Consider the following 54,349-nt stretch of genomic DNA (forward strand, 5'->3'; position numbering starts at 1 on the left):
GCGCATCGCCGTCTTCGGCGGCGAGGTGGGCGACACGCTTGATGCGCTTCCGCGGGACCGCACGGATGTCATCCAGACCGATTTCCCGCGCCATCAGGCCCTGCTCAGGGCGGGTTGGCATGCCTTGACCGCACCGGCCCCCTCTGCCAGCGGCCCCCATGCCGCAGCCCTCGTCATCGTGCCGCGATCGAAGGACGCCGCCCACGCGCGGATCGCCGCCGCCCGTGCGTTGACCGACGGCCCCATCATCGTCGACGGACAGAAGACCGACGGGGTCGAGCCGTTGTTGCGCGCGCTGCGCGGCCGTGCCCGCGTGTCTGACGCGCTGTCGAAAGCGCATGGCAAGCTTTTCGTGGTCGAGGGCGGGGAATTCGCCGACTGGGCGTCCCGCCCGCTGGAAGTTGACGGCATGGTCACCCGGCCGGGCGTCTTTTCCGCCGATCACGTCGACCCGGGATCGGCGTTGCTTGCCGCGGCCCTTCCGGGCGCGCTTTCGGGCCGCGTGGCCGATCTTGGCGCGGGCTGGGGATGGCTTGCGCGCGCCATCCTCGCCGTACCGAAGGTGACCGAGGTTCACCTGGTCGAGGCCGACGCCGTGGCGCTGGACTGTGCGCGGGAAAGCCTTGCGGACCCGCGGGCACGGTTTCACTGGGACGATGTCACCACCTTCCGTCCCCACACCCCTTTCGACGCCGTGGTGACGAACCCGCCGTTCCACGACGGCCGCAAGGGCGCGCCCGACATCGGCCGCGCCTTCATCCGCGCGGCGGCCGGGATGCTCCAACGTCATGGGACACTCTGGCTTGTCGCGAACCGCCATCTGCCCTACGAGGCCACCCTCGCCGAGGCTTTCGCCGAGGTGCAGGACGTCGGCGGCGATGCGCGCTACAAACTCTTCCGGGCCGCGCGACCGCGCACAGCAAGACGAGGCTGAAGCATGACCTTTTCGATCGAAGGCAAGACCGCGGTCGTGACCGGCGCGGGCAGCGGCGTGGGCCTTGCCATCGCCCGGCATTTTCTTGACCGCGGTGCGAACGTGATGTTCGTCGATCCCGATGAAGACGCCCTCGAGCGCGAGATCTCGGCCATTGGCAGCGATGTCGAGCGCGCCCGGTCGTTCGCCGGCGACTTGCGCGAGAAGCTTGCGGTGGCGAACCTCCTGTCCGCGACGCTGGACAGCTTCGACCGGGTCGACATCCTTGTGAACGGCTATCGCCGCATGGAACCGTCCGACCCGATGAACGCCGACGACGACGGCGTTCTCGACCTTCTCACACAGAATCTCGTGACGGCGCTGAGGATCACCCAGGTCTTCGGCCGCCGCATGATCCGGCAGGCGGAAGAGGCGAGTGACCCCGAAGCCCCCGCCGGGTCGATCATCAACCTGTCATCGATCGCCGCGCGCCGCACCCAACCCGAGCTTCTGGCCTATTCGGTGTCCTCGGCCGCGCTTGACCAGATGACCCGGTCGATGGCGGTGGCGCTTGCACCGCACCGGATCCGCGTCAACGCCATCGCGCTGGGTTCCGTCATGAGCGCCTCGCTTCAGGGCGTGCTGCGCGACCATGACGAGTTTCGCGACGAGATCATCGAATCGACCCCCCTCGGCCGGATCGCGGGCGCCGACGAACTGGCCGAGGTGGCGCAGTTCCTCGCCTCGGAAGGCGCGGCCTTCATGACGGGACAGATCCTGACGGTGGATGGCGGGCGCACCCTTGTCGATGCCGTGCACGTGCCGGCGCACTGACGCTTGCAGGGTCGCGCCTGGTCGTCAGGCCCCGAACTGCGCCTCGCAGGCGGCAAGGGCGCGCTGTGTCCGTTCGACCGCCTCGCTGCGGGAACGTTCAAGCCCGGCAAGCTTGCGACGCTCGGCCTCGAGGTCGATGGCCACGGCCTGTTCGCGGGTGCGCACCGTGTTGTTCGAACAGAAGCTGACCCCGGTGTTGGTGCCCCAGTTGCCGAAACAGTAGGAAAAGCCCACGTTCGGCACGATCACCTCTTCGACGGCATAGCCGCGCGAGATGTTCTGCCGCGACTCGAGGATCAGCGTGTCGAGCACGCGCAAATCCTGCGTGGCCGCCGCGACACATTGCTCTTTCGGCGTCGCGCAGGCCGCAAGCGGCAGCAGGAGAAGGGCCAGATACTTGCGTCTCATGTCAGGCACGATAAACCCGCATGTATAAGGCGCAAGTGCCAGATGCGCGCGGGTCAGGGCGAAGGGGCAGATCACAGATGACCGAGAATTTCGACGACCGGAAGGCCCGTGCCGCGACCTGGTTCCGCAGCCTGCGCGACGACATCGTCGCCGCCTTCGAGGCGCTCGAGGACACCCAGGTCAGCGGACCCTTCGCGGACAACCCGCCGGGCCGCTTCGACGTCACCCAGACCACGCGCGCCAGCGACGATGGTTCGGACGCCGGCGGCGGCCTGATGAGCGTTCTGCGCGGCGGGCGCGTGTTCGAAAAGGTCGGCGTGAACGTCTCGACCGTCTTTGGCAGCCTCGGCGAGCGCGCGCAGAAGGCGATGGCCGCGCGCGGCGTTCCGGGCATGGCCGACGATCCGCGTTTCTGGGCCAGCGGCATCAGCCTTGTGGCGCACATGCAGAACCCCCATACGCCGGCCGTCCACATGAACACGCGCATGTTCTGGACACCGCACGCCTGGTGGTTCGGCGGAGGCTCGGACCTGAACCCCTGCATCGAATATGCCGAGGACACCGCCCATTTCCATGGCGTGCAGAAGGCGCACTGCGACCTGCACGACCCGGCGTACTACCCCCGCTACAAGGCCTGGGCGGACGAGTACTTCTTCGTTCCCCACCGCGGGCGGGCCCGCGGCGTCGGAGGGATCTTCTACGACGACCACAACACCGGTGACTGGGAGGCGGATTTCGCCTTCACCCAGGACGTGGGGCGCGCCTTTCTCAAGGCCTTCGTGCCGGTCACCGAACGCCGCCGCGACATGGCGTGGACCGAGGCCGACAAGGACACCCAGCTTGTGCACCGCGGGCTCTATGCGGAATACAACCTCGTCTACGATCGCGGCACGAAGTTTGGGCTTGAAACCGGCCACGACGCGAACGCCGTTCTGATGAGCCTGCCTCCGCTGGCCAAGTGGGTCTGAGCGGGCGGCGGGCAGGGGATCACGCCGGCCTGAGCTTCGCGCAGAGCGCGTGCGCCCTGATCGGGACGGGTCCTGCCGGGACCCGCGCCTAGTCCATTCCCAGCATGGGCGGCAAGTCGCGCCGGACCTTCGCGCGCGCCTCGTCCGCGGTCTGAAGGATCTCTTCCCAGCGCTGGAATTCAAGCGCGCGGAACCCGCGGGTGTCGGGTTCGACCAGCAGCACGCCGTCACGGCCGTTCAGCGACTCGCTCAGAAGCGCGCGCATCATGATCCGCAGGGATCCGGCCAGAAGCTCGGCCGGTCCCGGCACGCCGCCATTGTGCGACGGCGGTTCGGTCGCCACGTCGACCGCCAGGCACACGTCCGACGGCGGCAGCGCCCGCACCGGCAGGTTTTCCGTCACCCCGCCGTCGATCAGGACGCGCCCGTCGATCTGCACGGGTCGGAAGATCGCAGGCAGCGCGATCGACGCCGCCAGCACCTTGCGCAGGGGCCCTTCGGTGAACCGCACCGATCGGCGCGCGTGATAGTCGGTGGCCGTCACGGTCATCGGGATGTCCAGATCCTCGATCCGCTCGGGCAGGGCCTCGGGCAGGACGGCAAGGATGGTCGCCTCGGGGTCGATCGACAGCGCCGGGGCGCCGTGCCGGAAGCTTGCATTGCGCCAGAACCGCCGCGCCGTGGCCAGCGGATCCTCCATCAGCGTCGCGACATGGGCGCGGATCGCCTCGCCGGTCATGCCGCCCGCATAGCAGGCGCCGACCACGGCCCCGATCGACGTGCCCGCGATCGCCGTCGGCCGGACGCCGATTTCGTCAAGCGCCTGAAGCACCGGCACATGGCCGATGCCGGCCGCGCCGCCGCCGCTCAGGGCCAGGGTCAATGTGCCCATCGCCGCCTCCTGTCGGTCAATCGGATACGCCCGCCGCGGGCAAAAGACAAACCCGGCGTCGGTGCCGCTTTACGCCCGCCGGACCCCGGCCTATAAGCCGCCCCATGTTTCGCCCCGCCGCGATCATCATTCGAATTACCGGCCCGGCCCTGTAGATCGCAGGCGCCGGGACCAAGGCGCTTGAGCCATCGCGCCGCCCCCTCAGACCATCGCCGGAACGAAAACACCAAGGACCGCCGTCCATGTGCGCCGACACGCCCGACTACAAAGACACCCTGAACCTTCCCGAAACCGACTTCCCGATGCGCGCGGGCCTGCCGCAGCGTGAGCCCGCCTGGCTCGACCGCTGGCAAAGGATCGGCGTCTACGACCGCCTGCGCGCCAAGACCGGGCGTGCCCCCTTCACGCTGCACGACGGCCCGCCCTATGCCAACGGCAACCTGCATATCGGGCACGCGCTGAACAAGGTCCTGAAGGACATGGTGGTGCGCAGCCAGCAGATGATGGGCAAGGACGCCCGCTATGTCCCCGGCTGGGACTGCCATGGCCTGCCCATCGAATGGAAGATCGAGGAACAGTACCGCGCCAAGGGCCTCGACAAGGACGACGTCGACGTCGCGGCCTTCCGCCAGGAATGCCGCAAGTTCGCCGAGGGCTGGATCGACATCCAGCGCGAGGAGTTCAAGCGCCTTGGCGTGACCGGCAACTGGGCCGATCCCTACCTGACGATGGATTTCCACGCCGAACGCGTCATCGCCGAGGAATTCCAGAAGTTCCTGATGAACGGCACGCTCTACCAGGGCTCGAAGCCGGTGATGTGGAGCCCGGTGGAAAAGACCGCGCTGGCCGAAGCCGAGGTCGAGTACCACGACCGGCAGACGGATGCGGTCTGGGTGAAATTCCCCGTTGTCGCCTCCGGCGTCTATCCGTCGAGCGAGGTCTGCATGGACACCGGTGCGCTTGACGCTTCGGTCGTGATCTGGACGACAACGCCCTGGACCCTGCCGCAGAACCGCGCGATCTGCTTCGGCCCCGGGATCTCGTATGGTCTTTACGAGATCACCGGCCGGCCCGACGAATGCTGGGCGCGCGTCGGCGACCGCTACATCCTGGCCGACAAGCTTGCCGCCGAAGCGCTGTCGGCCATGCGGCTCGACGCCTCGATGTATCGCCGTCTGCGGGCCGTGACGGCCGACGAACTGGCGGCGCTGACCTGCGCCCACCCCCTGCGCGGTGCCGAGGGCGCGGCGGGCGAGTGGGACTTCGACGTGCCGCTTCTTCCGGGCGAGCATGTCACGGACGACGCCGGCACCGGCTTTGTCCACACAGCCCCCAGCCATGGCGACGACGACTTCCAGATCGGGCTGAAGCACGGGCTGGGCATGACCTTCAACATCCTCGACGATTCGTCCTTCCGCGCCGACCTGCCGTTCTTCGCGGGGCTTCGCGTGATCGAGGAAAACGGCAAGCCCGGCGGCGCCAACAGGGCGGTGATCGACAAGCTGGTCGAGGTGGGCGGCCTTCTGGCGCGCCGCCGGATCGCCATCTCGGACGCGCATTCCTGGCGCTCGAAGGCGCCGGTGATCCGGCTCAACCGGCCGCAGTGGTTCGCCGCCATCGACAGGCCGGTGGGCGACGGCCAGGACACCTACGGCACGACGATCCGCGAACGCGCGCTGACCTCGATCGACAGCCTGGTCACCTGGACGCCGAAGACCGGGCGCAACCGTCTGCATTCGATGATCGAGGCGCGGCCCGACTGGGTGCTGTCGCGCCAGCGTGCCTGGGGCGTGCCGCTGACCTGCTTCGTCAGGAAGGGCGCGAAACCCGACGATGCCGACTTCCTGCTGCGCGATCCCAAGGTCAACGCCCGCATCCTTGACGCCTTCGAAGCCGAAGGTGCCGATGCCTGGTACAAGCCCGGCGCGAAGGAACGCTTCCTTGGCAACGACCACGACCCCAGTGCCTACGATCAGGTCTTCGACATCCTCGACGTCTGGTTCGACAGCGGCTCGACCCACGCCTTCGTCCTGCGCGACCGCGACGACGGCACCACCGACGGGATCGCCGACCTTTACCTTGAAGGCACCGACCAGCACCGGGGATGGTTCCATTCCTCGATGCTGCAGGCCTGCGGCACCATCGGCCGCGCGCCCTATCGGGGCGTGCTGACCCACGGCTTCACGCTCGACGAGAAGGGCATGAAGATGTCGAAGTCGCTGGGCAATACCGTGGCCCCGCAGGCGGTGATCGACCAGTACGGCGCCGACATCCTGCGGCTTTGGGTGGCGCAGTCGGACTATACCGCCGACCTGCGCATCGGCCCCGAGATCCTGAAGGGCACCGCCGACAGCTATCGCCGCCTGCGCAACACGCTGCGCTTCATGCTGGGCAACCTCGCGGGCTTCTCCGAGGACGAGCGCGTGGCGCCTGCCGACATGCCCGAGCTCGAACGCTGGGTCCTGCACCGTCTGGCCGAACTCGACCAGAAGGTTCGTGCGGGCTATGCCGCCTATGACTTTCCCAGCGTCTTCCGCGCGCTTTTCGACTTCTGCACGGTCGATCTGTCGGCGGTCTATTTCGACATCCGCAAGGACGCGCTCTATTGCGACGGTCCGACCCCGCGCCGCAACGCCGCGCGCACGGTGCTTGACCTGCTCTTCCACCGGCTGACGACGTGGCTTGCGCCGATCCTCGTCTTCACCATGGAAGAGGTCTGGCTCGAGCGGTTCCCCGGCGACGACAGCTCGGTCCACCTCGTCGACATGCCGGCGACGCCGACCGACTGGCTGGACGCGCCGCTGGCCGCCAAGTGGACCGCGATCCGCCGGGTGCGGCGCGCGGTGACGGCCGCGCTCGAGATTCAGCGCCAGGACAAGGTGATCGGCGCCAGCCTCGAGGCGGCGCCGGTGGTGCATGTCGAGGATGCCGAAACGCTGGCCGCGCTGCGCAGTGTCGATTTCGCCGACATCTGCATCACCTCGGACATCACGCTGACCGCCGACCCCAGCCCGCAAGAGGCGTTCCGCCTGCCCGAGGTCGAGGGCGTCGGCGTGGTCTTCGAGAAAGCCACGGGCGAGAAGTGCCAGCGTTGCTGGAAGATCCTGCCTGACGTGGGCCAGCACGCCCACCCGGGTGTCTGCGCGCGCTGCGACGCCGCGCTTGGCTGAACGCGCAGGGCCCGCGCAGGACCTGTGCATCAGCAAACAATGACCGCGCCTTGGGTTTTGGGCGCGGTCCCCCTATCTTTTCAGGCGAACGGATAAGACAGGTGCCGGCATGAGCGACCCCAAACCCTACACGCCCCCGAAGGTCTGGACCTGGGAGGTGCCCAACGGTGGCGAATTCGCCTCGATCAACCGGCCGATTTCCGGCGCCACGCATCAGAAGGCGCTTCCGGAGGGGCGGCATCCGTTCCAACTTTACTCGATGGGCACGCCCAACGGCGTCAAGGTCACGGTCCTGTTCGAGGAGCTTCTCGCCGCCGGCCACCCGGCCGAGTACGACGCCTGGCTCATCCGCATTCACAAGGGCGACCAGTTCGGGTCGGGCTTCGTCGAGGTGAACCCCAACTCGAAGATCCCCGCCCTGCTCGACCGGTCGGGGCCCGAGCCCGTGCGGGTTTTCGAATCCGGCGCGATCCTTCTGCACCTGGCGGAAAAGTTCGGCGCCTTCCTGGGCCGGCCCGAAGACCGGCCCGCGCTTTTGTCCTGGCTGTTCTGGCAGATGGGAAGCGCGCCCTACCTTGGGGGCGGCTTCGGGCATTTCTACGCCTACGCGCCCGAGAAGTGGCAATACCCGATCGACCGCTTCGCGATGGAGGTGAAGCGCCAGCTTGATGTTCTGAACCGCCACCTTGCCGATCGCGAGTGGATGGTGGGCGACGGCATGACCATCGCCGACATCGCGATCTGGCCCTGGTACGGCAACCTCGTCCTTGGCCGGCAGTACAACGCGGGCGAGTTCCTTGACGTGGCCTCGTACACCCATGTGGTCGACTGGGCCCGGCGCATCGATGCGCGCCCGGCTGTGCGGCGCGGCCGGATGGTCAACCGCACCTCGGGCGAGCCGCACGAGCGCCTGCTCGAGCGCCACGATGCTTCGGACTTCGAGACGCGGACCGAGGACAGGATCGGGTCGAAGGCGGCCGAGTGACCGCATGGGCGTGCCGCCGGGCGTTCGGCACCGTGCCGCGCGCCCCGGCGCTCAGCCGTCCGGGCCGTACAGAAGCTGCTGTAGCGCCCCGGCCGTCACCAGATAGACGCTCGACACGACCAAGCCCCAGTGCGCCCAGCTCTGGGGGTGAAACTCCACCCACGCCGCCCAGCCCGCGAAGAAGGTCCAGGCCAGCGCCGTGGGCAGCGTGATCCAGCGCCAGCGGTCGGTGCGAACCGGGTGAATGAACTTGACCCGGGTGAACATCAGGACCGCAAGGATCACCACGATCGCCAGGCTGACCCAGAAGTTCGGCTTCAGCGCGAACAGCACCAGCACCACCATGTTCCAGCAGGCCGGGAAGCCCGAGAAGGAATAATCCTTGGTCTTCATCCGCGTGTCGGCGAAGTAGAGGCCGCTGGCATAGGTGATCACGATGATCGCGATCCAGCCCGTCCACCCCGGCAGAAGCCCCGACTTGAAAAGCGCGTAGGCGGGGATGAAGACGTAGGTCAGATAGTCGATGATCAGATCGAGAAGTACCCCGTCGATCTGCGGCGCTTGGTGCTTGACGTTGTAGCGTCGCGCGAGCGGCCCGTCGATTCCGTCGACGGCGAAGGCCACCACCAGCCACAGGAACATCAGGCTCCACTGCTGGTCCACGGCGGCCAGCATGGCGAGCATGGCCAACACCGCGCCGGTGCCGGTCAGAAGGTGAACGCCGAGGGCCTTGGCAAAGGGGGTCATCGCCGGTTCATGGCCGAATTCCCCGAAATGCGCAAACGATTAGGGCGCTGCCTGCGCACGGGGATGGGCCTTTGCATAGATCTCCATCAGGCGGGCGGTGTCGACCGCGGTATAGGCCTGCGTCGTCGACAGCGACGCATGGCCCAGCAGTTCCTGGATCGCGCGCAGATCGCCGCCGGCGGTCAGCAGATGGGTGGCGAAGCTGTGGCGCATGGCGTGGGGCGTGGCGGTGGCGGGCAGGCCAAGCTGAAGGCGCGCGCGTTCCATCGCCTTCTGGATCAGGCGCGGGTTCAGCGGGCCGCCGCGCGCGCCGCGGAAAAGCGGGGCGTCGGGCGCAAGGTCATGCGGGCACTCGCTGACATAGGCGGCCACCGCCGCGCGCGCCGGTGCGATCACCGGCACCAGACGCTCTTTCCCGCCCTTGCCGCGCATGCGCAGCACCTCGGGCAGGGGGTGATCGCGCCCGGTCAGCGACAGGGCTTCGGAGATCCGCAGCCCGCAGCCGTAAAGCAGCGTCACCACGGCCACGTCGCGCGCCGCGATCCAGCCGGTGTCTTCCTGCGTGTCGAGACGGTCAAGCATGGCCACTGCCGCATCCTCGGCCAGCGGGCGGGGCAGGGACTTGCGGAACTTCGGCGACCGGGTGGCAAGGGCGGCGGTGGCGTCGAAGCCCTCGCGCTCGGCCAGCCAGCCGATGAAGCCCCGCACCGCCGACAGAGACCGGGCCAGCGACCGGGCCGAGACCCCGCGCCCCCGTTCGGCGGCCATCCATGCGCGCATGTCCGACAGCCCAAGGCGCGTGAGCGGGCCGATGCCCATCGGTCCGCCCTGATGCGCCTGCTGGAAGGCCACGAAGCCGGTGACGTCGGCGCGGTAGGCGGTAAGCGTGTTGGCGCTGGCGCCCTTCAACGCGGACAACTGACCCAGCCAGCGGTCGATGGCCTCGGTTGCGGCAGGGGCGATCATGGGGCGATCACGGCGTGGTCACGGCGGGTTCATCCCAGCCAGCGGCGCATCGCCCGTTCGAAGGCGCCGCCCAGGAATTCAAGCAGGTCGGTGCCCTGGCTTGGCGCGAACTGCTGCACGTCGGTGGCGCCAAGTGCCAGCAGCCCCGGCAGCCGCCCGCCCCCGAGGTCGAGAAGGATTGCCGCCTCGGACCCGATGCGGCCGGAGTCGCGGCCGTAAAGCCCGGCCGCCTCGCCGCCGATCTCGCGCAGGACGACGCGGCGGGGCGTGCCGCCCTTTCCCTGCGTCAGATAATCCTCGACAAAGCCCGGCTCGGCCACCTGAAGGACGCCGCCCAGCTTGCGCATCAGCGGGCCGAAGTCGTCGCGATGGGATTCGAGGACCAGCCGGATGCGCTCGACCCGCAGGATGTCGGCCACGTCGCGCCCCAGCACGCGCAGGAAGGCATCGAATTCGGTGGGTTCAAGCAGCCGCAGCACCGCGCGGTGCACCTGCGCCGTGCCGACGAGGTTCTCGTAAGCCGCCGCGATCACGCTGCGATGCGTGTCCTCGAGCCGGCCCAGACGCGCCTCGAGCCGCTGGATCGCGATGCCGCGGATATCGACCACGTTCGCGCCCAGCGTGCGGTCGTCGGCGTCGATCAGGGCGCGCATGAGATCGCGATCCTCAAGGATCGACTGCGGGCGCGCAAGAATGCGCGCGCGAAGCACCTCGTCGATCACGGGCTCGGAAGGGTCGGTCTTGCCGGTCATCGCGGTGTCGTCGGGCAGGTCGTGCTCATCGCGTCAGGTTCTAGCCATGTGCGCCCGCCGCGCTCAACCCCCGGGGCGCGCGCCATGGAAATGCGCGCGCCGGGCGTGGCGGGTGGGTCACGGTCTCGGGGCCGGGCCGTCGGGCAAGGCGATAGCGGTCAGGGCCCGGTCAGAGGATCTTCTGGCCGGTCTTGGCCCAGTCCTTCAGGAAGCCCTCCAGCCCCTTGTCGGTCAGCACATGCTGGGCCATCTTGCGGATCACGTCGGGCGGCGCGGTAGCGACGTCCGCTCCGATCTTGGCGGCCTCCGTCATGTGGTTGACCGACCGGATCGAGGCCGCCAGTATCTGCGTCTCGAACCCGTAGTTGTCATAGATCTGGCGGATGTCCGCGATCAGGTCCATCCCATCGAGATTGATGTCGTCGAGCCGCCCGATGAACGGAGAAATGAAGGTCGCCCCCGCCTTGGCCGCCAGCAGCGCCTGGTTGGCCGAAAAGCACAGCGTCACGTTCACCATGCGCCCTTCGCCCGACAGCACCCGGCAGGCCTTGAGGCCGTCCCAGGTCAGCGGAACCTTGATGGTGATGTTGTCGGCGATCTTCGCCAGTTCGCGGCCCTCGGCGATCATGCCTTCGGCATCCAGCGCCACGGTCTCGGCCGAGACGGGGCCGTCGATCATGTCGCAGATTTCCTTGGTGACCTCGCGGATATCGCGTCCCGACTTCATGATGATCGAGGGATTGGTGGTCACGCCGTCCACCATGCCCAGGTCGTTGAGCTCGGCGATTGCGGCGGTGTCGGCGGTGTCGACGAAGAATTTCATGGGGCCCTTCCTGCACGCTTCGGCTTCGATCCGAGGGCCTTCTAACGCAAGCCCGCCCACATCGGAAGCCCGAAGCGGGCGCGCGGCGTGAGCGATCGGGATTTCTTCGACGAGGGCGAGCTTGTCGGCGTGCTGACGACCCAGCCGCTTGACCGTCCGCTCGACTATCGCGCGCCCGAGGGCGGCTGCGCCACCGGGGCCTTCGTCGAGGTGCCGCTGGGTCCGCGCCGGGTGCTGGGCGTGGTCTGGGGGCCGGGCGAGGGAAAGTTCGACCCGGCGAAGATCCGTCCGGTCACCCGCGTGCTCGACGCCGCGCCGATGCTGCCCGAGATGCGCGACTTCCTGACGCGTGCCGCCGATTACACGCTGACGCCCTTGCCCGCGATGCTGCGGCTTGCCACCCGGTCGCCCGGCCTTGGCGACCCGCCCTCGATGCGGACGGTCCTGCGACGGGGCGGGGCCGACCCCGACCGGATGACCGAGGCGCGGGCAAGGGTCCTGGACGAGCTTGACGCCTTCGGCGGTCAGGCCGTTACCCTGTCCGAGCTCGCCCAGGCCGCTGGGGTGACGCCGTCGGTCGTCAAGGGACTGGTCAAGCTGGGCGCCATCGCCGAAGAGGCGAGTCCGCGCGATCTGCCCTATCCGCGGCTCGATCCCGGCGTCAGCCCGTATGAGCTGAGCGACGAGCAGAGGACGGCGGCCGACGCCATCATCGCCGGCGTGACCGGAGAGGTCTATGGTGCGACGCTTCTGAAGGGCGTCACCGGGTCGGGCAAGACCGAGGTCTATCTGGAAGCCATCGTCGCCTGCCTGCGCAAAGGCCGGCAGGCGCTGGTCCTCTTGCCCGAGATCGCGCTGACGGGCGAGTTTCTGGCGCGGGTCGAGGCGCGGTTCGGCGCGCGCCCGGCCGAGTGGCATTCGGGCGTCACCATGACCGAGCGCCGTCGCGCCTGGCGGATGGTGGGCGAGGGCGGGGCCGAACTTGTGGTCGGCGCGCGGTCGGCCCTGTTCCTGCCCTTCCGCGACCTTGGCCTGATCGTCGTCGACGAGGAACACGACACTTCCTACAAGCAGGAGGACGGCGTGCTCTACAATGCCCGCGACATGGCGGTGCTGCGCGCGTCGATCTCGTCGGCGCAGGTGGTGCTGGCCTCGGCCACGCCCTCGCTCGAGACCTGGGTGAACGCCGAAGCGGGCAAATACGCGCGCGTCACCCTGACCGGTCGGTTCGGGACGGCGGAACTGCCCCAGATGCGGGCGATCGACATGCGGGCGGAAAAGCTGCCATCGAACCGCTGGCTGTCCGACACGCTTGTCGCCGAAGCGCGCCGGCGGCTTGAGGCGGGCGAACAGGCGCTCTTCTTCCTCAATCGCCGGGGCTATGCGCCGGTGACGGTTTGCCGGGCCTGCGGCCATCAGATCGGTTGCGACCATTGCGACGCGCGCATGGTCGAGCACCGGTTCCTCAAGCGCCTCGTCTGCCACCAGTGCGGCGAGACGAAGCCCATTCCGAACGCCTGCCCCGCCTGCGGGGTCGAGGGCCGTCTGGCCCCGGTCGGCCCGGGGGTCGAACGCCTTCAGGAAGAGGCGGCCACCCTGTTCCCCGAGGCGCGGATCGCCGTGCTTTCGTCGGATCTTTTCGGATCGGCGCGCGCGCTCAAGGCGCAGATCGAAGCGATCGCGGGGGGCGAGGCCGATCTCATCATCGGCACCCAGCTTGTCGCCAAGGGCCATAACTTCCCGCTGCTCACGCTGGTCGGCGTAGTCGACGCCGATCTGGGGCTTCAGGGGTCGGATCTGCGTGCCGCCGAACGCACTTTCCAGCTGATCCGCCAGGTCTCGGGCCGGGCGGGGCGCACCGGCCTGCCGGGGCTGGCTCTGATCCAGACTCACCAGCCCGAGCATCCGGTGATCCGCGCCATCCTCGGCGGCGACGAGGAAGCGTTCTGGCGCGCCCAGGCCGAGGAACGGCGGGCAGCGGGCGTGCCGCCTTTCGGCCGGATGGCGGGGATCATCCTGTCCTCGCCCAACGTGCAGGAGGTCTTCGACATCGGAAACCGTCTGGCGCGGAACGCCGAGCCGCTTCAGCGCATCGGCGCCCAGGTCTTCGGCCCTGCACCGGCGCCCATCGCCCGGGTCCGGGGCCGCCACCGGGTGCGCCTTCTGGTCAAGGCCGACAAGGGCGTGGCGCTTCAGCCGGCCCTCGCCCGCTGGGTCGCGCAGGTCAGGCTGCCCGCGACCGTTAGGCTGGCGATCGACATCGACCCGCAGAGCTTCCTGTGAACCGGCCGAGGGTCGCCGCGACCCCGTCGCGAAGGGCATTTGGCGCGGTTCCATCGCCGGACCCAAGGGCCTTCAACGATTGCCCGGGGCCCGGGAGGCGAGCCTACGGGTCGGGGATGAACCGGTGCGCGGCATAGGGTGTCATCAATGCCGGGCCCGCGGGGCTGGGGACAAACCGGACAACGCTTGCGGCGCACCCGTCCAGCCCCAAGGTGACGTCGTCGTGAGAACGATTGCCGCGGCGGGGCGGAGTTCCTAGATTTCACGCAACCCGCCCTCGCCAAAGGAGCGCCCGCGATGTTCAACCTGTTCCGCAAGCCCCTCGACCTGCCGGCCCCGTCCGACGCGCTGCCGGGCCGGCCCGATCCGATTCCCACGGCGAAGACGCATCACGTCTTCGGCCGGCCGCTGACGATGGAGGTGCCCGAGGGCTTCGAGGTCGCGATGTTCGGAATGGGCTGTTTCTGGGGCGTCGAGCGGATGTTCTGGAAGCTTGACGGCGTCTGGCTGACCATGGCGGGCTACGCCGGCGGCTTCACCCCGAACCCGACCTATCAGGAGGTCTGCTCCGGGCGGACCGGGCACAACGAGGTCGTGCGCGTGGTCTATGACCCGAAGATCATCGGCTATGACGCGCTGCTCAAGGTTTTCTGGGAAGGCCACGACCCGACGCAGGGCATGCGGCAGGGCAACGACGTGGGCACGCAATACCGTTCGGGCGTCTATTCCTACAACGCCGCGCAGCAGGCCGCGGCCGAGGCAAGCCGCGCGGTCTTCGCGACGCGTCTTGCCGCGGCGGGCTACGGCGCCATCACGACCGAGATCGTATCTGCGCCCACCTTCTACATGGCCGAGGACTATCACCAGCAGTACCTGTCGAAGACCCCGGGCGGCTACTGCGGCATCGGCGGCACCGGCGTGACCTGCCCGATCGGAACCGGGGTTGCCCCGGCCTGAGGACCTTGCGGCTTGTCAGGCGCCCAATGATCGCGTAGCGGGGCCGGCATGACGACCTATTCCGCGCTGACCACCGTTCCGGGCCGCGACCGTGCCGAGGCCCTTGCCGAGGCCTTCGAACGGCTTGACCCCGAGCCCGTGGGCGTGGGCTGCTTCGAGGTCGAGGACGGCTCGGGCCTGTGGGAAGTCGGCGGCTACTTCACCGAGGCGCCTGACGCGATCGCTCTGTCGCTGCTCGAGCTTGCCTTCGCAACCGCCCCCATCGTCGTGTCCGAAGTGCCCGACGTCGACTGGGTCGCCAAGGTCCGCCGCGACCTCGCCCCGGTCGAGGCGGGGCGCTACTTCGTCTACGGCAGTCACGATGCCGACAAGGTGCCGGCCGGCCGCGTCGCGCTTCTGATCGAGGCGGCGATGGCCTTCGGCACCGGGCATCACGGAACCACGCTTGGCTGCCTGCGCGCCCTTGACCGGCTTGCGGACGACGGCATCGTTCCGACCGCCGTGGCCGATATCGGCTGCGGCACGGCGGTGCTGGCCATGGCCGCGGCGCGCACCTGGGACGCCCCCGTGATCGCATCGGATATCGATCCCGTCGCGGTCGAGGTCGCCCGCGCGAACGTGATCGCGAATGGGCTTGCCGGACGGGTCGACTGCGTCGTGGCGGGCGGGTTCGACCATCCCGACCTCGCGGCTCGCGCGCCCTTCGACCTTGTCTTCGCAAACATCCTCAAGGGGCCGTTGATTGAACTTGCCCCCGCGATGGCGCGACACATCCCCGAGGGGGGATTCGCGATCCTCAGCGGAATCCTCAATCCTCAGGCCGACGAGGTCGCCGAGGTTTATTCCCGCGCCGGCTTCAATCCCGTCCACCGGGATGAGATTGTTGACTGGACGACGCTAACGCTTCGCAGAAGTGTTTGAAATCTGAGGGAATATCGGCGCTCGCAAGGCGGACGCCACATTCTTGCCACAATCGCCCCCCATCGTTGCCCTCTGTGTGGTTGGTATTTCTATCGGGGACGATCATGGGTGATCCGCATATCCAGAGTTTCGACGAGCGCTTGCAGAAGATCGACAAGCGTCATCGCCAACTGGCCCGTGGTTACGTGATGAGTGTGAACCACGACGGCCTCGTCATTGCCGAGCCCAAGCCCCAGCGCCGGAGCTTTCCGTGGCGCGGGACGCTTCTGATCCTGCTCGGGCTGATGATCTTCAAGGGATTTCTCCATTTCCAGATCGGCACCACCGCCTATGACGAGCGGGTGGCGCGCCTGTCGGAAGGCACCGTGATCGAGAAGGTTGGCGCTTACGCGATGACCGCCGATCCGGTGACGGTCTGGATTTCCGCTCAATTCGCTTCCCTCGCTCCGTAAGGTCCGGCGGGCGCGTTTCGTCCTGACGCGCCGCGGCACGAGCACTCGAGAAACGGCCGCACCTTCGGGTGCGGCCGTTGATCATTTCGCAAGGCCATTGGCAGGTGTTCCCGTTTCGTGCTAACCCTCCCTCAACGAGAACACGAGCAGGTGAACGATGCGCGTCTTGGGGATCGACCCCGGTCTGCAGGCCCTTGGCTGGGGCGTGATCGACGTCGACGGCCCGCGCCTGCGCCACGTCGCCAACGGCATCTGCCGCGGCGGGACAGGCGATCTGGCAGACCGGCTTCTGGCGCTGTTCGACGAACTCTCTGCCATCGTCGCGCGGTTCGTGCCCGATTGCGCCGCGGTCGAGGCGACCTTCGTGAACAAGAACGGCGCCGCCACGCTGAAGCTTGGCCAGGCGCGCGGCGTGGCGCTTCTGGTTCCCGCGCGAGCGGGGCTGCGGGTCGGCGAGTATGCGCCGAACGCCGTCAAGAAGGCGGTCGTGGGCGTCGGACACGCCGACAAGCGCCAGGTCGACCACATGGTGCGGATGCAGCTTCCGGGGGTCGAGATCGCCGGCCCCGACGCGGCCGACGCGCTGGCCGTGGCGATCTGCCACGCGCACCACGGCGCTACGGCCGCGCGGCTTGCGCAGGCCGTCGCCGGGTCACGCCCGTGATCGGGCGGCTTGCAGGGCGGCTCGCGCATCGCGGCGCCGACCACGTGCTGATCGACGTGGGCGGGGTGGGCTATATCGTCCATGTCTCGGACCGCACGATGGCCGCCCTTCCGCCCGTGGGCGAAGCCACAGCGCTGTTCACCGAACTTCTGGTCCGCGAGGACCTCTTGCAGCTTTTCGGTTTTCTGACCTTGGCCGAAAAGGAATGGCATCGGCTTCTGATGACGGTCCAGGGCGTCGGCGCGAAGGCGTCGATGGCCATTCTTGGCACGCTGGGGGCCGACGGCGTCAGTCGCGCGATCGCGCTGGGCGACTGGACGGCGGTCAAGGCCGCGCCCGGCGTCGGGCCGAAGATCGCCCAACGGGTCGTGATCGAACTGAAGGACAAGGCCCCTGCGGTGATGGCGCTTGCGGGCGCCCCCCTTCAGGCTGCGCTTGCGCCCGGGGGCGACGTGATCGATCCGGCGCCCGCGGCCCGGGCCACGCCTGCTTCACCCCTCCGCCCGGCCGCGTCCTCGGCCCAGGCCGATGCGCTGTCGGCGCTGGCGAACCTTGGCTACGTCCCGGGCGAAGCGGCGGCAGCGGTGGCTGCGGCTGCGGGCGACCTGCCCGGCGCCACGCCCGAGGCGCTGATCCGCGCGGCCCTGCGCCTTCTGGCGCCGAAGGGATAGGGCGATGAGCGGCCCCGATCCCGTCCTGCGCCCCGACCCGCGCCCCGAGGATGCCGATGTGGCGCTGCGCCCGCAGACGCTGGACGCCTTCATCGGGCAGGCCGAGGCGCGGGCGAACCTGCGGGTCTTCATCGAAAGCGCGCGCCGGCGGGGCAAGGCGATGGACCATGCGCTGTTTCACGGGCCGCCCGGGTTGGGCAAGACCACGCTTGCCCAGATCATGGCGCGCGAACTGGGCGTGAACTTCCGCATGACCTCGGGCCCGGTGCTGGCGAAGGCGGGCGACCTGGCCGCGATCCTGACGAACCTCGAGGCGCGGGATGTCCTCTTCATCGACGAGATCCACCGTCTGAACCCGGTCGTCGAAGAGGTGCTCTATCCCGCGCTCGAGGATTACGAGCTCGATCTCGTGATCGGCGAGGGGCCGGCGGCGCGGACCGTAAGGATCGAGTTGCAGCCCTTCACGCTGGTGGGCGCCACGACGCGGCTGGGGCTTCTGACGACACCCCTGCGCGACCGTTTCGGCATCCCGGTACGCCTGCAGTATTACACCGAGGACGAGCTGGACGAGATCGTTCGCCGCGGCGCGCGGCTGATGGGCATCGAGGTCGAGCCCGAGGGCGCGCGCGAGATCGCGCGGCGGTCGCGGGGGACGCCCCGGATCGCCGGGCGGCTGCTGCGGCGGGTGGTGGACTTCGCCCTGGTCGAAGGCGACGGGCGGCTTGATCGGGCGATCGCCGACCGGGCGCTGACCCGGCTTGGCGTCGACCATCTTGGCCTCGACGGGGCCGACCGCCGGTACCTGACCCTGATCGCCGAGAACTATGCTGGCGGCCCCGTAGGCGTCGAAACGCTGGCCGCCGCCCTGTCCGAGGCGCGCGATGCCCTGGAAGAGGTGATTGAACCCTTCCTGCTTCAGCAGGGCCTGATCCAGCGGACGCCGCGCGGCCGGATGCTGGCGGGCAGGGCCTGGACACACCTGGGGCTCGAGCCGCCCCGGGTGGTGGGGCAGGCGGACCTTTTTTGAGCCGCTCCGGCAGGGAGGCCGGCGCGGGGCAGGGGTTCCGGGGACATACGGCGCCGGCCCCGGGCCGGCGCCGCGTGCGGTCGGGCCTTCAGGCCTTGACCACGCCGGGAATGGTCCACGAGCCGTCGATGATCGAGGGCTTGTTCTCGTCCGGCCAGTACAGGCGCAACATCAGGTGGAACTTGCCCGTCGGCGCGGGCAGCCAGTTGGCCTCCTTGTCCGGGCCCGGCGACGTGTTCTGGATATGGATCACCAGCGATCCGTCCGTCTCGTAGGTCGGGTTCGTGCGAAGACTCATCGAGTAGCGGTTGATCGGGTTGGCGACGAAGAACATCTGCTCGTCGTACATGGTCAGCGACCAGAAGCCCTTTACCGGCGGCAATTGCCCTTTCGCGAAGGTCAGGGTGTAGTTCTTCGCCCCGTCGTAGCTTTCCAGAAGACTGGGCTTCAGCGAGGTGGGGTAGATCGCGTCCTGCGCCTTGTTCGCGCCAAGGCCGATCGCCGTGACAAGGGCCCGCTGGATGTAGTTCGTGCCGTAGTTGCCCGCCACCGTCGTGAAGGCCCAGCCGTTCTCGCGCTTCATGTCGCCGTCGCGGCTGATGAAGTGCAGCATGATCTTCTTGTAGCCGAACTCGGGCATGAGCTTGTCCCAGACCGCGCTGATCCGGCTTGCGTCGAGGTCCTTGCCAGGTTCAAGGCCGATGGCCGCAAAGCGTGCGACTTCGGGCGCGTCGGCCGCCGTCGGCGGGTTGCGCTTCATCAGGTCGGCCAGAACCGTGAAGAACTCGGTCGAGGTCAGGGCGTTCACCTGGTCGCGGGTGGGGGTCTTCATGTCGACCGAGGGATCGACCGTGCCCGCGGGCGGCGTGAAGTCGCTGCCCCAGGTGCTGAGCGGCTGCAGCTTGAAGGCGTCCTGAAGCGCGTGGACCGCGGCGTAGTCCTCTTTCGTTCCGGTGCAGTAGATCCGGCCCAGCAGCCAGACGATGCTTGTCGGCGACTTGACCTGGGTCATGCCGTCGGGAACGGTGCCGCTCCACCCCGGGCCGGTGATGAGGAAGGTCTTGGCCCCGCCCCCGGTCGTGCGGCTGCCGGGCACGGCGAAGACCTCGGTCCAGCCATCGAGCATCGGCAGCAGGAAGTAGCGGTCGCCCATGTCGGGCTGGTGGAGGACCCAGGGTTCGTCGCCGACGTCGAGCCAGGCCGTGGTGTAAAGCGTGTCGGCGTTCGGTGCGGTCACGTCGCGGTACGTCGCGTCGGGATAGCTTCGGACCTTGAGGAGCGTTCCCATCGGCGCGCGCGTTTCCTCGGCGGCGGCGACGTTCGTCATGATGCGACGGGTGTATTCCATCGTCACCAGTGAATAGCCGAAGACATAGGCGTCGACGGCGACGCCGAAGTCCTCGGTTCCGGCAAGCATGTCGGTGAATGAACCTTCGAAGGCAGCCGCAGAGCGGGCCAGGGCCGATGCCGCCAGAAGGCTGGCGCCCGCAAGCAGGGCAGAGCGTCGCGTAATCGTCATGGGTCAATCCCTTGAGTGTGATTGGGGGCTTCATCATACTCGGTCCCAAGGTCTGCGCTTTGGTTTCGGGGACAATCTGCATGGACATCCAGCGGCACGACATCGCGATCCAGCGGGTCGGCACCGGGGCGGAGTTGCCGCGCCTGCTGGAGGAACTGGGCGTGCCGACCGAAGCGGTCTTCGACGGTTCGGGCATCGATCCCGCAAGCCTGCAACCCGACACGCGCGTGCCATTCGCGGCGCTCATCGACCTGATCGAGCGCGCGGCAACCTTGTCGGGATTTCCTGACTTCGGGCTTCGCCTTGGCCTGCGCTTCCGGATGGAGTTGCACGGCCCTGTCGGCGCGCTCATGGCCTCGGCGCCGACGCTGGGCGCGGCGCTGGAGGACTTCGAAACATGGCAGCGCGGCTACTCCAGCGGAGCCATCACCTTCGTTCATCCCTGGGGCGACGATATCGCGCTTGGCTATGCGCTGTGCGCCGGGACGCTGACCCCGTCACCCCAATTCTATCATTGCGTGCTTGGCATCGCGGTGCGGATGATCGAGGAACTGACAGGTGGCGCCGTCCGCCCGGTCGAGGGCCACGTCTCCTGCCGGGCATCGCCCAGCGTCCAACGTCTGCTGAAGTTCCCGGTCCGCAGCAACCAGCCGCGCACCTGCCTTGTCCTGCCGGGGGCGGCGCGCGCATTCCCCCTGCCGGGCTACCGGCCGGCGGCGCGGGCCGAGTTGTCGTCCCGGATCGCGCAGATGATGCAGCCTTTCGCACCCACCGAGGCAGCGCGCGTGCGCGCAGCGCTGCGCAAGCGCCTGATGTTCGACCGCGCCCGGATGGCGGAGGTGGCCGATGAGCTTGGCCTGCACCCGCGCACGTTGCGGCGCCGATTGGCAAATGAGGAAACCACCTTCGAGCATCTGCGCGACGAGGTCCGCTTCGCCCTGGCCTGCGAGTTGCTTGCCCTGACGGACATGGACGTGGGCGAGATCGCGGCGACGCTGGCCTATGCCTCGCCCGGGGTCTTCTCGGAAGGGTTCCGCCGGGTGCGGGGCACCAGCCCGACCGACTGGCGACGGCAGCGCTCCGCCCCGGCCTGAGGACGTCCCCTGCACGAGGGCCACCCCTGGCCGATGCCGTCTGCCAAATTCCTGCCAGATTGAAGGATTACCCCGTCCGGGTGGACAATCGAGTGGCGGACATGGGCGGACGGGTCGCGGTTCTGGTCGATGGAGACAACATCGGCGCACAGCATTCCGGGACGATCCTCGGGATCGGCAGGCGGCAGGGTCAGGTCGATGTGGCGCGGGTCTATGGCGATGCGTCCAAGGCGGCGGGCTGGCACGCGGCGGCAGGCTTTCGCTTCGTCCACGCGGGCACGGGAAAGAACGCGACCGACATGCTGCTTGCCATCGAGGCGATGGAGCTGGCGCTGGGTGGCGGCGTCTCGTCGTTCGTGGTCGCAAGCTCGGACGCCGATTTCAGCCACCTCGCGCATCGTCTGCGCGAACGTGGCCTGACGGTTGTGGGGACGGGCGAGGCCAAGACCACACTGCTTTACCGCGCCGCCTGTTCGCGGTTCGAACTTCTGGGGGGCGCGACGACCTGTGCGGTCAAGTCGCCTGAAGATGTTTCTGCCGCGGGGTCTCCCGCCGAGAAGGTGACGACGGTTGGCCCCTCTGCCCTCGATAGAGAAATCAAGGCGATCATCGCCACCCATAGCACCAAGGGCCAGGGCATGCGGATCGCCGAACTTGCGCCGCAAATGCATAGCAAGCATGGCGTGATGATTAGTACTTTGCCCGAGCGCACATGGCGCGCATACTTCCAAGCCCGCACGGCCCTCTACGATCTCGATCCGCGGGGACCCGAAGCCAAGGTGCGCTTCAAGCCGCAGGGCTTCGCCACTCCCAACTGACCACGCCAGGCCCAAAGACCGCTTGACCAAGGCCGCCCGCCCGGAGATTCAGGGCCAGTTGCCGGAACTTGTCCGGCGCGCCTGAATGCGAGGACACGGCGATGGCGTGGGGATTTCTGCTGGTGGCGGGGCTTCTGGAAGTGGTCTGGGCCTTCTCGATGAAGCAGTCGCAGGGTTTCACGCAGCCAGGGCCAACGGCGGTGACCGTGGTGGCGATGCTGGCCTCGCTTGGCCTTCTGGCGCTGGCGATGCGCAGCCTGCCCCTGGGCACGGCCTACATGGTCTGGACCGGCATCGGCGCCGTGGGGGCCTTCGTCGTCGGCGTCATGGTTCTGGGCGAGGCGCTGACGCTTCAGCGCGTCATCGCCGCCGCCCTGATCTTGGCCGGCATGGTGACGATGAAGCTTGCGTCGTGACCGGGGCCGCCGCGCATCGCTTTTCCTGCCGGGTCTATTACGAGGACACCGACCTTGCGGGCATCGTCTATTACGCCAACTACCTGCGCTTCATCGAGCGCGCCCGGACCGAGTATGTCCGCGCGCTTGGCATCGACCAGGCGCGGCTCAAGGCCGAACGCGGGATCGTCTTCGCGGTCCGGCGGATCGAGGCCGACTACCTTGCTCCGGCGCGCTTCGACGACCTTCTGGAGGTCGAGACCGAAGTGGCGGCCGTGACGCCGGCGCGGATCGTCCTGAGCCAGCGGGTGCTGCGCGGGACGACCCTTCTGTTCGACGCCAGGGTCACGCTCGTCGCGCTGTCGGACGACGGCCGCCCGGCCCGGCTTCCGGCGGAACTTCGCGCACGCTGACCGAAACGTGATCTGACCCGCGCGTGCGCAGGTTCTATTGGCGTTGGCTGAAGGGATCGGGTATGGTCTCGGCCAAACCGAGCCGCACCCGACAAAGACACGCGGCCGCATTGAGCAGAGCAGGCAGATGGAAACGGAAACCCTTGCGATGGCGCAGGAGATCGATTTCTCCTTTTGGGCGCTTTTTGCCCGCGCAACCCTGGCGAACAAACTTGTCCTCGTCATCCTCGTGGTGGCGTCGATCTGGGCCTGGGCGATCATCGTCCAGAAGCTGATCGACTACCGCCGTGCGCGCGCCGAGGCGCGCGCCTTCGAAGAGGCCTTCTGGTCGGGCGAGCCGCTGGACGAGCTTTACGAACGCATCGGCGAGGTGCCGGCGGGCGCCTCTGAACGGGTCTTCGCCAGCGGCATGATCGAATGGCGCAGGTCGCATCGCGATGACGGCGGGCTGATCCCCGGGGCACAGGCCCGGATCGACCGGTCGATGGACGTGGCCATCGCCAAGGAAAGCGAAAGCCTGACCAAGGGCCTGCCGCTTCTGGCGACCGTCGGCTCGACCGCGCCGTTCATCGGGCTCTTCGGGACCGTCTGGGGCATCATGCACGCCTTCATGGAAATCGCGAAGGCGCAGAACACCAACCTTGCCGTCGTGGCCCCTGGCATCGCCGAGGCGCTGCTGGCGACGGGTCTGGGGCTTCTCGCGGCGATCCCGGCGGTGATCTTCTACAACAAACTGTCGGCCGACAGCGACCGGATCGTCGCGGGCTACGAAAGCTTCGCCGACGAATTCGCCACGATCCTCTCGCGCCAGCTGGACAGCTGAGATGGGCGCGGGGGTCGTTCAGAAATCGGGCGGCGGCGGCGGGTCGGGCGGATCGCGGCGCCGGCGCCACCGGGGCGGGGCGCGCCCGATGTCCGACATCAACGTCACGCCCTTCGTGGACGTGATGATGGTGCTTCTCATCATCTTCATGGTGGCCGCGCCGCTGCTGACCGTCGGCGTGCCGGTCGAGCTTCCGAAGACCGCCGCGAACGCCCTGCCGACCGAGCAGGAAGAGCCGCTGACGGTGACGATCACCGCCGAGGGCGCGCTGGCGATCCAGACCACGCCCACGCCCGACAACGAACTGATCCCCAAGTTGCGCGCCATCGCGGTCGAGCGGTCGGACGACAAGATCTTCCTGCGCGCCGACGGCAGCGTTCCCTACGAGCGGGTGATGCAGGTCATGGGGGCGCTCAATGCGGGGGGCTTTTCGTCGATCGGGCTTGTGACCGACACCGACGGCCCGCGCCTTGACGGGCGGGACGGGTGAGGCGCCCGGGTGAACACCGGCCTCTATATCTCGGTCGCGGGTCACACGCTTCTGATCCTGTTCCTGCTGTTCGGCGGGTTGTTCGCGCGTGACCGCCTGCCGGCGGTCGCCGTGTCGGACGTGACCGTGATCTCGTCCGAGGACTTCGCCGCGCTGCAGGCCTCGGCCCCGCCGCCGGAAGCGGCGACCGAGATGCCCGAACCCCTGCCGCCCGTGATCCAGCCGCCGCCGCAGCGTCCGCAGGCGGAAACCCCGCCGGAACGCGCCGAACCGCCCGTGACCGAAGCGCCCGACGTGCCCGCGCCCGCCCCCGAAGCGCCCGAGCCGATCGAGGTTCCGCCGGCCGACGTCGCCGACACCGCGCCCCAGATCACGCCGCCCGACGATGGTCAGGACGTCGCGGTATTGCCCAGCGACGCCGCCCCGCCACCGGCAGACCGGGTGGCGACCGAAGCGGCGCCGCCGCCACCGCTCGAGGCCGAGACCGCGCCAGAGGCCACGCCCGAGGTCGCGACCGACGCCCCGGGCGAGATCGTCGAACAGGAAACCGACGCCGCCGCCCCCGAAGAGGCCACGACCGAGATCGTGACCGAGGCCGAGCAGACTCGCGAGCTTGCGCCCACAAGCTCGCCCCGTCCGTCCGCGCGCCCGGCCGCGCGCCCCGCGCCGCCCGAAGCCCCGGTCGAGACGGCCGAGGCCCCGCGCCAGTCCACGCCCGAGCCCGCGCCCGAGCCTGCGCCCGCGCCCACCCCCGAACCTCAGGCCGAGGCGCCCAGCGACGACCTGATCGCGGCGGCCGTCGCCGATGCGGTGTCGCAGGCCACGGGTCAGACGGCCGCGCCGGCCACGAACGCACCCGCCGGTCCGCCCCTGACCGGGTCGGAGCGCGATGCCTTCCGCATTTCGGTCCAGCGCTGCTGGGTTGTCGACGTGGGCTCGGAGGCGGCCAGCGTCACGGTCGTGGTCGGCGTCTCGCTCAACCCCGACGGCACGGTCTCGGACGGCTCGTTGCGGATGCTCGAAGGGTCGGGCGGCAGCGACGGGGCCATCCGCACCGCCTTCGAGGCGGCGCGCCGCGCGATCTTGCGCTGCGGCGCCTCGGGCTTTGACCTGCCGCCCGAGAAGTACGATCAATGGCGTGATATCGAGATGACGTTCAATCCCGAGGGAATGAGGCTCAGATGACCTTTCTGCGACTGCTGACGATGATTATGGCGGCCGCCTTTGGCCTGGCCGGGCCTGCTGCGGCGCAGGGCCCGCTTCGGATCGAGATCACCGAGGGCGTGATCGAGCCCTTGCCCTTCGCGGTGCCGATGTTCATCGCGGAAACGCCCGAGGCGGCCCAGCTTGCCCAGCAGATCACGCAGGTCGTGGCGGCCGACCTGACCGGCACGGGCCTTTTCCGCGAGATCCCGGCCAGTGCGCATATCAGCCGGATCACCAACTTCGACGCACCCGTGCAATACGCCGACTGGAAGGCGATCAACGCGCAGGCGCTGATCACCGGATCCGTGGGGCTGGCCTCGAACGGGCGCCTGACGGTGAAGTTCCGCGTCTTCGACGTCTTCTCGGACCAGCCGCTGGGCGAGGGGCTACAATTCGCAGGTACCCAGGATGGCTGGCGGCGGATGGCGCACAAGGTGGCCGATCAGGTCTATAGCCGCATCACCGGCGAGGGCGGGTACTTCGACAGCCGCGTGGTCTTCGTGTCCGAAAGCGGGCCCAAGGACGCCCGCCAGAAGCGGCTTGCGATCATGGACTACGATGGCGCGAACGTGCAGTTCCTGACGGATACCAGTGCGATCGTGCTCGCGCCCCGGATCAGCCCGCAGGGAGACCGCGTCCTGTTCACGAGCTACGCCAGCGGGTTCCCGCAGATCTACGAACTGAACGTGGGCAGCATGCAGGTGCGCCAGCTTGGCGTGTCGACCGCGTCGATGACCTTTGCCCCGCGCTATGCCCCCGACGCGCAAAGCATCGTCTATTCGCTGAGCGAGGGCGGCAATACCGACATCTACCGGATGGACCTTGGCGGGGGCGGTCAGGTGCGGTTGACGAACTCTCCCGCGATCGATACCGCGCCGTCCTTTTCGCCGGACGGACGCCAGATCGTCTTCGAAAGCGATCGTTCGGGCACGCAGCAGCTTTACGTGATGCCTGTCGGCGGGGGCGAACCGGTGCGGATCAGCTTCGGGCCGGGTCGCTATGGCACGCCGGTCTGGTCCCCGCGCGGCGACCTGATCGCCTTTACCAAGCAGAACGAAGGCCGCTTCCATATCGGGGTGATGCGCACCGACGGCAGCGAAGAGCGTCTGCTGACGGCGAGCTTCCTTGACGAGGGGCCGACCTGGGCGCCGAACGGACGGGTGCTGATGTTCACGCGCGAAACCTCGGGCGCCGAGGGGGCGGCGGCGCTTTTCTCGGTCGACGTGTCGGGGCGCAACCTGCGCCGGGTGCCGACGCCGGGGCCGGCCTCTGACGCGGCCTGGTCGCCGCTTTTGCCCTGACGGCCACGTTTTCAAAGCCCGCAAGCGATGATAAGCTGACGGCAAGAGCGGACACAAAACAAACCATGAGCAGGACAAACAACATGAAACTGGCACGACATGCGGTCCTTCTGGCCGTGATCCTGGGCCTGGCGGCCTGTACCAATGCGGACCGTTTCGGCGGGGCGGGCGGCGCCGGTGGCGCTGGGGGTGCGGGCGGGATCGACGCCTCGATGCTGGGCAGCGCAAGCGATCCGCGTTCGCCGGCCTACTTCCAGCAGACGGTCGGGGACCGGGTACTGTTCACGGTCGACCAGCACACCTTGACGGACGAGGCCCGGGCGATCCTTGTCGGACAGGCCCGCTGGCTGAACGAGAACATCGACTACAACGCCATCATCGAAGGCCATGCCGACGAGCGCGGCACCAGGGAATACAACCTCAGTCTGGGCGCCCGCCGGGCCGCGTCGGTTCAAAACTTCCTGATCGAGCAGGGCGTGCGCCCCGGCCGTCTGAAGACGATCACCTACGGCAAGGAACGCCCGCTGGCGATCTGCTCGGACGAGGCATGCTATGCCCAGAACCGCCGCGCGGTGACGGTCCTGACGACCGGCGCGGGCTTCTGAGGGCCTGACGCATGAGGCGCGCGCTTTGCCTTGCGGTGATGATCGGCCTCGCGGTCCCGGCCTTCGCGCAGGACCGCGAACAGACGCTGGCCGACATCCGGCAGGACCTGACCCAGCTCAACGTCGAGATCCAGCGTCTTCGCCGCGAGCTGTCGACCACCGGCAACTCGGGCATGACGCTGGGCGGCACCGGCGTGACCGGCCAGCTTGATGCGATCGAGGCCGAGCTGTCGCGCCTGACCAGCCAGACCGAGGCGCTGCAGAACCGCGTCGACCGCATCGTGACCGACGGCACCAACCGTATCGGCGACCTCGAGTTCCGTCTGGTCGAGCTTGAGGGCGGCGATCTTGGGGCCCTGGGGGCGACATCCACGCTGGGCGGCGGAGACCTTCCCGCTGTGGCCGCGCCCACGCAGCCGGCCACCCAGCCGCCGTCAGGCGGGGGCGCTCAGCTTGCCGTCAGCGAAGAGGCCGACTTCCGCCGCGCCAAGGACGCCTATGACGCTGGCGACTATGCCGCCGCGGTTCCGCTGTTCCAGACCTTCACCGACACCTACCTGGGCGGTCCGCTGACCGGGGTCGCGCATTACCTGCGCGGCGAGTCGCTGTCGAGGCTTGGGCAGGACACCGCCGCCGCGCGGGCCTATCTGGAAAGCTTCTCGGGCTCGCCGCAAAGCGAGGTGGCGCCGGCGGCGCTTCTTCAGCTTGGTCTGTCGCTCAACCGTCTGGGCCAGCAAAGCGAGGCCTGCGTGACGCTGGGTGAGGTCACGGCGCGCTTCCCGTCCTCGCCCGCCTCGATCGAGGCGCAGGCCGCGCGCACGAGCCTTGGCTGCGTGTGAGGTCTGAAGGCGGCCTGATCGAGCGGCTGAGGTCGCATTACCAGACCTTGCGGCCCGACCGGATCGGGGTGGCCGTCTCGGGCGGGTCCGACAGTCTTGCGCTTCTGCATGTCGCGCGGGTCTGGGGCGGACCCACGGTGGAGGCTGTGACGGTCGACCACGGTCTTCGGCCCGAAGCGGCGGACGAGGCGGCCCATGTCGGCCGCCTCTGCGCCGGGCTGGGCGTGCCCCACACGGTCCTGCGCTGGGGCGCCTGGGACGGGAAGGGCAATCTTCAGGAACAGGCGCGCCGCGCCCGCTATGGGCTGATCGCGGACTGGGCGCGGGCGCGCGGCCTGCCGTCCGTCGCGCTGGGCCACACGATGGACGACCAGGCCGAGACCGTCCTGATGCGGCTGTCGCGCGAGGCGGGGGTCGAGGGGCTGGCCTCGATGCGGCTGGTCTTCCAGCGCGACGGCGCGCGCTTCGACCGGCCGTTCCTGTTCGACCGCCGCGCCGACCTGCGCGCCTATCTTCGGGCGCAAGGGATCGACTGGATCGAAGACCCGTCGAACGAGGACGAGGGCTTTGAACGGGTGCGCGCCCGGCGGGCACTTGCGCAGCTTGATCCGCTGGGCATCGGGGTCGACCAGCTTTTCCGCGTGGCGCTGAACCTGCGCGATGCCAGCGACGCCCTCGCCCAGACGGCGGCGAGGTTCGCCCGCGAAAAGGTCAGGGCGGCGGGGGGCGATCTGGTCTTCGACCGCACCGCGCTGCGTGCCCAGCCGGCCGAGATCCTGCGACAGCTGATGGCGCATGCGCTGATGTTCGTGGGTGCGGCCGAAACCCCGCCCCGGCGCGATCCACTCGAAGCCGCGATCGGCCATGTCGTGTCGGGGGGCACCATGACGCTGCACGGCTGCCGCGTCATGGTCAGCGACATGACGGTGCGGATCACGCGCGAACATGCGGCGGTGGCGGACCTGCGCGGTCCGACCGACGCCCCCTGGGACCGGCGCTGGCGTCTGCACGGTCCGCATGCGCCGGACCTTGAGGTGAGGGCGCTGGGCGAGGCGGTGAAGGACTGCCCCGACTGGCGTGCGACCGGCCTGCCGCGGCCGACCCTTCTGGCCTCGCCGGCGGTCTGGTGGGGCGACGCGCTTGTCGCCGCCCCGGTGGCCGGCCTTGCCAACGGCTGGACGGCCGATGCGCCGGGTGCGGCGGATTTCGCCGCGGCGTTGATCTCGCATTGAACATCCCCGGGGGATGTCTATCTTACCCGCAGGGCTGTGCGCGCCCGCATGCGCGAACGCCGATGACCATTCGCGGGAGATCCTCCTTGGGTAATGCACGCAATATCGCCTTCTGGGTCGTGCTCTTTCTGCTGATACTGGCGCTGTTCAACCTGTTCAGCGGTGGCCAGTCCACCATGAGCTCGCGCTCGATCAGCTATTCGGAATTCGTGTCGGCCGTGGACTCGGGCGAGGTCTCGTCGGTCACGCTTGACGGCGAGCGGATCACCTTCCGCGGCGCGGACGGCAACGACTATACGACCATCCGCCCCGAAGGTGCCGACATCACCGACCGTCTGATCGAACAGAACGTGACGGTGAATGCGCGCCCGCAGGAGCAGTCGGGCTTCACCACGGTGCTGATGACGTTCCTGCCGTTCCTGATCCTGATCGGTGTCTGGATCTACTTCATGAACCGGATGCAGGGTGGTGGCCGCGGCGGTGCGATGGGGTTTGGCAAGTCGAAGGCGAAGCTGCTGACCGAAAAGCACGGCCGCGTCACCTTCGACGATGTGGCCGGCATCGACGAGGCCAAGGAAGAGCTTGAAGAGATCGTCGAATTCCTGCGCAACCCGCAGAAGTTCAGCCGCCTCGGCGGCAAGATCCCGAAGGGCGCGCTTCTGGTGGGCCCCCCGGGCACCGGCAAGACGCTGCTTGCGCGCGCCATCGCGGGCGAGGCGGGCGTGCCGTTCTTCACCATCTCGGGCTCGGACTTCGTCGAGATGTTCGTGGGCGTCGGCGCCAGCCGCGTGCGCGACATGTTCGAACAGGCCAAGAAGAATGCCCCCTGCATCGTCTTCATCGACGAGATCGACGCCGTCGGCCGGAGCCGCGGCGTGGGGTACGGCGGCGGCAACGACGAGCGCGAGCAGACACTGAACCAGCTTCTGGTCGAGATGGACGGCTTCGAGGCGAACGAAGGCATCATCATCATCGCCGCGACAAACCGTCCCGACGTGCTTGACCCCGCGCTTCTGCGCCCCGGCCGCTTCGACCGCCAGGTGCAGGTGCCAAACCCCGACATCAAGGGCCGCGAGCGGATCCTGGGCGTGCATGCCCGCAAGGTGCCGCTGGGTCCCGACGTCGACCTGCGCATCATCGCGCGGGGCACGCCGGGCTTCTCGGGCGCGGATCTTGCCAACCTTGTGAACGAGGCGGCGCTGATGGCCGCCCGCGTTGGCCGGCGCTTCGTGACGATGGAAGATTTCGAAAACGCCAAGGACAAGGTCATGATGGGCGCCGAGCGCCGCAGCATGGTCATGACCGAGGACGAGAAGAAGCTGACCGCCTACCACGAGGCGGGCCACGCGGTCGTCGGTCTGAACGTCCCGCAGCACGACCCCATCCACAAGGCCACGATCATCCCGCGCGGCCGGGCGCTGGGCCTTGTGCTGTCGTTGCCCGAGCGTGACCAGCTCAGCGTGACCTACACCAAGTACAAGTCGAAGATCGCCATGGCGATGGGCGGCAAGGTCGCCGAGGAACTGGTGTTCGGCAAGGAGAACGTGACCTCGGGCGCGGCGTCGGACATCCAGCAGGTGTCGCGCATCGCCCGCGCGATGGTCACGCAGTTCGGCTATGCCGAAGAGCTTGGTCATGTCGACTATGCCAATGAGCAGCAAAGCTTCCTTGGGTCCTATCAGGGGCAGACCAACATCTCGCCCGACACCCAGCGGCTGATCGACCAGAAGGTGCGCGAGATCGTCGACGAGGGCTATGCCACGGCCAAGCGCATCCTGACCGAGAAGCGCGACGACCTCGAGCGGCTGGCGCAGGGCCTTCTGGAATACGAGACGCTGACCGGTGACGAGATCACCAGGGTGATCGCGGGCGAGCCTCTCAAGCGTGGCGACGACGACGACACGCCGTCGAAGACCCCCGACCGCCCGTCGTTGACGGCGATCCCCAAGACCAAGCCGAAGGCCAAGCCCGACGGCGGACTCGAGCCCGAGCCCACCGCCTGAGGCCACGGCAGGTTTGACCAGGAAACCCCCGGGACGGAAGTCGCAGGGGGTTTTCGCTTGAAACGGATTGCGCGCCGCAGGGCTGGGGCCTATTCGCCTTGGCAAGGAGACCTGCCATGCCCGCCCTCAAGCCCACATCGTTTTCCGCCCGGATCGTCTGGATCGGCCGCGTCGATGACCGCGCGGCGACGCTGCGATCTTCGGCCCTGCCCGAGGTCTTCGCCTCCTTCGCCGGCGTCGAAGGCGAAGAGCACGCCGGCCTGACCCGCCCGGCCTGCAGCCGCGTCCGCGCGCAGCACCCCCGCGACACGGTGATCCGCAACGTGCGCCAGTTCTCGGTCGTCTCGGCCGAGGATCTGGCGGCGGTCGCGGCGAAGATGGGAATCGACGCGATCGACCCGGGCTGGGTCGGCGCCTCGCTGGTGATCGAGGGCATTCCCGACTTCACCCATGTGCCGCCCGCCTCGCGTCTTCAGGGGCCCGATGGCGTGACGCTGGTCGTCGACATGGAGAACCGTCCCTGCCACCTGCCCGCGAAGGTCATCGACGAAGACGCGCCGGGCCATGGCAAGGCCTTCAAGGGAGCGGCCGCCGGGCGGCGCGGCGTGACCGCGTGGGTCGAGCGCGAGGGATGGTTGCGGCTGGGCGAGACGCTGCGCCTTCACATCCCGGATCAGCCGGTCTGGCCGCATCTCGCGGCGGCCCGCGCGGGCGGCTGAGCCGCATCGGCGGCACGGGTTTCCGATCGGCGCATTGCGCGCGGCGCATTTACGCGGGCAAGCGTCGGAAACCAAGCTGTGCCCGCGTCGTCCGCACCGTAAACCCATGCAAAGGGCATCGCCGTCCGACCGGGGCGGCCAGCGGAGGGACAGGGAGATGGGCGTGAAGTCCGATATCGAGATCGCGCGCGAAGCGAAGAAGAAACCGATCCAGGAGATCGGCGCGAAGCTGGGCATCCCGTCCGAGCATCTGCTGCCCTATGGCCACGACAAGGCCAAGGTCGGACAGGACTTCATCGCCGGTCTGGCCGATCGCGCCCCGGGCAAGCTGATCCTTGTTACCGCGATCAACCCCACGCCCGCGGGCGAGGGCAAGACGACGACGACCGTGGGCCTTGGCGACGGGCTGAACCGCATCGGCAAGAAGGCCGCGATCTGCATCCGCGAAGCCTCGCTTGGGCCGAATTTCGGGATGAAGGGCGGCGCCGCCGGCGGCGGCATGGCGCAGGTCGTGCCGATGGAAGAGATGAACCTTCACTTCACCGGCGATTTCCACGCGATCACCAGCGCCCACAACCTGCTGAGCGCGATGATCGACAACCACATCTACTGGGTCAATGCGCTGGACATCGACGCCCGCCGCGTGGTGTGGCGCCGGGTGATGGACATGAACGACCGCGCGCTGCGCGACATCGTCGTGTCGCTGGGCGGGGTGGCGAACGGCTTTCCGCGTCAGACCGGTTTCGACATCACCGTGGCCTCCGAGGTCATGGCGATCCTGTGTCTTGCGACCGATCTCAAGGATCTGCAGCGCAGGCTGGGCGATATCGTGGTTGCCTATCGCCGCGACAAGACGCCGGTCCACGCCCGTGACCTGAAGGCTGACGGGGCGATGACCGTGCTTCTGAAGGACGCGATGCAGCCGAACCTCGTGCAGACGCTGGAGAACAACCCGGCCTTCGTTCACGGCGGGCCCTTTGCCAATATCGCGCATGGCTGCAACTCGGTCATCGCCACGACGACGGCGCTGCGGCTGGCCGACTACGTGGTGACCGAGGCGGGATTCGGCGCCGATCTTGGTGCCGAGAAGTTCTTTGACATCAAGTGCCGCAAGGCCGGGCTGAAGCCCGCCGCGGCGGTGATCGTCGCCACCGTGCGCGCGATGAAGATGAACGGCGGCGTCGCGAAGGCCGACCTCGGGGCCGAGAACGTGGCCGCCGTGCAGGAGGGCTGCGCCAACCTGGGCCGCCACATCGAGAACGTGAAGGGCTTCGGCGTTCCGGTCGTGGTGGCGATCAACCACTTCGCCGGCGACACCGAGGCCGAGATCGCCGCCGTGAAGGCCTATGTCGCGGGTCTTGGGGCCGAGGCGATCCTGTGCAAGCACTGGGCGCAGGGCTCGGCCGGGATCGAGGATTTGGCGCGCAAGGTGGTGGAACTGGCCGATGGCGGCAGCGCCGAGTTCGCGCCGCTTTACCCCGACGCCATGCCGCTTTTCGAGAAGATCGAAACGATCGCCACGCGCATCTACCGCGCGGGCGCGGTCACGGCCGACAAGTCGGTGCGCGATCAGCTCAAGGCCTGGGAGGCCGCCGGTTACGGCGACCTGCCCGTCTGCATGGCGAAGACGCAGTATTCGTTCTCGACCGATCCGGCCCTGCGCGGCGCGCCCGTGGGCCACACGATCCCCGTGCGCGAGGTGCGGCTGTCGGCCGGGGCGGGCTTCGTCGTGGCGATCTGCGGCGAGATCATGACCATGCCGGGCCTGCCAAGGGTGCCGTCGGCCGAGGTCATCCGGCTGGATGACGACGGTCGGATCGAGGGGCTGTTCTGACGCCGTGCCGCGTTGCGGCAGGCGGCCGGGCGCGTTAGGACGGCGCCGACCGAACACCCGGAGGCCCCGATGAAGCGACCCGAGGACTGCACCGACATGGCCGACATCCGTGCCGAGATCGACCGGATCGACGAGGCGCTGGTGCGGCTGTTCGCGGAACGTGCGACCTATATCGACCGCGCGGCCGAGGTGAAGGCCACCGCGGACCTGCCCGCGCGCATCGGATCGCGTGTCGAAGAGGTGGTGCGCAACGTGCGCGGCCATGCCGAGACACACGGGCTTCCGCCCGATCTGGTGGAAAAGCTCTGGCGGCGGCTGATCGACTGGTCGATCGCGCGGGAAGAGGCCCGTCTTGGGCCGGACAGCCTGAGGAAGGACGGGGAATGACCGCACGGGTGATCGACGGCAAGGCCTTCGCGGCCACCATTCGCGGCAAGGTCGCAGGGCATGTGGCGCGGCTGAAGGCCGACCACGGCATCACGCCGGGGCTGGCCGTGGTTCTGGTGGGCGAGGATCCGGCAAGCCAGGTCTACGTCCGCAACAAGGGCAAGCAGACCGCCGAGGCGGGGATGGCGTCCTTCGAGCACAGGCTTGACGCGGGCACCTCCGAGGCCGACCTTCTGGCGCTGGTCGCGCGGCTGAACGCCGATCCGACCGTGCATGGCATCCTCGTGCAGTTGCCCTTGCCAGGGCACATGAACGCCGAACTGGTGATCAACGCGATCGACCCCGCGAAGGACGTGGACGGCTTTCACATCTCGAACGTCGGACTTCTTGGAACCGGTCAGAAGGCCATGGTGCCCTGCACGCCGCTGGGCTGCCTGATGCTGCTGCGCGACCTTCACGGCGACCTTTCGGGGATGGAGGCCGTGGTGATCGGCCGGTCCAACATCGTCGGCAAGCCGATGGCGCAGCTTCTTCTGGGCGACAGTTGCACGGTGACGATCGCCCATTCGCGCACCCGCGACCTGCCGGCCGTGGTGCGGCGGGCCGATATCGTCGTCGCCGCGGTGGGCCGGCCCGAGATGGTGACGGGCGACTGGATCCGCCCCGGCGCCACGGTGATCGACGTGGGCATCAACCGGATCGAGACTGACGGCAAGACGCGGCTTGTGGGCGATGTCGACTATGCCAGCGCGGCCAAGGTCGCGGGCGCGATCACGCCGGTTCCGGGCGGCGTGGGTCCGATGACGATCGCCTGTCTTCTGGCCAACACCGTCACCGCGGCCTGCCGCGCCAATCGGCTGCCCGAACCCGAGGGCCTGACTGCCTGAGCCTTGACCCCGCCGCCTGGCACGCTTCTTCTTGGGAAAGCCACGCAACGGGAGGGGCCCCATGGCCAAACGCCGCAGCTACGCCGGACGCGCCATCGAGATCAGCTTCGACATGGAGCGCTGCATCCATGCACGGAACTGCTTCCTGAAACTTCCACAGGTCTTCGATCCTGCCCGAAAGCCCTGGGTCGATCCCGATGCCGCCCCGGCGGAAGAGATCGCGGCGATGATCCGCACCTGCCCGTCCGGGGCGCTGGCGTTCCGCCGCCTCGACGGCGGGCGCGACGAGACCCCGCCGGTCCTCAACCGCGTCGCCGTGCTTGAAAACGGGCCGCTGGCCTTCGCCGGCGACCTTCGGGTCGACGGCGAGGCGATGACCCGCGCCACGATCTGTCGCTGCGGGGCGTCGGGATCCAAGCCTTTCTGCGATTACGCCCATGTCGCCGCCGGCTTTGCCGCAACGGGCGAGCCGCCCGCGAAGGACGGCGACGCCGGGACGGACGACCGCGGCGGCGTGCTTGAGATCACGCCGCTCGAGAACGGGCCGTTGCAGGTGAAGGGCGCGGTCGAGGTCACTTCGGGCACCGGACACCGGCTGAACGTGACGAAGACAGTCTATTTCTGCCGCTGCGGAAACTCGGCCAACAAGCCCTACTGCGACGGCAGCCACAAGCGCGTCGGCTTCACGGCGGCGGGGCCGAAGGCGGGCTAGATCCCGGCCGGCACCATCGCGCCCAGCCTCAAGGCCACGTCGCGACGGTCATCCGGCGGTCTCGGCACGGGGCAGGGGCAATGCCGTGACCCTCGGTCCGGTAAGAAGCGCCTTCGCGCCCGGGCCGAAGAGGCGCGACAGGACCGGGTCGGTCCAGCCAAGCCCGCCGGTATAGGTGCCGTAGGCCGGCAGCATCACCCGGTGCGCGTCAATCAGAAAGCAGGGGCGCGCGATCATCCGGCCCTTCACCACGACACGGGCCTTCGGGTGGTAGTGCCCCGAGATTTCCCCGGTGCCGCTGGGCCGCGCGGAATGACGAAAGGTCAGGGGGCCGGCGCGCAGCTCGGCCCTGTGGGTGCCGCCCAGATCGACCGGCCCCGGATCGTGGTTGCCTTCGATCCAGACCCATGTCCGCCCCGCCTGCAGCCGGGCGATCCACAGGCGCTCGTCCTCGTCGAGGCCCTGCACCGAAAGAAGATCGTCGAAGCTGTCGCCCAGGCAGATCACGGTTCGCGCCCCGGTCGCGGCGATGTCGGCATCAAGGCGCGACAGCGTCTCGCGCGTCTCGTAGGGCGGCAGCATCGTGCCGCCGCGCCGGGCGACGCGGTCGGACTTGCCCAGATGCAGGTCGGACACGCAAAGAAGCCGCTCATCGCGCCACCAGAGCGCGCCCGAGGGCAGCGCGGAAAGCGTGGTGCCGGCAAAGGGGAAGTCGTGGGCGTTCATGCTTCGTTCGTGCCGCAGCGGCGCGCCTTTGTCCAGCCTCACCACGGCACGCGCCAGCCGGGTTTCGCGGGTTCGGCGATGCCCGCGATCTCAAGAACGCGCTCGGCCTCTTCGGCCAGCAACCGTTCGTTGGCCAAGCCCTGGATCGGCACCCGGCCGGGTTCCAGGAACAAGGGCGCGGCCAGCGGCGTCACGCGGGGCAGGGTGACGTGGTCGATTCGGCCGCGCGTGCGGGCCAGCATCTCTTCGATGCGGCCGAAGTCGACAAGGCCCTTCAGCGCCTCCTCCCGGGTGATCTGAAGCATCAGGTGGCCGGGGTCGTATTTCAGAAGCGTGTCATAAAGGATGTCCGAGGAGAACGTCGCCTGCCGACCCGACTTCCGGGCCTGCGGCAGGTTGCGCTCGAGCAGCATCGCGATCGTGGCCGAAGCACGGAAGGTACGCTTCATGACGGCGTTTCCGGACAACCAGGTCTCGAAGGCGGTGCGCAGGTTCCCGGCCTCGAAAAGCGGCGCGGGATCCGTCAGACGGTCAAGGCCCCAGATCAGCACGGCATAGTCGGTTGACACGAACCCCATCGGCGCCAGCCCCATCTCCTCCATCCGCGCGGTCAGCAGAAGTCCAAGCGTCTGCATCGCGTTGCGTCCGGCGAAGCCATAGACCACGGTCTGTTCGCGCCCGTCATGGGGGAAGCTCTCGATCAGCAGCCGGTCGGCGCGCGGCAGCCGCGACACCTCGCGCTGAAGCCGCAGCCAGTCGCGGGTGTGGGAAGGCAGCGCCGGCCAGTCGTCCTGATCGAACATTCGCAGGATGCGCGCCGAAAGCTGCGTGGAGGTCGCGAACTTCGTGCCCATGAAGGTCGCGATCTTGGGTGGTTTGTCGGCGCGGCGGGTGACTTCCACGGTCATCTCGCGCAGCCCCTCGTAGCGCACGACCTCGCCGCCGATCAGGAAGGTGTCGCCCGGGGTCAGGGTGGCGGCGAATCCTTCCTCGATCTCGCCCAAGGGCTTGCCGCCCATGCGGTTCTTCAGCCGCACCTTCAGCGTATCGGTGTCCTGGATCGTGCCCGCGTTCATCCGGATCCGGGCGGCCGCGCGGGGGTCGCGCAACTGCCAGAGGCCATCGGGGCGGCGTTGAAGGCGCTGCCAGCGGTCATAGGCCCGAAGCGCGTAGCCGCCCGTCGCGACCATGTCGAGACAGGCGTCGAAGTCGTCCCGCGACAGACCGGCATAGGCGCCCGTGGTCAGGACCTCGGCAAAAAGCGCGTCGGCGTCGACCGGGCCGGCGCAGGCGCATAGCAGGATGTGCTGGCACAGCACATCGCGGGGGCCCGGCCCGCGCGGCTCGCCATCAAGGTCATGGGCGCGCACGGCCTCGAGGGCGGCCACGCATTCGACGATCTCGAAGCGGTTTGCCGGAACCAGAAGCGCCTTCGAGGGCGCGTTGTAGCGGTGGTTCGCCCGGCCGATCCGCTGGACCAGGCGCTTGACGTTCTTCGGCGCGCCGACCTGGATCACGAGGTCGACATCGCCCCAGTCGATCCCAAGGTCCAGCGATCCGGTGCAGACGATGGCACGCAGCTGCCCCGCCACCATCGCGGCCTCGACCCTCTCGCGCTGCTCGCGCGAGAGCGAGCCGTGGTGGATGCCGATCGGCAGGCTATCGTCGTTCTGCAGCCACAGCCGGTGGAAGAACAGTTCCGCCTGTGCCCGCGTGTTGTGGAAGATCAGCGTGGTGCGGTGCCGCTTGACCTCGCGCAGGACAGCCGGGATGGCGTAGGCTGCGCCGCCGCCCGACCAGGGTGGGGCGGCATCGGCGTGCAGCATCGCGATGTCGGGCTCGGGGCCAGGATCGGCCAGCAGGATGTCGCAAGGATCGGGGTGTCGCGCCAGAAGCCGGGCGATGGCGGCGGGGTCCTCGACAGTGGCCGACAGGCCCACGCGGCGCAGCCCGGGGCGCAGCGCCTGAAGCCGGCTCAGCGCCAGCATCAGCTGATCGCCGCGCTTCGATTCCGCCAGCGCATGGATCTCGTCGACGATCACCCGCGACAGCCCGGCGAAGATGCGCGGCGCATCCTCGTAGCTGATCAGAAGCGCCAGGCTTTCCGGCGTGGTCAGCAGGATCTGCGGCGGATCGGCGCGCTGGCGGCGCTTCTGCGTCTGGCTTGTGTCGCCGGTACGGTCCTCGATGCGGATCGGCAGTCCCATCTCGGTGACGGGCGTCAGGAGATTGCGACGGATATCCGCCGCAAGGGCCTTGAGGGGCGAAACGTAAAGCGTGTGGAGCCCGTCGTGCCCGCCCCCGGCCAGTTCCGCCAGCGTCGGCAGGAACCCCGCAAGCGTCTTGCCCCCGCCGGTCGGTGCGATCAGCATGAGAGACGGATCAGCCACGCGGTCCAGCATGGCCTGCTGGTGCGGGTGGATCGTCCAGCCGCGTTGCGCGAACCAGTCCTGGAAGGTAGGGGGCAGGTCCATCATGCCGCACAGAGCTAGTCCGTCGCGCGGCCGCGCGCCAGCCTGCGCGCAGGGTTGCGCTGCCGCGCCTCCCATTTTTCCGTGCGTCGGCTTGCCGCGTCTTCTCTTTCCAAATACTCCCGCCGGAGGCGCCGGCCGCAGGCCGGTTGCGAGGACCGCAAGGGCGCGGCCTGTGCCCGACGGTCCCGAAGTCTGGATAATCTTGTTGCGCATTTGGGAAATATTGTTGCGCGCACGCCCCGTCTTGCCTAAGTTTGCGAAAAATCCTCAGGGGGACCGCGCATGCCCGGCCACAAGCTGGACCCGATCGACCGAAAGATTCTTGCCGAGCTTCAGTCCGATGGCCGGATGACCAACGTCGAGCTTGCGCGACGGGTCGGCATCTCGGCACCGCCTTGTCTGCGGCGGGTGCGCACGCTCGAAGAGGCCGGCTATATCCGCGGCTACCACGCCGACGTCGATCCCCGCGCGCTGGGCTTCGAGGTGCAGGTCTTCGCGATGGTCGGGCTCGTCAGCCAAGCCGAAGCCGACCTGTCCGCGTTCGAGGCGCGCTGCCGGGCCTGGTCGCTCGTGCGCGAATGTCACATGCTGAACGGCGAGGTCGATTTCATCCTGAAATGCGTGGCCCCGACCTTGTCGGCCTTCCAGACCTTCCTGACCGAAGAACTGACGGCGGCCGACAACGTCGCCAGCGTCAAGACCTCGCTCGTGATCCGTGGCGCCAAGGACGAGCCGGGCGTGCCCTTCGACGTGCTCGAAGAGCGCATCGCCCGAACGGCCTAGACCTCAGGGCAGGTCGTCGGCCTCGGCGAGGCGCGGCCAGAGGGTCCGCCCGAAGCCCATCGCCCGGTCGAGGTGCGGAAAAAGCGTCAGGAAGACCGCGCGCATCTCGGCGCTAAGGCTCAGGGCATGGTCGGGGGCCGGGTGATAGGTCTCGACCTCGACGCCGCCGGCAAGGATCGTGGCATGGCCTTCGGCCAGCAGATGATAGACGCGCACCGGCTGCACCGGCGAAACCGCGATCACCGCGTCGCCGTCCACATCGGCGTCAAGGCGCTGGAGGGCCGCCTCGCAGCCGCACCGGGCCCGCACCTCTGCGCCGCGAACCAGGCGGCGCGCGGCCGGGCCGAAAAGCAGATCGCGCGCCGGTCGGCCGGGACCGAAACTGTCGGCCGTCACGCGCGTCAGGCGCGGGGGCTCGCCGCTGGCACTGGGGGCGCCCGGCACCAACGTGATCGCCCCTTTCCACAGAAGCCGCGTTTCGGCCCCGTTGCCGCAGATCAGCGTCATGCCTGGCAGAAGGTCCTCGACTGCGATCTCGCCCTCGGTGGTCAGAAACGGCACGCCATGCGCGAACGCCGAGAAAGCCTCTTCAAAGGCGGGAAGCGCCGCGGCGATCTCGATCCGGCTTTTCGTGTCCCCCTCGGGTGTCAGCCAGTCGATCTCGTACCGGCGGGCAAGCGGCAGGCTGCGCGGCGTGCGGCGGACGACCTCGCCGGCCTGCCAGATATCGCTGGGGGCGGCAGGTTGCCGGCTGGCTTCGCCAAGGCGAAGCCCGGACTCGGGGCGGCTATAACTCATGCGATCAGTCCTCACGGTCTGGTCACATCTGCACCGGCCCCCACCGAAAACTGCAGAGAGACGAGTGGACTGTCGCACGTCGCCAATGAGGCTGTCAAAGAATGCCTTGGATTGATCGAAGCGGTCAGAGCAATCCGGGACGCTCCCTCCGGTTTGTTTCCGGGCTGGTGCCGATGGCCCCTTTTGCGCCACATTGGCGCGAATCGGGGGTCGATGAACAGGCCAGCGCTTAGGTCAGCGCTTAGGCCGGCGCGCCTTCGGCCCCGCCGTCGTTGCACGACGGGTCGGTGTCCGCCGGTCGGCTCCGGTCCCCACGTGCCCAGGGCAAGCGCACGGTTTCTCGAAGGGCGGCTTCTTCCAGCGCCGCGAGCCAGCGTTTCTTCATCGCCATGTCACTGCTCCATATCTGACGGCTTGTTGCCGGATCGGGAACAGTGTGTCGGCCGATTGTGGCGCAATACAGGCAGGCAGGCGGTGATTTCCCGCCCCGTTGGCGCTCCGTCACGCGTCGCCGGTCACAGCCGGATGACCGAAATCAGACGCCCGTAGTCCGCTTCCCGGGCATGAACGCTGCGGCGGTAGGAATAGAACCGCGCGGGATCGGAATAGGTGCAATGACGGGTCCAGCTTGCCTGACCCACGCCGCCTTGCCGCAGGCGGTGCAGACCGTAGCCCGGAAGGTCGAACAGCATCCGGTCGCCATCCCCATGGGTGAAGAAGCTGGTGCTGTCGGGATCGTCGTCGCGGAACCGCTCGAAGAACTCGGGGCCGACCTCGTAGCAGCGCTGGCTGATCGTCGGGCCGATCACTGCCGCCGTCCTTCCGCGCCGCGCGCCAAGCGTTTCCATCGCATCGAGCGTCGCCTCGAGCACACCGTCAAGGGCGCCCTTCCAGCCGGCGTGCGCAGCGCCGATCACGCCGGCCTCGCGGTCTGCGAAGAGCACCGGCTGGCAATCGGCGGCAAGCACGGCCAGCGCGAGACCCGGGGTGGCAGTGACCATGGCGTCGGCCTGTGGGGCTGGCCCCTCACAAGGCGCGTCAAGCGTCACGGCGCGCGCGGAGTGGATCTGAAAGACGGTCTGCAGATTGGAAGGCGTAACGCCCATCGCCTCGGCCACTCGGATCCGGTTGATCGCCACCATCTCGGACTGGTCGGTCGATCCGAAGCCGCAGTTGAGCCCCTCGAATATCCCCGAGGACGCGCCGCCGCGGCGGGTGAAGAAGCCGTGGCGGATTCCGCGCAGATCGTCGCTGGTGAGGATCTCAAGCGTCATGTGTCGAACCCGGGGGGCGGCGGCGTTCCGCGGGAATGAAGGGCGATGGCCTGAAACAGGCTCCCCATTTCGTCGGGGTGCGTCAAGCGCCGATGCGCGGCGATGTGCGCGTCCCGCCCCGGACCCGCCTCCATGCCGCGCGCCAGGGCTTGGGCGCGCGCGGTTATGCCCAGCCGTTCGAGCAGGACACCCTGGGGGACGGGGCGCGTGGCCAGGGCCGGGGCTGCCGCGGCGGCGAGAGCGGAGAAATCGACATGGGCGGTCAGATCGGCCTCGCCCGGGCAGGCAAGGGGGTCAACCTTGCGGTGCGCCTGCACGGCCTGGAACGTGTCGCCGGTCCCGCCCCAGTCGCCGTAGTCGACGATCAGTGCCACGCCCCCCGCGGCGGCGATCCGCTGGCCGATCTCGCCGGTGATGGCGGCGGCCGAGGGGCACAGAGCGACCATGTCGCCCTCGGCGGTGTCGGACAGGCGCGGGGCAAGGGCCGCCACAGGGGCGGCGTCGGTCAGGCCGAAGGAAAGACGGCCCTCGACCAGGCCCACGACCCGTTCGCGCCAGCCCGCGCCGGCGCGCAGGAACTGGCGCACCGGAAGAGCGTCGAAGAATTCGTTGGCCACAAGGAACAGCGGCAGGTCCGGCAGGGTCGTGACATCGGCGTGCCAGGTCGGGTCCGCGTCGCCCAGCCGCTTGGCCTGGACAGCCCGCAACGCGGGCGAGACCTCGACCAGATGCAGGCGCAGCCCGGCATGGAACCCCGGCACACGCGCCGTGGTGCGCAGGATGTCGGCCATCAGCGTGCCGCGTCCGGGACCAAGCTCGGCCAAAGCGAAGGGCGCGGGCGCGCCCCGGTCAAGCCAGGCCTGCGCCAGTGCCAGCCCCAGGCATTCGCCGAACATCTGACTGATCTCGGGCGCGGTGACAAAATCGCCCGCCGCGCCCAGGGGATCGCGCGTGGTATAGTAGCCGTCGCGCGGGTCAAGAAGGCATTCGACCATGAACTCGGCGATGCTGAGCGGCCCCGTGGCGGCGATGCGGGCCCGAAGGCGGTCAGCCAGCGCGGTCATGCCGCCTTCGTCCGCCCGCCTGGTCGCGCCCGTGCGATCAGCCAGAGCCCGGCCGCGATCATCGGCAGCGACAGAAGCTGGCCCATGGTCACGCCCAGCGGCCCAAGGCTCAGGACATGGCCAAGCGGGTTGCCGGGGGTAATGAACTGCTCGTCCGCGACGCGGAAGAACTCGACGAAGAACCGCGCTGCCCCATAGCCCGCAAGGAACATGCCCATGACCGCGCCCGGTGTCTTCAGCCAGCCCCGACGCCAGACAAGCCAGAACAGCACAAGCGCCAGCGCAAGCCCCTCGAGCCCCGCCTGATACAGCTGCGAGGGGTGGCGGGCGCAGAACCCCTCGATCACGCCGGGGCAATCCTGCGCGCGTGGGCCGGGAAAGATCACGCCCCAGGGCAGATCGGTCGGCCGTCCCCAGAGCTCGCCGTTGATGAAGTTCGACAACCGCCCGAACATCAGCCCAAGCGGCGTGCCCAGCGCAAGAAGGTCCCCCACGCCAAGGATCGAAAGCCCGTGGCGGCGGCAGAAGAGAAGCCCCGCCACGACCACGCCCAGAAAACCGCCGTGGAAGGACATGCCGCCCTGCCAGACCTTCAGGATCTCGAGCGGGTTCGCAAGGTAGTAGGCGGGCTGGTAGAACAGCACGAAGCCAAGCCGCCCGCCGACGATGATGCCGACGATGATGCCGGTCACCATCTCTTCGACCTGCTGGGGCGTCATCGTGGGCGCCTCGTTCAGGAAAAGCCGCGGGGTCTTCACCGCCCGGGTGATGATCGTCCAGCCGACCAGGACCGCGGCGATGTAGGCCAATGCGTACCAGCGCAGCGCGAAGGTGAAGTCGCCGATCTCGATCGAGAAGAGCTCGGGCGAGATCTCGGGAAAGGGTATGGCGAAGAGCATGGGCTGAGTGGACCCGGGCCGGGGGCAATGTCAACGGGGTCGACGGGGCGCGTGTGCGGGGTGCTTTCGCGGGGTGCTTGCACGTGGCGGTTCGAAGGCCATATAGCAGGGGAAACCGGAAGGGACGAGCCATGCAGACCCGCAACAAGATCCTCGACGACCTGTCGCAACTGATGACCAACGCCATGGGCGTGGCGCAGGGTGCCAAGGACGAAGCCGAGACCGCGTTCAGGGGCATGATCGACCGCTGGCTTGCCGAGCGCGATTTCGTCACGCGTGAGGAGTTCGACGCCGTCCGCGCCATGGCGCAGAAGGCCCGCGAAGAGAACGAGGCGCTGTCCGCGCGCCTTGCCGCGCTGGAAGCCGCCGCTGGCAAGGCGAACTGACCCGGGGACGGCCGGGCGCGCGATTCCGGCTGCGCGTGCACCTTCATAAAGAACGCACCCAGACGCGACGGCGTGGCAGACGCCGCGCCTCAGCCCCGCGTGAACATCTGCGCTTTTCCGATGGCGCCCGGTCTCTGCGGCGGCGCGCGTCGCACGAAAAAAACCGCGGCGGTCCTGAATTCCCCCTTTACAGACCCCCCCTTTGCGCACACCATATCTAGTAAGGATACGGGTGACGAAACGCCGATCCTTGAGCAGGCACCCAAGCTTTGTGGGCCTCGACGCCCGTAAAGCTATAACCCATGAGGCCGCGCATGTCGCTTTCCGAGCAGTACTTCTCGACCGACGACCTACACCCCATCGACATCGTCGAGCACATCGCCGAACACCACGACTGGGACTTCGACCGGGTGGGCGACGACCAGATCGCGATGGCTGTCGAGGGGCAGTGGCGGACCTATTCGATCACGCTGGCCTGGTCGCCGCACGACGAGACGCTGCGGCTGATCTGCACCTTCGAGATGGAGCCGCCCGAGGACAAGCTTGCCGCGCTTTACGAAACGTTGAACTGCGTGAACGACAGCTGCTGGGCGGGGGCCTTCACCTATTGGCACGCGCAGCGGCTGATGGTCTGGCGCTACGGCCTTGTGCTTGCCGGCGGACAGATCGCCGGGCCCGAGCAGATCGACACGCTGATCAACGCCGCCGTTCTGACCGCCGAGCGGTTCTATCCGGCGTTCCAGCTTGTCGCCTGGGCCGACAAGTCGCCGCAGGATGCGATGAAGGTCGCCATCGCCGAGGCCTACGGCACCGCCTGAGGCGCTTCGCGCCGAAAGCCGCCTGTAGCGGCTTGCCTTCGGCGAGGATATTTATCACCAAGAAGAAAGGCCCGCGGGGTGCTGCGGGCCTTTGCGTTTCGAGGGGGACCAGAGGGTGGATTTCGGCGAGGTGGGCGACCGGGGGCTGGTGCTTCTGGGCTGCGGCAAGATGGGGTCGGCGATGCTTCGGGGCTGGCTCGACCGCGGGCTTGATCCTGCCCGGGTCTGGGTGATCGAGCCGGCGCCGTCGGACTGGCTTCGGGGAATGGGCGGCATCCATCTGAACGACGACGTGCCCGAGGCCCCGGCGGTGCTTGTTGTCGCGGTCAAGCCGCAGATGATGGGCGCGGCGCTGCCCGGCGCGGCCCGGCTGGGCGGCGGGCGCACGGTGGTGATATCGATTGCCGCCGGAACCCGCATCGCGCGCTTCGAAGAGGTGATGGGCGCGGACACCCCGGTGGTGCGCGCCATGCCGAACACGCCCGCCGCGATCGGCCGGGGCATCACGGCGCTTGTCGGCAACGCGCGGGTGACGGACGCGCAGATGGCGATGGCCGAGGCGCTGCTTGCCGCGATCGGGCAGACGGTCCGGCTGGACGACGAGGGGCAGATGGATGCGGTCACCGCGGTCTCGGGCTCGGGGCCGGCCTATGTGTTTCACCTGATCGAGACGCTGGCGGCGGCCGGCGTGGCCGAAGGGCTGCCGCCCGAGATGGCGATGCGGCTGGCGAAGGCCACGGTCGCGGGGGCCGGCGCGCTGGCCGAGGCGGCCGCGGAGACGCCCGCGCAGTTGCGCGTGAACGTCACCAGCCCGAACGGGACGACCCAGGCCGCGCTCGAGGTCCTGATGGACGAGGAGGTCGGCTTTCCCGCCCTTCTGCGCCGCGCGGTGAAGGCCGCAGCCGATCGCAGCCGGGAGCTTGCGCAATGACTATCACCTTTGATGAGTTCCTCAAGGTCGACATCCGTGTCGGGCGGATCACAAGGGCTGAACCCTTTCCCGAGGCGCGCAAGCCCGCGATCAAGCTTTGGGTCGATTTCGGGCCAGGGATCGGCGAGAAGAAGTCCTCGGCCCAGATCACGCGACACTACCGCGTCGAGGACCTGCCGGGGCGACAGGTCCTTGCGGTGGTCAACTTTCCGCCGCGCCAGATCGGCAAGTTCCTGTCCGAGGTCCTTGTCCTTGGCGTGCCGGACGAGGAGGGCGAGGTGGTGCTGATCGGGCCGGGCCATACGGTGCCGGTCGGAGGGAGGATGTATTGAAACCGACGCTTCTCATCACCCGCGCCCTGCCCGAAGCGGTGCTGGACCGGGCGCGCGCGCACTTCGACGTGACGCTTCACGACAAGGCCGCCCCCCTGACCGAGGCCGAGGCCGCGGCCGCCCTTGCAACTTACGACGCGATCCTGCCCACGCTGGGCGACGGGTTCCGGGGCCGCGCCTTCGATGGCGGGCCGCACCGCTGCAAGGTGCTGGCGAATTTCGGGGTTGGCTACAACCACATCGACGTCGCCGCCGCGAAGTCTGCGGGCCTGATCGTCACGAACACCCCCGGTGCGGTCACCGATGCCACCGCCGACATCGCCCTGACGCTGATCCTGATGGTCTGCCGCCGCGCGGGCGAGGGCGAGCGGCGGGTGCGCGCCGGCCAGTGGCGCGGCTGGGCCCCGACGCAGCTGCTGGGAACCCATGTCACCGGCCGGACTGTCGGCATCATCGGCATGGGGCGGATCGGCAAGGCCATCGCGCGGCGGTGCCACTTCGGCTTCGAGATGGAGGTGATCTATTACAACCGCAGCCAGATCACCGACCCGCATGTGCCGGGGATGCAGATCGACAGCCTGACCGACCTTCTGCAAAGCGCTGACATCGCCGTTCTCGCGGTGCCGGCCACGCCCGAAACGAAGCACCTGATCGGGCCGGCCGAGCTTCGGGCGCTTGGCCCGCGCAGCTATCTGGTGAACATTGCACGCGGCGACGTGGTCGACGAGGCGGCACTGGTGACCGCGCTCAAGGACGGCACGATTGCCGGGGCGGGGCTTGACGTCTACGAGCGCGAGCCCGAGCTTGCGCCGGGCCTGACCGAGTGCGAGAACGCGGTCCTTCTGCCGCATCTCGGCACGGCCGCCCTCGAAGTGCGCGAGGCGATGGGCTTCATGGCGCTGGCCAATGCCGAAGCCGTGGTCGAAGGGCGTCAGCCCCCCAACCCGGTCTGACCCGAGGCCGGCCGAACCCGGCTCAGGGCCGCGACCAGGCCCGCGGCGACGGCTGCGGTTCCCCACATCGCGGTCCATCCGAACTGGGTCGAGATCTGCCCAAGGATCGGCGGCGACAGCAGATACCCCATGTAGGCCACGCTGGTCACGGTGGCGAGCATCGGACCGCGCCGCGCCGGATCGGCGCCGCGTGCGACAGCGCGAAAGACCGCCGGCTCGATCGGGCCGACGCCCATGCCCGCCACGAGAAACAGCGCCAGAAGCAGCCAGACCGGCCCGGCATGGGGCAGAAGCGCGAAGGCGGGCAGGGCAAGGCAGGCCGCCAGCGTGACGGTGCCGCGCGCGGTCAGCCGTGCCTCGAGTTCGTGGGCGGCGAGCCGCCCCAGCGCCAGACCCAGAACGAAGGCCGCGGGCGCCAGGCCCGAAAGCGCGGGCGCCGCCCCTCGCACGGTTTCTAGGAAGATCGCGGCCCAGCTGTTCGACGAGGATTCCTGGAACGCCGAGCAGGCGGCCATCACCCCGAAAAGCAGCGCCACGCCCCGCAGGGATGCCGTGCCGCGCCGGGCGGGAAGCGCGTCCGGCGTCTGGTGACGTCCGCAGACGCGTTCGATCGAGGCCGAGGCCACGAGGATCAGCGTCACGCCGCCGAAGATCGCTGCCAGCCCGACGCCTTCGCCCCGCAACCAGCCCGCGCCCGCGCTTGCGCCCAGCATGGCAAGGGGAAAGACCGCGTGCATCCGGTTGAACAGTCGCCCGCCCGTGTCTTCCTCGATCCGCGCGATGCGGGAATTGAGCGAGATGTCGAGCGCCCCCGAGGCCGCGCCGAGGATCGCGAAGGCAAGGATCAGTCCCGGAAGACCCGGCGCCACCGCCAGTGCCGCGGTGCCCAGCGCGAAGGACAGCATGCAGGCGGGAATCGCCCACGGGCGGATCAGACCGACGCGCCGGCCGAAGACCTGCATCACGGGAAGGGCCGCCAGCGTCATCACGCCCAGGGCAAGACCGTAGCCCGCCGGATCGAGGCCGGCGCGCGCCTGCACGGCCGGGGCCGAGGCCGCGAGAGCGCCCCAGAAGAACCCCGCCGCGGCATAGGCCGCGCCGACCGAAAGGGTCTGCACCCGGGCGGACAGTTGCGTCATCGGGGCGTCATTGGGGCGTCATTCGGGGGTCCGGTCGCCGACGGCTTCGCGCCAGTGCCGGCGGCACAGCGAAACGTAGGTCTCGTTCCCTCCGATCTGGACCTGGGCGCCTTCGGTCAGGGCCTTGCCATCCTCGTTGAGCCGGACGACCATGGTCGCCTTCTTGCCGCAGTGGCAGATGGTGCGCGCCTCGCGCATCTCGTCGGCCAGCGCCAGAAGGGCGGCCGAGCCGGGGAAAAGCTCGCCCCGGAAATCGACGCGCAGCCCATAGCACATGACCGGCACGTCAAGGTCATCGACCGCGCGGGCAAGCTGCCAGACCTGCGCCTTCTCGAGAAACTGCGCCTCGTCGATGAAGACGCAGGCGACCGGTCCCTGCTTCAGGCGGCGGCCGATCTTCTGGTAGAGATCCTCGCCCGGGGCGAAGGTGTCGGCGCTGGCCGAGATGCCGATGCGCGACCCGACGCGGCCCCCGCCCACCCGCCCGTCGACGGCCGCGTTCATCAGATAGGTCTCCATCCCCCGCTCGCGGTAGTTGTAGGACGCCTGCAGAAGCAGCGTCGACTTGCCCGCGTTCATGGTCGAGTAGTGGAAATAGAGCTTGGCCATGGGCGTTGGCTAGCGCGGGGGGCGGGGAAGGGCAAGACGGGGCGAGGGCGCCGGTTTCGATTGGCCGTCACGTATCCTAGGGGCAGGTGGGAGAGGGGCGGACGGCCCCTGCCGCGTTACCTCGGGCGTCCGCCCTCTCAGCTGCCGTCGCCCCAGCTGTCGACCGCGCGGCGGAAGACCGTCCAGTCGACGTTTCCGCCCGACGCCACCACGATCACGGCGTCGCCCTCGACTTCGTCGGGACGGTAAAGCGCCGCGGCCAGCGCCACGGCCCCGCCCGGTTCGAGGACGATGCGGAGGCGCGCAAAGGCGGCGGCCATGGCGCGCAGCGCCTCGTCGTCGCTGACGGCAAGGCCGGGGCCGCAGAGGCGGGCCATGATCGGGAATGTCAGCTGGCCCGGGGCCGGCGTCACGATCGCGTCGCAGAGCGACCCGCCGTTGCGCTCGTTCCGCTCGATCCGGCCGGAGGCCAACGAGCGGGCGACATCGTCGAAGTCCCGGGGTTCCACCGGACGGGCGCGCAGCCCTGGCGCGCGCCCCTCGAGCGCCAGCGCGATTCCCGAGGTCAGCCCGCCGCCCCCGCAGCAGACAAGGACATCGGCCCGGGTCACCCCTTCGGCGGCGGCCTGATCGGCGATTTCGAGGCCCGTCGTGCCCTGTCCCGCGATGACCATCGGGTCGTCGAAGGGCTTGACCAGAGTCAGGCCACGCTCGGCCGCAAGGGTCGCGCCCAGGCTGTCGCGGTCGTCGAGCGCGCGGTCGTAAAGGATCACCTCGGCCCCCAGCGCGCGGGTGTTGGCGACCTTCACCTCGGGCGCGTCCTTGGGCATGACGATGACCGCGGGCACGCCGAATTCGGCGGCCGCCTGCGCCACCCCCTGCGCGTGGTTGCCCGAGGAATAGGCGATCACGCCGTGCCGCCGCGTCGCGGGGTCCATCGCCGACAGGGCCGACCGGGCGCCCCGGTACTTGAACGATCCGGTCTTCTGCAGGGCTTCGGCCTTTACCAGCACGCGCCGGCCGGCGATCCGGTCTAGGAACGGCGAGGTCAGAAGCGGGGTCACCCGGGCATGGCCCTTCAGGCGCAGGGCGGCGGCAGCGATGTCGTCGAAGGTCATTGCAGGGCCTCGATCCAGGCATGAAGGGCGGCCAGCGCCTCGGGCTCGTCCAGGAAGGGGACGTGGCCGCGTCCGGGCACGGTGGCCACGATCATGTCGGGGCGCCGCGCCGTCATGCGCGCGGCGGTTTCCGCCGACAGCAGCGACGAGCGCGCGCCCCGGATCAGGGCAAGCGGCAGCCCCTGAAGCGCGTCGAAGAGCGGCCAGAGATCGGGCGCCGGCGCGGCCCCGTCGGCCTGGTTGAAGGTGGCGGCAAGCGCGGGGTCGTAGGCGATGTGCAGGCCCTCGGGCGTTTCGACGAAGTTGTGACGCACCTCGTCGCGCCAGCGGCTGTCGGGAACCCCGGTGAACTCGGGGAAAAGCGCGGCGCGGGCCTTCGCCGCCGTCTCGAGATCGGGAAAGCCCGGGTCGGTCCCGACGTAGCTGCGGATCGCGGCCAGTCCGCGCGGGTCGAGTTCGGGCCCGATGTCGTTGAGGCAGACGCCGATCAGCCGGTCTTTCGCGCTAGCCGCAAGGACCATGGCGACGAGGCCGCCGCGCGACGTACCGAGGATCGCCACCCTGCGAAGACCCAGATGGTCGAGCAGGGCAAGGACATCGCGCGTCTCGGTCTCGACAGTGTAGGTCGCCGGGTCGGCGCGATCCGACAGCCCGCGCCCGCGCGCGTCAAGCCGGATCACACGCTGGTCCGCAAGGTGCGGGGCGACGTAGTCGAAGTCGCGCCCGTTCCGGGTGAGGCCGGGCAGGCACAGAAGCGGCAGCCCGCCGCCGCCCGTGTCGTCGTAGTGCAGACGGGTGCCGTCGAAGGAGGCGAAGCGCGGCATCACAGGCTCCGCGCCAATTGGGGAATGTCCGACAGGTCGCGCAGGATCCGCTCGGGCCGGCCCGGCAGGCGGTCGGGCGGCTCGCCCGCGCGGTTGACCCAGGCGGTGCGGAAGCCGAAATGCGCGGCTCCGGCGGCGTCCCAGCCGTTCGACGAGACGAACAGGACGTCGGACGGGTGCACGCCCAGCCGGGCCTCGACCAGCTTGTAGACGCGCGCGTCGGGCTTGAAGACCCCGACCTCCTCGACCGACAGGACCGCGTCGAGATGCAGCCCGATCCCGGCCGAAGCCACCGCCGACGCCAGCATGTCAGGCGCACCGTTCGACAGGATCGCGGTCGTCATCCCCTCGCCCTTCAGCGCCCGCAGCATGGCGGGGACCTCGGGATAGGCGTCAAGCTCGCGGTAAAGCGCCAGAAGCCGGTCGCGCAGGCGGGGATCGTCAAGACCCAGGGCGGCCAGCGTCCAGTCCAGACCGTCCTGCGTCACCTGCCAGAAATCGGTATGTTCGCCCAGGATCGTGCGCAGCCAGGTGTAGCTCAGCTGCTTCTGGCGCCAGAATTCGGCCAGCTTCGGCCAGGCCTCGGCGAGCGCCTCGTTGCCGGGCTCGGCCGCGGCGCGGCGGGCCGCCGAGGCGACGTCGAAAAGGGTGCCATAGGCATCGAAGATTGCGGCGCGGATCGTCATGGCCGGACCCTTGCACAGCCGCCGGGCAAGGGAAAGGCCGCCCCCGGGTCGAATCGTGCTAGACTGCGGCAGTATCGTTGACAGGGAGGACTGCGGAATGTCGGACCATCACGGCGCGGTCTGGTGGACCGAACTGATGACCCGGGACGTCGAAACGGCCAAGGCCTATTACGGCCAGGTCTGCGGCTGGACCTGGCAAAGCATGCCAATGGGCGAAGATGGCGACTATCACCTTGCCATCCGGCAGGGCAGGCCGGTGGCCGGCATGATGGACATGTCGGGGATGGGGACGATGGCGCATGTTCCGCCGCACTGGTTCAGCTATTTCGCCGTCGACGACGTGGATGCGGCGGCCAAGGCGACGGCGGCCGCGGGCGGCAAGGTGATCCGCGAGCCGTTCGAGATCCCCGGCACCGGGCGCATCGCCATCCTCGAGGATCCGACCGGTGCGGCGATGGGGCTGATGACGCCGTCCCCCGACGCCGCGGGCGCCTGAGCTAGCTGCGCGCGGCCTCGGCTGCGGGCACGATCAGATCGGTCAGAAGGGCGTTGAGGTCGCCCGCGTGGCCTGCGGACCGCGCCGGGCGGGTCGGGTCCGAGGTCACGGCAACGGTGAGGCCGAGCGACGGGACGACATAGAGCATCTGCCCGCCGTATCCCCGGGCATAGGCCACGTCGTGCCGACCCGCGCGCAGCAGGAACCAGCCATAGCCGTAGTCGTGCCCCGAGAAGTTCGAACGCGTGCGCGCGGTGAAGGACTGCGTGACCCAGTCCGCGCTCACAACCCGGACGCCGTCGAGGGCGCCGCCCTGCCGGAACGCCTCGCCGAAGCGTATCAGCGCCAATGGCGACAGAGCCATCTCGTTGCCACCCATGAAGCGGCCCTGCGGATCGCGCGTCCAGGGCGGGATCTCGATGCCCAGAGGGCGGCCAAGGCCGGTGCGCGACAGGTCGAGAAGGCTTTGGCCCGAGACCTCGGTCAGCACCGCGCCAAGGACATGGTAGCTGCCGGTGGAATAGAGCATCCCCTGTCCCGGCACCCCCACCATGGGGCGCGACAGCGCAAAGGCCACCCAGTCGCGGCTTTGAACCCAGGGGCCGTAGTTGCGCCCCGAGGTGCGTTCGAGGCCCGCCTGCATGGTCAGTAGATCGGCCAGGGTGATGGCGCCAACGCGCGGATCGGCGCCTGCGGGGATGAGATCAGGCGCGACCTCGGCCAGCGTCGCCCCCGGCCCCGGCAGCGCGCCGGTGTCGATTGCGATGCCCGTCAGCGCCGCGACGATCGTCTTCGAGACGGATTTGACGTTGACCGCGCGGTCAAGGGCGGGGCCGCGAAAGGCCTCGGCCTCGACGATCCGGCCATCGGCCGAGATGACGATCGCGTTGAGCTGGTCAAGCGCGCGGGCCCGGTCGAGTGCGGGGCCATAGCCGGCGGCGGCGCTGCCGGGGCGCGCGGCAAGGGCCGCGCCGAGCCCGGCAAGGACCATGCGGCGGGTAAGGGAAGACAGCGTCATGGCGGAAAGACTAGTCTGTGCCCGGCGCCCCGGCGAGGCGCCCGAACGGCGCCGCACGGGATTGTGAGGACGGTTGGGGGGCGCTGCCCCCGTCCCCGTCGGGGCGGGGACCCCCCCGGAGTATTTGAGAAAGAGAAGAAGACGGGGTTTACTTCCCCTGCCTGCCTTGGCAGCTTCGAGGGCATCGCGACCAAGCACCCGCGCGTCAGCGGCCTTGGCAAATTCACCCAAGACAGATCGGAGGATTCAATGACGCAGGCCAAGCCGGGCGACAAGCTTCGCCTCCATTACACCGGCACCCTGGACGATGGCACCGTCTTCGACACATCCGAAGGGCGCCAGCCCCTGGAATTCACCCTGGGCTCGGGCGAGGTCATCCCCGGCCTCGATTCCGGCGTGACCGGGATGGCGGTCGGCGAAACCCGCAGTGTCCGGGTCGAGCCGGACGAGGCCTATGGCGAGCACGACGCCTCGCGCGTGCAGGCGGTGCCGCTTGCCTCGGTTCCGGATCACATCCCGACCGAAACCGGCACCCAGCTTCAGGTCCAGACCTCGAGCGGACAGGTGATGAACGTCACGGTCGCCGGCCGGACCGAGAGCGAGCTGATGCTTGACGCCAACCATCCGCTCGCCGGCAAGGCGCTGACGTTCGAGGTGGAACTCGTCGAGATCGCCTGAAGCGGTCGCGTCAGAGGTTCTCGGGTTGCGGCATTCCGAGCACGTGGTACCCGCCGTCGACCACGATGATCTCGCCCGTGGTGCAGGCGCCCTGGGCCGAGGTCAGGTAGACGGCGGTGCCGCCGATCGCCTCGAGCGTGGCGTTGGCGCGCAACGGCGCGTTGATCTCGGTCGTCTTGAAGGTCTTGCGCGCGCCCCCGATCGCGGCGCCCGCCAAGGTTCGCATCGGCCCGGGTGAGATCGCGTTGACGCGGATGCCTTCGGGGCCAAGGTCATTGGCAAGATAGCGCACCGACGATTCCAGCGCCGCCTTGGCCACGCCCATGACGTTGTAGTAGGGCGTGACCCGGTTCGACCCGAGGTAGGTCAGCGTCACGATCGACCCGCCCCCGGCCGCGGTCATCAGCGGGCGCGCCCGCCGGGCGACGTCGATGAGCGAGTAGCAGCTGATCTCGAGCGAGGTCTTGAAGTTCGCCTTCGTGGTGTTGATGAACCGGCCGGTCAGCTCGGCCTTGTCGGAAAACGCGATGGCGTGGATCACGAAGTCGAGGCTGCCCCATTCGTCCGCGAGCGTGGCGAAACAGGCGTCAAGCTCGTCCTCGTTCGTGACGTCGACGTCGATCAGGAGCGGCG

The 54,349-nt window shown here is 68.8% G+C and carries 58 protein-coding genes (2 of these 58 cut by a window edge); 37 read left to right on the forward strand and 21 right to left on the reverse strand.

Going from position 1 to position 54,349, the window contains the following annotated elements:
* Both ACRDNQ_RS12015 and ACRDNQ_RS12020 read left to right on the forward strand, forming a co-directional pair.
* On the forward strand, positions 1-934 hold the 3' portion of the coding sequence (locus ACRDNQ_RS12015) for a class I SAM-dependent methyltransferase (RefSeq protein WP_431828885.1). 59 nt of this gene lie to the left of the window's left edge; the window shows 934 of its 993 coding nt (coding positions 60-993); its start codon lies off the left edge, out of view; it ends in the stop codon at positions 932-934.
* A 3-nt stretch (positions 935-937) separates the two neighbouring features.
* Positions 938-1,747: an SDR family NAD(P)-dependent oxidoreductase gene (locus ACRDNQ_RS12020; protein ID WP_431828886.1), complete on the forward strand. Its 810-nt coding sequence runs from the start codon at positions 938-940 to the stop codon at positions 1,745-1,747.
* Between the two features lie 24 nt (positions 1,748-1,771).
* On the opposite strand, the gene ACRDNQ_RS12025 is transcribed toward ACRDNQ_RS12020, so the two are convergent.
* Entirely contained in the window at positions 1,772-2,155 is a 384-nt protein-coding gene (locus ACRDNQ_RS12025; RefSeq protein WP_431828887.1) for a hypothetical protein, read from the reverse strand.
* Between the two features lie 77 nt (positions 2,156-2,232).
* On the opposite strand from ACRDNQ_RS12025, the gene hemF reads away from it, so the two are divergent.
* Positions 2,233-3,123 (forward strand): oxygen-dependent coproporphyrinogen oxidase, encoded by an 891-nt coding sequence (gene hemF, locus ACRDNQ_RS12030; protein ID WP_431828888.1) that lies wholly within the window; start codon positions 2,233-2,235, stop codon positions 3,121-3,123.
* Between the two features lie 88 nt (positions 3,124-3,211).
* On the opposite strand, the gene ACRDNQ_RS12035 is transcribed toward hemF, so the two are convergent.
* Positions 3,212-4,015, reverse strand: coding sequence for a patatin-like phospholipase family protein (locus tag ACRDNQ_RS12035; RefSeq protein WP_431828889.1), 804 nt, complete (start codon positions 4,013-4,015; stop codon positions 3,212-3,214).
* 242 nt (positions 4,016-4,257) lie between these two features.
* Between ACRDNQ_RS12035 and ileS the strand changes: the two genes are divergently transcribed.
* Both ileS and yghU read left to right on the forward strand, forming a co-directional pair.
* Positions 4,258-7,185 carry an isoleucine--tRNA ligase gene (gene ileS, locus ACRDNQ_RS12040; protein WP_431828890.1) on the forward strand — a complete coding sequence of 976 codons (2,928 nt, stop codon included), beginning with the start codon at positions 4,258-4,260 and terminating at the stop codon, positions 7,183-7,185.
* Positions 7,186-7,294: 109 nt separating this feature from the next.
* Positions 7,295-8,170, forward strand: a complete 876-nt coding sequence (gene yghU, locus ACRDNQ_RS12045; RefSeq protein WP_431828891.1) for a glutathione-dependent disulfide-bond oxidoreductase — start codon at positions 7,295-7,297, stop codon at positions 8,168-8,170.
* A gap of 51 nt (positions 8,171-8,221) precedes the next feature.
* On the opposite strand, the gene ACRDNQ_RS12050 is transcribed toward yghU, so the two are convergent.
* From ACRDNQ_RS12050 to fsa, 4 genes are all read right to left on the reverse strand, one after another.
* Positions 8,222-8,917 (reverse strand): CDP-alcohol phosphatidyltransferase family protein, encoded by a 696-nt coding sequence (locus tag ACRDNQ_RS12050; RefSeq protein ID WP_431828892.1) that lies wholly within the window; start codon positions 8,915-8,917, stop codon positions 8,222-8,224.
* A gap of 39 nt (positions 8,918-8,956) precedes the next feature.
* Entirely contained in the window at positions 8,957-9,883 is a 927-nt protein-coding gene (locus tag ACRDNQ_RS12055; RefSeq protein WP_431828893.1) for a tyrosine recombinase XerC, read from the reverse strand.
* A 29-nt stretch (positions 9,884-9,912) separates the two neighbouring features.
* Positions 9,913-10,635 (reverse strand): DUF484 family protein, encoded by a 723-nt coding sequence (locus ACRDNQ_RS12060; protein ID WP_431828894.1) that lies wholly within the window; start codon positions 10,633-10,635, stop codon positions 9,913-9,915.
* A 169-nt stretch (positions 10,636-10,804) separates the two neighbouring features.
* Entirely contained in the window at positions 10,805-11,458 is a 654-nt protein-coding gene (gene fsa / locus ACRDNQ_RS12065; protein WP_431828895.1) for a fructose-6-phosphate aldolase, read from the reverse strand.
* A gap of 87 nt (positions 11,459-11,545) precedes the next feature.
* Between fsa and ACRDNQ_RS12070 the strand changes: the two genes are divergently transcribed.
* The 7 genes from ACRDNQ_RS12070 (at position 11,546) to ruvB (ending at position 18,433) form a co-directional block, all read left to right on the forward strand.
* The gene (locus tag ACRDNQ_RS12070) at positions 11,546-13,741 is read left to right on the forward strand and encodes a primosomal protein N' (protein ID WP_431828896.1); all 2,196 of its coding nucleotides are present in this window, start codon (positions 11,546-11,548) and stop codon (positions 13,739-13,741) included.
* 297 nt (positions 13,742-14,038) lie between these two features.
* On the forward strand, positions 14,039-14,698 hold the full coding sequence (msrA, locus tag ACRDNQ_RS12075) for a peptide-methionine (S)-S-oxide reductase MsrA (RefSeq protein WP_431828897.1): 660 nt from the start codon (positions 14,039-14,041) through the stop codon (positions 14,696-14,698).
* Positions 14,699-14,746: 48 nt separating this feature from the next.
* Positions 14,747-15,619 carry a 50S ribosomal protein L11 methyltransferase gene (locus ACRDNQ_RS12080; protein WP_431828898.1) on the forward strand — a complete coding sequence of 291 codons (873 nt, stop codon included), beginning with the start codon at positions 14,747-14,749 and terminating at the stop codon, positions 15,617-15,619.
* A gap of 104 nt (positions 15,620-15,723) precedes the next feature.
* Positions 15,724-16,071 carry a hypothetical protein gene (locus ACRDNQ_RS12085; protein WP_431828899.1) on the forward strand — a complete coding sequence of 116 codons (348 nt, stop codon included), beginning with the start codon at positions 15,724-15,726 and terminating at the stop codon, positions 16,069-16,071.
* 157 nt (positions 16,072-16,228) lie between these two features.
* Positions 16,229-16,735 carry a crossover junction endodeoxyribonuclease RuvC gene (gene ruvC / locus ACRDNQ_RS12090; protein WP_431828900.1) on the forward strand — a complete coding sequence of 169 codons (507 nt, stop codon included), beginning with the start codon at positions 16,229-16,231 and terminating at the stop codon, positions 16,733-16,735.
* Positions 16,732-17,406 (forward strand): Holliday junction branch migration protein RuvA, encoded by a 675-nt coding sequence (gene ruvA, locus ACRDNQ_RS12095; RefSeq protein WP_431828901.1) that lies wholly within the window; start codon positions 16,732-16,734, stop codon positions 17,404-17,406. The genes ruvC and ruvA overlap by 4 nt, the downstream gene beginning before the upstream one ends.
* Positions 17,407-17,410: 4 nt before the next feature.
* On the forward strand, positions 17,411-18,433 hold the full coding sequence (ruvB, locus tag ACRDNQ_RS12100; RefSeq protein ID WP_431828902.1) for a Holliday junction branch migration DNA helicase RuvB: 1,023 nt from the start codon (positions 17,411-17,413) through the stop codon (positions 18,431-18,433).
* Positions 18,434-18,521: 88 nt separating this feature from the next.
* Here ruvB and ACRDNQ_RS12105 read toward each other — a convergent pair whose 3' ends face one another.
* Complete coding sequence (locus ACRDNQ_RS12105; RefSeq protein WP_431828903.1) at positions 18,522-19,952, reverse strand: DUF1254 domain-containing protein; 1,431 nt, start codon at positions 19,950-19,952, stop codon at positions 18,522-18,524.
* Positions 19,953-20,032: 80 nt separating this feature from the next.
* Between ACRDNQ_RS12105 and ACRDNQ_RS12110 the strand changes: the two genes are divergently transcribed.
* The 17 genes from ACRDNQ_RS12110 to ACRDNQ_RS12190 all read left to right on the forward strand — a co-directional run bounded on the left by ACRDNQ_RS12110 (position 20,033) and on the right by ACRDNQ_RS12190 (position 35,710).
* Positions 20,033-21,046: an AraC family transcriptional regulator gene (locus tag ACRDNQ_RS12110; RefSeq protein ID WP_431828904.1), complete on the forward strand. Its 1,014-nt coding sequence runs from the start codon at positions 20,033-20,035 to the stop codon at positions 21,044-21,046.
* 101 nt (positions 21,047-21,147) lie between these two features.
* On the forward strand, positions 21,148-21,864 hold the full coding sequence (locus tag ACRDNQ_RS12115) for an NYN domain-containing protein (RefSeq protein ID WP_431828905.1): 717 nt from the start codon (positions 21,148-21,150) through the stop codon (positions 21,862-21,864).
* A 101-nt stretch (positions 21,865-21,965) separates the two neighbouring features.
* Complete coding sequence (locus tag ACRDNQ_RS12120; protein ID WP_431828906.1) at positions 21,966-22,280, forward strand: DMT family transporter; 315 nt, start codon at positions 21,966-21,968, stop codon at positions 22,278-22,280.
* Complete coding sequence (ybgC, locus tag ACRDNQ_RS12125) at positions 22,277-22,672, forward strand: tol-pal system-associated acyl-CoA thioesterase (protein WP_431828907.1); 396 nt, start codon at positions 22,277-22,279, stop codon at positions 22,670-22,672. The genes ACRDNQ_RS12120 and ybgC overlap by 4 nt, the downstream gene beginning before the upstream one ends.
* 127 nt (positions 22,673-22,799) lie before the next feature.
* Complete coding sequence (tolQ, locus tag ACRDNQ_RS12130) at positions 22,800-23,495, forward strand: protein TolQ (protein WP_431828908.1); 696 nt, start codon at positions 22,800-22,802, stop codon at positions 23,493-23,495.
* A gap of 1 nt (position 23,496) precedes the next feature.
* Positions 23,497-23,985: a protein TolR gene (gene tolR, locus ACRDNQ_RS12135; RefSeq protein WP_431828909.1), complete on the forward strand. Its 489-nt coding sequence runs from the start codon at positions 23,497-23,499 to the stop codon at positions 23,983-23,985.
* 9 nt (positions 23,986-23,994) lie between these two features.
* A complete protein-coding gene (locus tag ACRDNQ_RS12140) occupies positions 23,995-25,170 on the forward strand; it encodes an energy transducer TonB (RefSeq protein ID WP_431828910.1) in 1,176 nt (391 codons plus the stop codon).
* On the forward strand, positions 25,167-26,492 hold the full coding sequence (gene tolB, locus ACRDNQ_RS12145; protein ID WP_431828911.1) for a Tol-Pal system beta propeller repeat protein TolB: 1,326 nt from the start codon (positions 25,167-25,169) through the stop codon (positions 26,490-26,492). The genes ACRDNQ_RS12140 and tolB overlap by 4 nt, the downstream gene beginning before the upstream one ends.
* Before the next feature lie 83 nt (positions 26,493-26,575).
* Positions 26,576-27,097, forward strand: a complete 522-nt coding sequence (gene pal, locus ACRDNQ_RS12150) for a peptidoglycan-associated lipoprotein Pal (protein ID WP_431828912.1) — start codon at positions 26,576-26,578, stop codon at positions 27,095-27,097.
* An 11-nt stretch (positions 27,098-27,108) separates the two neighbouring features.
* On the forward strand, positions 27,109-27,936 hold the full coding sequence (gene ybgF / locus ACRDNQ_RS12155; protein ID WP_431828913.1) for a tol-pal system protein YbgF: 828 nt from the start codon (positions 27,109-27,111) through the stop codon (positions 27,934-27,936).
* On the forward strand, positions 27,933-29,168 hold the full coding sequence (tilS, locus tag ACRDNQ_RS12160; RefSeq protein WP_431828914.1) for a tRNA lysidine(34) synthetase TilS: 1,236 nt from the start codon (positions 27,933-27,935) through the stop codon (positions 29,166-29,168). The genes ybgF and tilS overlap by 4 nt, the downstream gene beginning before the upstream one ends.
* 86 nt (positions 29,169-29,254) lie before the next feature.
* Positions 29,255-31,171: an ATP-dependent zinc metalloprotease FtsH gene (gene ftsH / locus ACRDNQ_RS12165; RefSeq protein ID WP_431828915.1), complete on the forward strand. Its 1,917-nt coding sequence runs from the start codon at positions 29,255-29,257 to the stop codon at positions 31,169-31,171.
* Between the two features lie 116 nt (positions 31,172-31,287).
* Positions 31,288-31,890, forward strand: a complete 603-nt coding sequence (locus ACRDNQ_RS12170) for an MOSC domain-containing protein (protein WP_431828916.1) — start codon at positions 31,288-31,290, stop codon at positions 31,888-31,890.
* 157 nt (positions 31,891-32,047) lie between these two features.
* Entirely contained in the window at positions 32,048-33,724 is a 1,677-nt protein-coding gene (locus tag ACRDNQ_RS12175) for a formate--tetrahydrofolate ligase (RefSeq protein ID WP_431828917.1), read from the forward strand.
* A 69-nt stretch (positions 33,725-33,793) separates the two neighbouring features.
* Positions 33,794-34,111: a chorismate mutase gene (locus tag ACRDNQ_RS12180; protein ID WP_431828918.1), complete on the forward strand. Its 318-nt coding sequence runs from the start codon at positions 33,794-33,796 to the stop codon at positions 34,109-34,111.
* Positions 34,108-34,998, forward strand: coding sequence for a bifunctional methylenetetrahydrofolate dehydrogenase/methenyltetrahydrofolate cyclohydrolase FolD (folD, locus tag ACRDNQ_RS12185; RefSeq protein ID WP_431828919.1), 891 nt, complete (start codon positions 34,108-34,110; stop codon positions 34,996-34,998). The genes ACRDNQ_RS12180 and folD overlap by 4 nt, the downstream gene beginning before the upstream one ends.
* 61 nt (positions 34,999-35,059) lie before the next feature.
* On the forward strand, positions 35,060-35,710 hold the full coding sequence (locus tag ACRDNQ_RS12190) for a CDGSH iron-sulfur domain-containing protein (protein WP_431828920.1): 651 nt from the start codon (positions 35,060-35,062) through the stop codon (positions 35,708-35,710).
* 48 nt (positions 35,711-35,758) lie between these two features.
* On the opposite strand, the gene pdeM is transcribed toward ACRDNQ_RS12190, so the two are convergent.
* Both pdeM and ACRDNQ_RS12200 read right to left on the reverse strand, forming a co-directional pair.
* Positions 35,759-36,436 (reverse strand): ligase-associated DNA damage response endonuclease PdeM, encoded by a 678-nt coding sequence (gene pdeM, locus ACRDNQ_RS12195; RefSeq protein WP_431828921.1) that lies wholly within the window; start codon positions 36,434-36,436, stop codon positions 35,759-35,761.
* Between the two features lie 38 nt (positions 36,437-36,474).
* Positions 36,475-38,913 (reverse strand): ligase-associated DNA damage response DEXH box helicase, encoded by a 2,439-nt coding sequence (locus tag ACRDNQ_RS12200; RefSeq protein WP_431828922.1) that lies wholly within the window; start codon positions 38,911-38,913, stop codon positions 36,475-36,477.
* A 279-nt stretch (positions 38,914-39,192) separates the two neighbouring features.
* Here ACRDNQ_RS12200 and ACRDNQ_RS12205 point away from each other — a divergent pair, with 279 nt between their 5' ends.
* Entirely contained in the window at positions 39,193-39,693 is a 501-nt protein-coding gene (locus tag ACRDNQ_RS12205; RefSeq protein WP_431828923.1) for an Lrp/AsnC family transcriptional regulator, read from the forward strand.
* A gap of 3 nt (positions 39,694-39,696) precedes the next feature.
* Here ACRDNQ_RS12205 and ACRDNQ_RS12210 read toward each other — a convergent pair whose 3' ends face one another.
* The 5 genes from ACRDNQ_RS12210 to lgt form a co-directional block, all read right to left on the reverse strand.
* Positions 39,697-40,491: a Hint domain-containing protein gene (locus tag ACRDNQ_RS12210; protein WP_431828924.1), complete on the reverse strand. Its 795-nt coding sequence runs from the start codon at positions 40,489-40,491 to the stop codon at positions 39,697-39,699.
* 241 nt (positions 40,492-40,732) lie between these two features.
* Entirely contained in the window at positions 40,733-40,882 is a 150-nt protein-coding gene (locus ACRDNQ_RS12215) for a hypothetical protein (RefSeq protein WP_431828925.1), read from the reverse strand.
* Between the two features lie 124 nt (positions 40,883-41,006).
* A complete protein-coding gene (gene pgeF / locus ACRDNQ_RS12220; RefSeq protein ID WP_431828926.1) occupies positions 41,007-41,765 on the reverse strand; it encodes a peptidoglycan editing factor PgeF in 759 nt (252 codons plus the stop codon).
* A complete protein-coding gene (locus ACRDNQ_RS12225; RefSeq protein ID WP_431828927.1) occupies positions 41,762-42,829 on the reverse strand; it encodes a class I SAM-dependent methyltransferase in 1,068 nt (355 codons plus the stop codon). The genes pgeF and ACRDNQ_RS12225 overlap by 4 nt, the downstream gene beginning before the upstream one ends.
* Complete coding sequence (gene lgt, locus ACRDNQ_RS12230; protein ID WP_431828928.1) at positions 42,826-43,728, reverse strand: prolipoprotein diacylglyceryl transferase; 903 nt, start codon at positions 43,726-43,728, stop codon at positions 42,826-42,828. Before lgt ends, ACRDNQ_RS12225 begins: the two co-directional genes overlap by 4 nt.
* Before the next feature lie 131 nt (positions 43,729-43,859).
* Between lgt and ACRDNQ_RS12235 the strand changes: the two genes are divergently transcribed.
* The 5 genes from ACRDNQ_RS12235 (at position 43,860) to ACRDNQ_RS12255 (ending at position 47,148) form a co-directional block, all read left to right on the forward strand.
* Positions 43,860-44,114 (forward strand): accessory factor UbiK family protein, encoded by a 255-nt coding sequence (locus tag ACRDNQ_RS12235; RefSeq protein WP_431828929.1) that lies wholly within the window; start codon positions 43,860-43,862, stop codon positions 44,112-44,114.
* A 314-nt stretch (positions 44,115-44,428) separates the two neighbouring features.
* Complete coding sequence (locus ACRDNQ_RS12240; protein WP_431828930.1) at positions 44,429-44,932, forward strand: type III secretion system chaperone family protein; 504 nt, start codon at positions 44,429-44,431, stop codon at positions 44,930-44,932.
* Positions 44,933-45,047: 115 nt separating this feature from the next.
* Positions 45,048-45,863 (forward strand): pyrroline-5-carboxylate reductase, encoded by an 816-nt coding sequence (gene proC, locus ACRDNQ_RS12245; RefSeq protein WP_431828931.1) that lies wholly within the window; start codon positions 45,048-45,050, stop codon positions 45,861-45,863.
* Entirely contained in the window at positions 45,860-46,195 is a 336-nt protein-coding gene (locus ACRDNQ_RS12250) for a tRNA-binding protein (protein WP_431828932.1), read from the forward strand. Before proC ends, ACRDNQ_RS12250 begins: the two co-directional genes overlap by 4 nt.
* Positions 46,192-47,148 carry a 2-hydroxyacid dehydrogenase gene (locus ACRDNQ_RS12255; protein ID WP_431828933.1) on the forward strand — a complete coding sequence of 319 codons (957 nt, stop codon included), beginning with the start codon at positions 46,192-46,194 and terminating at the stop codon, positions 47,146-47,148. The genes ACRDNQ_RS12250 and ACRDNQ_RS12255 overlap by 4 nt, the downstream gene beginning before the upstream one ends.
* On the opposite strand, the gene ACRDNQ_RS12260 is transcribed toward ACRDNQ_RS12255, so the two are convergent.
* From ACRDNQ_RS12260 to ACRDNQ_RS12280, 5 genes are all read right to left on the reverse strand, one after another.
* Positions 47,127-48,287 carry an MFS transporter gene (locus ACRDNQ_RS12260; RefSeq protein WP_431828934.1) on the reverse strand — a complete coding sequence of 387 codons (1,161 nt, stop codon included), beginning with the start codon at positions 48,285-48,287 and terminating at the stop codon, positions 47,127-47,129. The genes ACRDNQ_RS12255 and ACRDNQ_RS12260 overlap by 22 nt on opposite strands.
* 18 nt (positions 48,288-48,305) lie before the next feature.
* Complete coding sequence (locus ACRDNQ_RS12265) at positions 48,306-48,896, reverse strand: thymidine kinase (RefSeq protein ID WP_431828935.1); 591 nt, start codon at positions 48,894-48,896, stop codon at positions 48,306-48,308.
* 137 nt (positions 48,897-49,033) lie between these two features.
* Positions 49,034-50,014 (reverse strand): threonine ammonia-lyase, encoded by a 981-nt coding sequence (locus ACRDNQ_RS12270; RefSeq protein ID WP_431828936.1) that lies wholly within the window; start codon positions 50,012-50,014, stop codon positions 49,034-49,036.
* Complete coding sequence (locus ACRDNQ_RS12275) at positions 50,011-50,838, reverse strand: alpha/beta fold hydrolase (RefSeq protein ID WP_431828937.1); 828 nt, start codon at positions 50,836-50,838, stop codon at positions 50,011-50,013. Before ACRDNQ_RS12275 ends, ACRDNQ_RS12270 begins: the two co-directional genes overlap by 4 nt.
* Positions 50,838-51,524 carry a haloacid dehalogenase type II gene (locus ACRDNQ_RS12280; RefSeq protein WP_431828938.1) on the reverse strand — a complete coding sequence of 229 codons (687 nt, stop codon included), beginning with the start codon at positions 51,522-51,524 and terminating at the stop codon, positions 50,838-50,840. The genes ACRDNQ_RS12275 and ACRDNQ_RS12280 overlap by 1 nt, the downstream gene beginning before the upstream one ends.
* Before the next feature lie 97 nt (positions 51,525-51,621).
* Between ACRDNQ_RS12280 and ACRDNQ_RS12285 the strand changes: the two genes are divergently transcribed.
* Positions 51,622-52,020, forward strand: coding sequence for a VOC family protein (locus ACRDNQ_RS12285; protein ID WP_431828939.1), 399 nt, complete (start codon positions 51,622-51,624; stop codon positions 52,018-52,020).
* 1 nt (position 52,021) lies between these two features.
* Here the strand turns inward: ACRDNQ_RS12285 and ACRDNQ_RS12290 are convergent, their stop codons facing one another.
* Complete coding sequence (locus tag ACRDNQ_RS12290) at positions 52,022-53,038, reverse strand: serine hydrolase domain-containing protein (protein WP_431828940.1); 1,017 nt, start codon at positions 53,036-53,038, stop codon at positions 52,022-52,024.
* Positions 53,039-53,287: 249 nt separating this feature from the next.
* Here ACRDNQ_RS12290 and ACRDNQ_RS12295 point away from each other — a divergent pair, with 249 nt between their 5' ends.
* The gene (locus ACRDNQ_RS12295; RefSeq protein ID WP_431828941.1) at positions 53,288-53,716 is read left to right on the forward strand and encodes an FKBP-type peptidyl-prolyl cis-trans isomerase; all 429 of its coding nucleotides are present in this window, start codon (positions 53,288-53,290) and stop codon (positions 53,714-53,716) included.
* Positions 53,717-53,726: 10 nt separating this feature from the next.
* On the opposite strand, the gene ACRDNQ_RS12300 is transcribed toward ACRDNQ_RS12295, so the two are convergent.
* Positions 53,727-54,349, reverse strand: partial view of an enoyl-ACP reductase FabI gene (locus ACRDNQ_RS12300; RefSeq protein WP_431828942.1) — the 3' portion only. The gene runs 175 nt beyond the window's last position; 623 of the gene's 798 nt are visible here — the last part of the coding sequence; its start codon lies off the right edge, out of view — the gene reads right to left on this strand; its stop codon occupies positions 53,727-53,729.

Source organism: Saliniferula longa (assembly GCF_050789285.1).
GTDB lineage: Bacteria > Pseudomonadota > Alphaproteobacteria > Rhodobacterales > Rhodobacteraceae > CAVPWP01.

Coding starts and splice junctions, on each gene's coding strand:
- ACRDNQ_RS12020 (WP_431828886.1), top strand. CDS start 938: ATGACCTTTTCGATCGAAGGCAAGACCGCGGTCGTGACCGGCGCGGGC.
- ACRDNQ_RS12025 (WP_431828887.1), bottom strand. CDS start 2,155: ATGAGACGCAAGTATCTGGCCCTTCTCCTGCTGCCGCTTGCGGCCTGC.
- hemF (WP_431828888.1), top strand. CDS start 2,233: ATGACCGAGAATTTCGACGACCGGAAGGCCCGTGCCGCGACCTGGTTC.
- ACRDNQ_RS12035 (WP_431828889.1), bottom strand. CDS start 4,015: ATGGGCACATTGACCCTGGCCCTGAGCGGCGGCGGCGCGGCCGGCATC.
- ileS (WP_431828890.1), top strand. CDS start 4,258: ATGTGCGCCGACACGCCCGACTACAAAGACACCCTGAACCTTCCCGAA.
- yghU (WP_431828891.1), top strand. CDS start 7,295: ATGAGCGACCCCAAACCCTACACGCCCCCGAAGGTCTGGACCTGGGAG.
- ACRDNQ_RS12050 (WP_431828892.1), bottom strand. CDS start 8,917: ATGACCCCCTTTGCCAAGGCCCTCGGCGTTCACCTTCTGACCGGCACC.
- ACRDNQ_RS12055 (WP_431828893.1), bottom strand. CDS start 9,883: ATGATCGCCCCTGCCGCAACCGAGGCCATCGACCGCTGGCTGGGTCAG.
- ACRDNQ_RS12060 (WP_431828894.1), bottom strand. CDS start 10,635: ATGACCGGCAAGACCGACCCTTCCGAGCCCGTGATCGACGAGGTGCTT.
- fsa (WP_431828895.1), bottom strand. CDS start 11,458: ATGAAATTCTTCGTCGACACCGCCGACACCGCCGCAATCGCCGAGCTC.
- msrA (WP_431828897.1), top strand. CDS start 14,039: ATGTTCAACCTGTTCCGCAAGCCCCTCGACCTGCCGGCCCCGTCCGAC.
- ACRDNQ_RS12080 (WP_431828898.1), top strand. CDS start 14,747: ATGACGACCTATTCCGCGCTGACCACCGTTCCGGGCCGCGACCGTGCC.
- ACRDNQ_RS12085 (WP_431828899.1), top strand. CDS start 15,724: ATGGGTGATCCGCATATCCAGAGTTTCGACGAGCGCTTGCAGAAGATC.
- ruvC (WP_431828900.1), top strand. CDS start 16,229: ATGCGCGTCTTGGGGATCGACCCCGGTCTGCAGGCCCTTGGCTGGGGC.
- ruvB (WP_431828902.1), top strand. CDS start 17,411: ATGAGCGGCCCCGATCCCGTCCTGCGCCCCGACCCGCGCCCCGAGGAT.
- ACRDNQ_RS12105 (WP_431828903.1), bottom strand. CDS start 19,952: ATGACGATTACGCGACGCTCTGCCCTGCTTGCGGGCGCCAGCCTTCTG.
- ACRDNQ_RS12110 (WP_431828904.1), top strand. CDS start 20,033: ATGGACATCCAGCGGCACGACATCGCGATCCAGCGGGTCGGCACCGGG.
- ACRDNQ_RS12115 (WP_431828905.1), top strand. CDS start 21,148: ATGGGCGGACGGGTCGCGGTTCTGGTCGATGGAGACAACATCGGCGCA.
- ACRDNQ_RS12120 (WP_431828906.1), top strand. CDS start 21,966: ATGGCGTGGGGATTTCTGCTGGTGGCGGGGCTTCTGGAAGTGGTCTGG.
- tolQ (WP_431828908.1), top strand. CDS start 22,800: ATGGAAACGGAAACCCTTGCGATGGCGCAGGAGATCGATTTCTCCTTT.
- tolR (WP_431828909.1), top strand. CDS start 23,497: ATGGGCGCGGGGGTCGTTCAGAAATCGGGCGGCGGCGGCGGGTCGGGC.
- tolB (WP_431828911.1), top strand. CDS start 25,167: ATGACCTTTCTGCGACTGCTGACGATGATTATGGCGGCCGCCTTTGGC.
- pal (WP_431828912.1), top strand. CDS start 26,576: ATGAAACTGGCACGACATGCGGTCCTTCTGGCCGTGATCCTGGGCCTG.
- ybgF (WP_431828913.1), top strand. CDS start 27,109: ATGAGGCGCGCGCTTTGCCTTGCGGTGATGATCGGCCTCGCGGTCCCG.
- ACRDNQ_RS12170 (WP_431828916.1), top strand. CDS start 31,288: ATGCCCGCCCTCAAGCCCACATCGTTTTCCGCCCGGATCGTCTGGATC.
- ACRDNQ_RS12175 (WP_431828917.1), top strand. CDS start 32,048: ATGGGCGTGAAGTCCGATATCGAGATCGCGCGCGAAGCGAAGAAGAAA.
- ACRDNQ_RS12180 (WP_431828918.1), top strand. CDS start 33,794: ATGAAGCGACCCGAGGACTGCACCGACATGGCCGACATCCGTGCCGAG.
- folD (WP_431828919.1), top strand. CDS start 34,108: ATGACCGCACGGGTGATCGACGGCAAGGCCTTCGCGGCCACCATTCGC.
- ACRDNQ_RS12190 (WP_431828920.1), top strand. CDS start 35,060: ATGGCCAAACGCCGCAGCTACGCCGGACGCGCCATCGAGATCAGCTTC.
- pdeM (WP_431828921.1), bottom strand. CDS start 36,436: ATGAACGCCCACGACTTCCCCTTTGCCGGCACCACGCTTTCCGCGCTG.
- ACRDNQ_RS12200 (WP_431828922.1), bottom strand. CDS start 38,913: ATGATGGACCTGCCCCCTACCTTCCAGGACTGGTTCGCGCAACGCGGC.
- ACRDNQ_RS12205 (WP_431828923.1), top strand. CDS start 39,193: ATGCCCGGCCACAAGCTGGACCCGATCGACCGAAAGATTCTTGCCGAG.
- ACRDNQ_RS12210 (WP_431828924.1), bottom strand. CDS start 40,491: ATGAGTTATAGCCGCCCCGAGTCCGGGCTTCGCCTTGGCGAAGCCAGC.
- ACRDNQ_RS12215 (WP_431828925.1), bottom strand. CDS start 40,882: ATGGCGATGAAGAAACGCTGGCTCGCGGCGCTGGAAGAAGCCGCCCTT.
- pgeF (WP_431828926.1), bottom strand. CDS start 41,765: ATGACGCTTGAGATCCTCACCAGCGACGATCTGCGCGGAATCCGCCAC.
- ACRDNQ_RS12225 (WP_431828927.1), bottom strand. CDS start 42,829: ATGACCGCGCTGGCTGACCGCCTTCGGGCCCGCATCGCCGCCACGGGG.
- lgt (WP_431828928.1), bottom strand. CDS start 43,728: ATGCTCTTCGCCATACCCTTTCCCGAGATCTCGCCCGAGCTCTTCTCG.
- ACRDNQ_RS12235 (WP_431828929.1), top strand. CDS start 43,860: ATGCAGACCCGCAACAAGATCCTCGACGACCTGTCGCAACTGATGACC.
- ACRDNQ_RS12240 (WP_431828930.1), top strand. CDS start 44,429: ATGTCGCTTTCCGAGCAGTACTTCTCGACCGACGACCTACACCCCATC.
- ACRDNQ_RS12250 (WP_431828932.1), top strand. CDS start 45,860: ATGACTATCACCTTTGATGAGTTCCTCAAGGTCGACATCCGTGTCGGG.
- ACRDNQ_RS12260 (WP_431828934.1), bottom strand. CDS start 48,287: ATGACGCAACTGTCCGCCCGGGTGCAGACCCTTTCGGTCGGCGCGGCC.
- ACRDNQ_RS12265 (WP_431828935.1), bottom strand. CDS start 48,896: ATGGCCAAGCTCTATTTCCACTACTCGACCATGAACGCGGGCAAGTCG.
- ACRDNQ_RS12270 (WP_431828936.1), bottom strand. CDS start 50,014: ATGACCTTCGACGACATCGCTGCCGCCGCCCTGCGCCTGAAGGGCCAT.
- ACRDNQ_RS12275 (WP_431828937.1), bottom strand. CDS start 50,838: ATGCCGCGCTTCGCCTCCTTCGACGGCACCCGTCTGCACTACGACGAC.
- ACRDNQ_RS12280 (WP_431828938.1), bottom strand. CDS start 51,524: ATGACGATCCGCGCCGCAATCTTCGATGCCTATGGCACCCTTTTCGAC.
- ACRDNQ_RS12285 (WP_431828939.1), top strand. CDS start 51,622: ATGTCGGACCATCACGGCGCGGTCTGGTGGACCGAACTGATGACCCGG.
- ACRDNQ_RS12290 (WP_431828940.1), bottom strand. CDS start 53,038: ATGACGCTGTCTTCCCTTACCCGCCGCATGGTCCTTGCCGGGCTCGGC.
- ACRDNQ_RS12295 (WP_431828941.1), top strand. CDS start 53,288: ATGACGCAGGCCAAGCCGGGCGACAAGCTTCGCCTCCATTACACCGGC.